Here is a 43504-nt window from a genome sequence, read left to right as displayed (position 1 = left end):
TTCGCACTCCACGCCGGCCGGCTTCCCTGGCCTCGGGCGACGCTCGCCGTCGCGCTGATCGTGTTCGCGGGCTCGGCCGGGCTGCTGGCCTCGGGGGGGGGGGGGGGGGGGGGGGGGGGGGGGGGCCCCCACCCCCCCCCCCCCCCCCCCCCCCCCCCCCCCCATCCCCCCCCCCCCCCCCCCCCCCCCCCCCACCCCCCTGACCTCCCCGGCAGTGCAGCCGGGCAAGAAACGCAAAGGAGCGGACGTGGTCACCACCGAATCCCTCACCGACCTCGAGCCGGTCGTGAGCAGCGGCAGCGTCGCCGCCGACGTCGCACGGCGCCGCAAGGGACGCCGGCAGCTCAACCCGCACGGCCTCCCCTGGATCCTGCCGGGCCTCGTGCTCTCGGTGGGCGTCCTCTACTACTGCATCGGCTACACCGCCGTCATCTCGACGTGGGACTGGGACGGCATCAGCCCGAACCCCGAGCAGGTCGGCCTGCGCAACTACCAGCAGATGTTCGCCGACCCGGTGTTCTGGGGTGCCATCCGCAACACCATCGTCTTCTTCGTCGTCACGTTCACCGTGCAGACCGCCCTCGGGCTGCTGTTCGCCGTGCTGCTCCACTCGCGGATCAAGCTCGCCGTGCTGTACAAGGTCATCATCTTCATCCCGGTGGTCCTCGCGCCCGCCATCATGGCGCCGGTCTTCCGCCTCTTCTTCGCTGCCGACGGCCAGTTCAACTGGATCCTCGAGCACATCGGGCTCGGCGCGTACACGCAGCCCTGGCTCGGTCAGTCGAGCACGGCGCTCTGGGTGCTGATGGCGATCACGGTCTGGCAGTGGACGGGCCTGACCTTCGTCCTCTACTACGCGGCCATGGGCCAGATCGACCAGTCGATCCTGGAGGCGGCCCGAATCGACGGTGCCGGCAACCTGCGGATCATCTGGAGCATCATCTGGCCCGGCGTACGCGGCACGACGGTGGCGCTCGCGATGCTCGGCGCGATCGGCGCACTGAAGACGTTCGACTGGCCCTGGCTGGTGACGGTGGCCGGGCCGAATCACGCCACCGAGTTCCTCGGCACGATCATCTACCGGCAGACCATCCCGAATTACCACGTCGGCTACGGAGCAGCGGTGTCGATCCTGCTGCTGGTGCTCGCGCTCGTGCTGGCCATCATCCTGCAAGTCCGCGGCCGCGAGAGGACCCGCTGATCATGTTCGAGGTACGTTCCGTGCCCGGGAGAATCGGGCTCCAACTGCTCGTCACGCTGCTCACGATCCCGTTCCTGCTGCCGCTGATCGCGATGGTCCAGGGTTCCCTGGCGGGCTCCGGTCTGGGCAACTACGCCGCGGTGCTGAGCGTCGGCCGCATCTGGGACTTCTTCCTCAGTTCGGCGATCATCGCGATCGGCGTCATCGTGCTCGTGTACGTGGTGACGATGCTGACCGCCTACGGTTTCGCGAAGTTCCGCATCCCCGGCAAGGAGGTCTACTTCTGGCTGCTGCTGGCGTGCCTGACGCTGCCCGAAGTGGTCCTGCTCGCCCCGCTGTTCGCGACGGCGGTGTCGACCGGCACCTATGACACGTATTGGGCGGTCATCCTGCCGCTCGCCGCGCTGCAGGTGCCCTTCGCGGTGCTGCTCGTCCGCAACTTCATCATGGGAATCCCCGACGAGTTGTTCGAAGCGGCGCGCGTCGACGGCGCGAACTCCTTCCGCGGGTTCCTCTACCTGGTCATCCCGCTGACGCGGCCGATCGCGGCCGCCGTGCTGATCTTCACGCTCATCGGCGCCTGGAACAACTACCTGCTGCCGCTCGTGTTCCTGCAGGATCCCGCGAAGCAGACGATCACGCTGCTGCCGTCGTACTTCATCGGACAGTTCAGCAACGACCAGACGAAGGTCCTCGCCTCGGCCGTGCTGACGGCGATCCCCGAGGTGGTCGCGTACCTGTGCCTCCAGCGCCTGTTCGAGCGCGGGCTCGCGGCGGGAGCGATCAAGTGATCGGCGCGAGCACCACGTCCGACCGGGGTGGAGGGTGACCCCGGTCGGGGTCGGCTTCATCGGTGCGGGACCCGTCGTTCAGGCCATCCACCTGCCGACCCTCGCCCGCATGCCCGAGCTGTTCCGTCCCCGTCACGTGATGGACGTCGACGCGAGCGTCGCCGCGCGGGTCGCGGCCGGAGTGGGCGCCTTCTCGTCATCCGACCTCGAGACCCTGCTCGCCGATCCGGCGGTCGAGGTGGTCGTCATCGCGAGTCCCCACCGGTTCCACGCCGACCAGGTCGAGCGGGTCTGCCGGGCAGGGGTGCGTGCGGTGCTATGCGAGAAGCCCCTGGCCCTCGACCCGGACGGGCTGGCGCGCGTGCAGCGGATCGCGGCCGAGACCGAGGTTCCGGTGTTCGTCGGCGCCATGCACGTGTTCGATCCCGCCTGGACCGCCGTCGACTCCCTCGCGCCTGGATTCGCGCCGCACACCATCCGGTCGTCGATCGTGCTCACCCCGAACGCGCGGTCGGAGGAGTACGCGTCGGAGGTGATCGCGCGCCCCGCCGAGCACGAGATCGACCCGGAAGACCCGCAGCAGGTCGCGGATCTCCTGTACGGCATCGTCATGGGGCTCGCCATCCACGACCTTCCGCTGATCAGGGCGCTCTGCCCGGCCGACGAGGTGACGGTGCTGAGCGCCGAGGTGCCACCGAGCGGCGGCTACCGCATCACCGCGGTGGCCGGTGGAACCCGGCTGGTCCTCACGGCGGTCAAGACCGAGCGGTGGCGCCCCGAGTGGCGCCTGGAGGCATGGGAGCCGGAACGCAGCCTGACGATGGAGTTCCCTCCCCCGTACGTGCACGCCGGGTCGGGCATCGCCCGGTTCAGCGACGGCGAGCGCAGCGTCGAGCTCGCGTCAACGGGGACGAACGGCTACGAACAGGAGTGGCGGACGCTTGCGGCCGTGATCGACGGTTCGGCCCAGTACCACGGCCTCGGACCGGCCCTTGCGGATGCGCGATTCGCGATCGCCATCGCCGAGGGTGCCGCCGCTGTGGGATCCCGCGTCGTGACTCGGCGGAGGGAGGCATCGTGACCGCGCGGCTCACCATACGCGTCGCCGACGACCTCGCCTCGGCCGTGCACCCGGTCGTCGCGACGATGCCCCTGTCGGTGACCCTCGCCGACCGGCGCGAGCCTGCCGACATCGAGGTGGTCTCGGGCGCGCGAGGTTGGCCTCAACGGCTCGAGGCGACCACCGCGTCCAAGGGCGTGCTCGTCGTCGAGCCGGCGGCGGAGCCCGCCCCCGCCACGCACGATCACGGCGCCCGTTCGGTGTTGATCGGCACCGCGTGGCGGCACGCCGACCTGGTCTCGCGGGCGGCCGACGAGATCCGCACGTTGCTTCGACCGCACGCCCTCCTCGAATGCCATGCCATCGCCCCGCCCGGACGCGGCGGGGGCGACCTGCTGCTGTCGCAGCTCGGGCTGCTGCGCTCCCTGGGCCTGCCTGCCCGGTCGCTGCATCGCATGCTCGACGACGAGCACGGACACGAGGCGGTCGCCGAACTCGGCGACGCGGTGCGCGTCGGCCTCAGCGCCATCCGGTCGACCGCTGCCTCGCCGATGGTCCACCTGGCGCTGGTCGACAGCGCAGGCAGCGTCTCGCTCACGCTTCCCTCAGGGCCGGATGGGCGCCCCGGAACCCTGCTCATCGAGGACGAGCACGGCCTCCGGCGCGTCGCCGCACCGTTCGAGAGCGGCCTGCGCAGCGCGCTCCGGACCCTGCGCGGTCTCGTCGCCGGAGCGGAGACCCGGAACGAGCTCACGGGGTACGTCGCCGACGCCGCCCTGGTGGCCACTCCCGCACGTTAGGGCGACGTCTGGTCGCTCGGTACACAGAAAGAGAAACAGGATGGTCGTCATCAACAACCTCGCACGCACGATCCCGGTGCACCGTCGCGCCGACGCGAGGATCATCGTCCACCGTGCCGATGGATCGCCGCTCGCGTCGACCCCGGTGCGGGTCGAGCAGGTCGGGCACGCCTTCGGATTCGGCAACATCGGATTCGACTTCCTCCCCCTTGCCAACGCGGAGACGGAGCCCGACCCGGTCGCCGCTCGCATCGAGACGTTCGGCGGAGCGAGCATCGACCAGCTCGAGTCGCTCGCCGACCTGTGGCTGGAGCTGTTCAACACGGCGACGCTGCCGTTCTACTGGGGACGCTTCGAGCCGGAGCGCGGGCGACCCGACACGTTGCGACTGCGCAGGACGGCGGAGTGGTTCCGCGACCGGGGCGTCGCGGTGAAGGGCCATCCGCTCGTCTGGCACACCGTGACGGCGCCATGGCTCCTCGACCTGTCGCTCGACGAGATCGAAGCGGCCCAACGGCACCGCATCCGGCGCGACGTCTCCGAGTTCGCGGGCCTGATCGACACCTGGGACGCGATCAACGAGGTCGTGATCATGCCCGTCTTCGACCGCGAGGACAACGGCATCACCCGGCTCGCGTACGACCGCGGACGGATCGCGATGATCCGGATGGCGTTCGAGGAGGCGCGAGCGGCCAACCCGAACGCGTTCCTGCTGCTCAACGACTGGGATCTCTCGTCGGCGTACGAGTGCCTCATCGAGGGCGTGCTCGAGGCGGGGATCAGGATCGACGCCCTGGGCCTGCAGACCCACATGCACAAGGGGTACCGCGGCGAGGACGAGATCCTCGCCACCGTCGACCGGTTCGCCCGGTTCGGCCTGCCGATCCACATGACCGAGTCGACGTTGCTGTCGGGCCCGAACATGCCGTCGCACATCACCGACCTGAACGACTACCGCGTCTCCGAGTGGCCCTCGTCGCCGGAGGGCGAGGAACAGCAGGCGGATGAGATCTCCCGCCACTACCGCTCCCTGGTCGGGCATCCGGCAGTCGAATCGATCACCTACTGGGGGCTCACCGACAACGGGTCGTGGCTCGGAGCACCCGGCGGGCTGGTCCGCGCCGATGGATCGCCGAAGCCGTCGTACGAGGTGCTGCGCGGCCTGATCAAGGGCGAGTGGTGGCTGCCGCCGACGGAGGAGCGCACCGACGAGCACGGCGTGGTGGAGGTGTCGGGCTTCGTCGGCGACTACCGCATCAGCGTGGGCGACGAGTCCGCGACGGTCGCGCTGACGGTGGCCGGCCCGGCCGACTACTCGGTCACCGTCGACTGAAGATCGCGCCCGCCGGGTACGGCGGTGCCGCTGGGGTACAGTGGCCGCGGAGGCGCGAGGAGGGACGGGGACGCATGGGGGCCACGCTGCACGACGTCGCGCGGCTGGCAGGCGTCTCCATCAAGACCGTCTCGAACGTCGTCCATGACTATCCGCATGTGCGGGCCGAGACGCGCGAGCGCGTGCGCAGCGCGATCCGCGAGCTCGGATACCGTCCGAACGTCTCGGCTCGCGGGTTGCGCTCCGGGCGCACCGGCGTCATCGGGCTCGCCGTGCCGGCCCTGCGCGAGAACTACTTCGCCGAACTCGCCGACGCGGTGATCCGAGCCGCCGAGCAGCGCGGCCTCAGCGTGCTGATCGAGCAGACCAACGGCGACCGCGACAAGGAACTGGCTTCGCTGAGCGGCGGGAAGCTCCACCTCACCGACGGGCTGCTGTTCAGCCCCGTCAGCCTCGGCCAGGCCGATGCGGATGCCCTCGACGTGTCGATCCCGCTGGTCCTGCTGGGTGAGCGGATCTTCGGCGGCCCGACGGATCACGTGACCATGCACAACGTCACCTCCGCGCGTGCGGCGGTGGAACACCTCCTCGGCCTCGGTCGCACGCGTATCGCCCTGATCGGCGCACCGGCACCGGCCGACGGCGACGCGAGCTCCGGATCACTTCGGCTGGACGGGTACCGGCAGGCGTTGGCGGCCATGGGCATCGGCGAGGATCCCCGGCTGATCCGCGTCGCGCAGCCGTGGAACCGCGAGACCGGAGCGGCAGCCACCTGGCGCATGATCGACGAGGGAGTGCCCTTCGACGCGGTCTTCGCCCTGAACGACACCCTCGGCCTGGGCGTGCTGCGTTCGCTCCGCGAGGCGGGCATGCGCGTTCCGGAGGACGTCGCGGTCATCGGCTTCGACAACATCGACGAGTCGCGCTTCTCGGTGCCCTCGTTGTCGAGCGTCGATCCCGGGCGCGACGAGATCGCGGAGATGGCCGTCGAGCTGCTGCTGGAGCGCATCCTCGAGAAGGGGGAGCGACGGCCGCCACGCCAGCTCAAGCCGGAGTTCCGGATCGAGGTGCGCGAGTCCACGGGTGGGGTGGCACCGCCTCACGAGCCGGGCGTCGGCACCGCGATGGTCTCGTCCGGCGCCTGATCCTCGTCATCGGCGGTGAAGACGTAGTCGCCGGATGCATCGAGCTCGGGCCGCAGGCGCCCGTCGGCGAGCGCGGCGAACGCCTCCCTCGAGGCCTTGCGCAGCGCTGCGGCCGCGCGCGGGTCGGCGGCGCGCACGCCCTCGAAGTCGGCCACGAGTCGCAGCCCGCCCTCCGCGCGCCACGCGGGCTGCGGCATCCGGCCGAGCGCCCTCGCGACGCGCGGCGACCGCAGTCGCCAGCGCACCTCGAACCGGTCGCTGCGGTCGCCGCCCGAGATGGCGTCGCGCAGCTCGCCGTAGAAGTCGGCGTGGTAGGCGATCACCTCGGCGCCGAGCCGCACGAGGTTCATGCGCGCGTTGCGGCGGATGAGCGGGTCGTACGTCCAGCGCACCTCGTCGACGCCGTGCTCGAGGCAGACGGCCCGCTGTCGGAGCTTCAGCGCGACGCCGATCCCCCGCCCTCGGGCGCTCGGGTCCACCGCGTTCATATGCGAGTGCACGTGGAGGCCGCCGGCCCAGCCGAGGAAGCCGAGCGCGGCACCGAGCGGCACGTCGTCGGGTCCGGCGAGCTCGCCCGCGGCATCCGCTCGACCCGGCGCCGGCACGGCCACCAGCACCGTGTTGCCCGCGTGATCGATCGCCTTCAGCGACGCGAGGTCGACCGTGCGGCCGGCGCCCCAGGTCGCGTCGAACCTGGCGAGCGCGCCTGCGAGCTCGTCTGGGCGCGCGGCCCGCGTCACGATGCCGGCGCGCAGATCGGTCTCGTCGGCGAGCGCGTGCGCGTCCGCCGCCGCCCGCGCCCAGCCCTCCGCTGCGCCGGGCACCGACGCGGGGCCTCCGCTCGCGCCATCCGTCATGACCGCGACCCTATCGCGCCGCCGTTGCGCCCCTCGCCTGCGCCTCGTCCTCCCGGATCGACCCGCCGACGAGGGGTCGCAACATGCCGTCCGACGCGTCGAGCGCGCGGCATGTCGCGACCCCTCGGCACGCCGCTCAGCGCGCGAGCCGGTCCTCCATGCCCCACGGCTGCCCGTACCCGCCGTCGGCCTCGGCACGCGCCATGAGGTCGAGGAACGGCTCGGCGTCGAACGCCTCGGGCCCGAGCACGCCGACGCCCGACCACGCGCCGGTCGCGAGCAGCTCGAGCGCGATCACCGGGTTCAGGGCGGTCTGCCATACGACGCACTGCGCCCCGTACTCGCGCATCGTCCACTCGTTGTCGCTGACGTGGTACAGGTACACCTCGCGCGGCGCGCCGTCGGTGCCGCGGCCGGTCACCCAGAGCCCGGCGCACGTCTTGCCGGTCATGCGCGGGCCGATCGTCGCGGGGTCGGGCAGCGCGGCGGCCACCACGTCGCGCGGCGCGACCTCGACCGGGCCCGCGGCGCTGCGGACGCGCACCGGCGCCGTCGAGTCGAGTCCGAGCAGGTGCAGGGTCTTCAGCACGCCGATGAACTCGTCGCCGAGGCCGTACTTGAAGGTGACCCGCTTCGCGTCGACCCAGCGCGGCATCAGGAGCACCTCCTCGTGCTCGACGTTCACGCACTCGACCGGCCCGATGCCGTCGGGGAACTCGAACACCTCGGGCTCGCTGAACGGCGGGGTGGTGAACCATCCGCGGTCCTTCTCCCACACCACGGGTGGGTTCAGGCACTCCTCGATCGTGGTCCAGATCGAGAAGGATGGCGCGAAGACCTCGTTGCCCTCCTCGTCGCGCACGACCAGGTTCGCGCCGTCGCGCGTGCCGAGCTCGTCGATCTCGCTGAAGAGGCGGTCGGCGGCGTACCGGGCGAACACGTCGGAGAGCCCGGGCTCGACGCCCATGCCGACGAGCGCGAGCCGCCCCGCCCGCTCCCAGTCGTCGGCCTGCGCGAACTGGTCGTCGCCGAGCTTCACGCCCGTCTCGGCGTAGGGGTCGGTCGGGTGCGGCTCGGAGAGGCTCATGGCCATGTCGAGGTAGTCGGCGCCCGCGGCGAGCGCACCGGCGAAGATCGAGGGCACGAACTTCGGCTCGACCGCGTTCATCACGTGCGTGACGCGGTGGTCGCGGGCGACGGATGCCACGACCTCGGGATCGCTCGCATCGATCCGTGCCGTGGCGAACCGCGCAGCGACCGCGTCGCCGTGCCGGTCGGCGATCCAGTCGACCGTGCGACGTGCGCGGGACTCGTCGTAGTCGCTCACGACCATGAGCTCGAAGAAGTCGCGGCGGGCGGCGATCCTGGCGATGGCATCGCCGACGCCCCCCGCACCGATGAGGAGGATTCGCATGCCGTGAACGCTAGCCGTCAGCGCTCGAATTGTCCACTTGGATAATTCGAGAAGGCGGCGCTCGACAGGTGCCCGCCGCCGCCACCGGCGTCGCCGAGCCGCACCTGGCGGTTGACGTCCTTGTACAGCAGGTAACGGAACGGCCCCGGCCCGCCGGCGTAGCAGGCCTGCGGGCAGAACGCCCGGAGCCACATGAAGTCGCCCGCCTCCACCTCGATCCAGTCGTCGTTCAGCCGGTACACGCCCTTGCCCTCGAGCACGAAGAGGCCGTGCTCCATGACGTGCGTCTCGGCGAACGGGATCGACCCGCCTGGCTGGAACGTCACGATGTTCACGTGCATGTCGTGGGCGAGGTCGTCGGGGTCGACGAAGCGGCTCGTCGCCCACGCGCCATCCGTGTCGGGCATCGGCACCGGCTGCACGGCCTGGTCGCTCGTCACGAACGACGTGGCCGTGTGGCCCTCGAGCGGTTCGTACGCCTTGCGGATCCAGTGGAAGCTCACGGCCTCCTCGCCGGCGTTCACGATCGACCACCGCTCGCCCGCGGCCAGGTACGCGTACCCGCCCGGCCCGAGCACGTGCTGCTCGCGCTCGGCCTCGAGCGTGAGGGTGAGCTCACCGGACGTCACGAACACGACGCCCTCGACGCCGGCCTCCTGCTCGGGCCGCTCGGCGCCCCCGCCCGACCCGATCTCGACGATGAGCTGCGAGAAGGTCGTCGCGAAACCCGCGATCGGGCGCGCGAGGATCCACGAGCGGGTCCTCGTGAACCCCGGCAGCCGACTCGTGACGATGTCACGCAGCACGCCCTTCGGGATGAACGTGTACGCCGGCGTCACGATCGCGCGGTCGGTGAGGAGCTCGGTCTGGGCGGGCAGCCCGCCCGCCGGGGTGAAGTAGCTCACGTCGCCTCCTGGTCGGTGGTGATGGGTGCGCGCGCCCGCGGATGCGCCAGCCGTGCGAGCGTCGCCTCGTCGTACCCCGTGTCGACCGCGACCTCGGCGGCCGGGATGGCCCCGCAGCGGATGGCGCGGAGCACGAACCCGGCGAGGGCGCGCACCGTCGCCGGCTCGTCGAGCACGTCGCCCGCGGCCTGCACCCGGTGGCGCGCCAGGCGTGCGGCCGCCCCGGGGTACCCGTCGAGGTAGAACGCGTAGGTCGCGAGGAACCGCGTCGGCAGCTGGTTCGGGTGCAGGTCCCAGCCCTGCGGGAAGCCGAGCTCGAGCGAGCGCCGCACGAGCCGGGCGTGCAGGCGCCACGCGGCCAGGGCGCGGTCGCCGACGGGCAGCACGTTGGTCGAGCCATCCGACAGCCGGATGCCGGTGCCCGCGACGGCGACCTGCATCGCGTGCTTCGCGAAGTCCGCCGCCGGGTGCTCCATCGACTGCTGCGCGGGCGCGATGCCCAGGGCCGCGCTGTAGTCGTACGTGCCGTAGTGCAGGCCGCTGATCCGGCCCGGCGCCGCCAACGGCAGCCGCGCGACCGGCGCGAGCCCGTCGGCGCCGAGGATCAGCTGCGGCGTCTCGACCTGCACCTCGAACCGCAGCCGGCCGGGGTCGAGCCCCAGGGCGCGCTCGAGCGCGGTCGCGACCTCGGCCATCGCCTCCACCTGCGCGACCGCCGACACCTTCGGCAGCGTGAGCGCGAGCCCGGCGGGCAGGCCGCCGTGCTCGACGAGCGCGGTGACGAACAGGTCGAGCGTGCGGATGCCGCGGGCTCGCGTCGCGGCCTCGAACGACTTGAACCGGATGCCGATGCTGGGCGGCGCGAAGTGCGCGCCCTCGGCCGCGATGACGCGCTTCGCCGCGCGCACGGCGTCGGCGTCCTCGACGTCGTCGCCCCGGTCGCCGTAGCCGTCCTCGAAGTCGATGCGCAGGTCCTCGATCGGCTCCCGCGCGAGCTTGTCGCGCACGCGGGATGCCGCCACCGCCGCGATCACCGGGTCGAGGCCGATCGAGCGCGCGAGCGCCTCCATCCCGCCCGCCGCCTCGGCGGCGGCGAGCGCCTCCCGCCCCCACACCGTCGGCAGCTCGGGCGTGTAGCGGTCGGCCGGCACGTAGACCGTGTGCACCGGCTGTCGCGACCCGTCGTCGCCCGGGTACGCCGTGGCGAGCAGCGCGTCGGTGGCCGCGAGACGGGCGTCGGCGGCGGCGAGGTCGGTTGCGGTGAGCGCGGTGCGCACGCTCACTCCAGCAGCTCGTAGGCGGGCAGGGTGAGGAAGTCGACGTAGTCGTCGGAGAGGCAGAACTCGGCGACGAGCCGGGCCGCGGGCTCGTAGTGTGCGGCGAACCGGTCGGGCGGCACCTCGGCGCGGAGCGCGGCGACCTCCTCGTCGAGCACCTCGCGCACGAGCTCGGGCGTGAGCCGGCGGCCGGTGTCGGCGAGCACGGTGTCGTGCCGCAGCTGCTGCCACACCTGCGAACGCGAGATCTCGGCGGTCGCGGCGTCCTCCATGAGGCTGTGCAGCGCCACCGCGCCGTTGCCCGAGAGCCACACCGCGAGGTAGGCCACCGCGACCGAGAGGTTCGTGCGCAGGCCCGCCTCGGTGACCCGGCCGCCCATCGCGGCGACGTCGAGCAGGTCGGCCGACGTGACCGACACCTCCGGGCGCTGCCGGTCGAGCTGGTTCGGCCGGTCGCCCAGCACGCCGTCGAACACCTCGCGGCACACGGGCACGAGGTCGGGGTGCGCGACCCATGAGCCGTCGAACCCGTCGTCCGCCTCGCGGGTCTTGTCGGCGCGCACCTTCTCGAACGCGACCGCGGTCGCCTCGGGGTCGGCCCGGTTCGGCACGAACGCCGCCATGCCGCCCATCGCGAACGCACCGCGGCGGTGGCAGGTCTGCACGAGCAGCTCGGTGTAGGCCCGCATGAACGGCGCCGTCATCGACACCGATGCTCGATCGGGCACGACGAATTCGGGGCCGGCGTCGCGGAACACCTTGATGATGCTGAAGAGGTAGTCCCAGCGACCGGCGTTCAGGCCCGAGGCGTGCTCGCGCAGCTCGTACAGGATCTCGTCCATCTCGAACGCGGCCGGGATCGTCTCGATGAGCACCGTCGCGCGGATGCTCCCGGCGGGCAGCGCCATCCGCTCCTCGGCGAGCGTGAACACGTCGTTCCAGAGGCGCGCCTCGAGGTGCGACTCGAGCTTCGGCAGGTAGTAGAACGGGCCGTCGCCGTTGTCGATGACCAGTTGCGCGGTGTGGAACAGGTGCAGCCCGAAGTCGACGAGCGACGCCGACGCGCGCTCGCCGTCGATCAGTACGTGCTTCTCGGGCAGGTGCCATCCGCGGGGCCTCGTGACCACGGTCGGGCGGCGCACGTCGTCGCGCAGCGCGTAGGCCTTGCCCTCGGGTGACGTGAAGGCGAGCGTGCCGCGAGCCGCGTCGCGCAGGTTCCGCACGCTGCCGACGATGTTCGTCCAGGTGGGGCTGCACGCATCCTCGAGGTCGGCGAGCCACACCTTCGCGCCGGAGTTCAGCGCGTTGATCGCCATCTTCGCCGGCGCGGCGGGGCCGGTGATCTCCACGCGCCGGTCGGCGAGCGCGGGCGGCGGGGGCGGCACGCGCCAGTCGCCGGCACGGACGTCGGCCGTCTCGGCGAGGAAGTCGAGGCGTTCCTCGCCCCGCGCGATCCGGTCTCGGCGCGTGCGGCGGGCCGCCAGCAGCTCCCGGCGGCGCGCGTCGAAGCGGTGATGCAGCTCCTCCACGAACGCGAGCGCGTCCGGCGCGAGGATCTCCTCGCTGCCCGCGACGTCGTCGGCACGGGCGATCTCGACGGCCATCCGGCTGCCTCTCCCCTCCGGTGGAGCCCTCGGCCGGGCGCTCCACACGCTGCCCTCATCTTCGCGCACCGACCACCGCGGCGCCACGGGATCGGGGCCGTTTCCGCGGCGTAGACTCGCGGAAACGGGGGGTGTGCGTATGGAAGCGACGTCGGTGACCGTCAACGGTCGGGCGTGCGCGCTGCACGACGTCAGCCCGCACACGACGGCACTCGACTGGTTGCGCGCGCATGGCCTCACCGGCGCGAAGGAGGGCTGCGCCGAGGGCGAGTGCGGCGCGTGCTCGGTGCTCGTGGCGACGCCCGACGGCGACGGCGGTACCGCGTGGACGCCCGTGAACTCGTGCCTCGTGCCCGTCGCCGCACTCGACGGCCAGGAGGTGGTCACCGCCGAGGGGCTCGGCACGCCCGAGCACCTGCACCCCGTGCAGGAGGCGCTCGCCGCGGGCGGCGGATCGCAGTGCGGATACTGCACGCCGGGGTTCGCGTGCAGCATGGCGGCAGAGTTCTACCGTGCCGGCAGGGGGCGAGCGGATGGCGCGGCCGACGCGCCGGCGGACACTTCCGACGAGCACGCCGTCGGCCCCAACGGCTTCGACCTGCACGCGCTGAGCGGCAACCTGTGCCGTTGCACGGGCTACCGCCCGATCCGCGATGCGGCGTACGCGCTCGGCGACCCCGCTCCCGCCGACCCGCTCGCCGAGCGGCGGGCGCGACCCGCGCCCGACGTCGTCCCGACCGTGCTCGACGCCGGCGGAGCGCGGTTCGTCCGGCCGTCCTCGCTCGACGAGGCGCTCGCGCTGCTCGCCGACGAGCCCGACGCGATGGTGGTCGCCGGCTGCACCGACTGGGGGGTCGAGGTGAACCTGCGGGGCCGGCGGGCGCCGCTCACGGTCGCGATCGAGCGGCTGCCCGAGCTGCTCGGGTTCGAGGTCGGCGCCGACGGAGCCATCGAGCTCGGCGCGGCGCTCCCGTTGTCCGAGGTCGAGCGGCGTCTCGGCGGGCGCATCCCGCTGCTCGCCGAGCTGTTCCCGCAGTTCGCGTCGCCGCTCATCCGCAACCGCGCCACGATCGGCGGCAACCTCGGCACCGCGTCGCCCATCGGCGATGCCGCGCCCGCGCTGCTCGCGCTCGGCGCGCGGCTCGTGCTCGTCTCGCGCGACGGCGAGCGCGAGGTCGACCTCGACGAGTACTTCACGGGCTACCGGCAGACGGTGCGCCGTGCCGGCGAGCTCATCCGCGCCGTCCGCATCCCGGCGCCGGTCGCCCGGGCCGGTGGGGCGACCCTGACCGCGTTCCACAAGGTCGCCAAGCGCCGCTACGACGACATCTCGAGCGTCGCCGTCGGCTTCGCGATCGACCTCGACGCGGGGGGCACGGTGTCGGCCGCGCGCATCGGGCTGGGCGGCGTCGCCGCGACGCCCATCCGCGCCCGCGCTGCCGAGGCCGCCCTGGTCGGGCGCGGGTGGAACCTCGAGACCGTCCGCGACGCGGCATCCGTGCTGGGCGGCGAGGGCACCCCGATGTCCGACCACCGCGCGAGCGCCGACTACCGTGCGCTCATGCTGAACCGGGCCCTGCTCAAGCTCTTCCGCACCGGCCCGGCCGCGCCTGCCGCCCGCCGCGAGGAGGTGCCGGCATGAGCGGGCTCGCCGATCGCCCGCCCGAGCCCGTCGTCGGCCGGCCGCTCCCCCACGAGAGCGCGCCGCGGCACGTCACCGGCACGGCGATCTACACCGACGACCTCGCCGCCGGTCGCCGCGACGTGCTCACCGCGTGGCCCGTGCAGTCCGAGCACGCGCACGCGCTCGTCACGCTCGACGTCGCACCGGCGCTCGACGTGCCGGGCGTGATTCGCGTGCTCACCGCGGCCGATGTGCCCGGCGAGAACGACGCCGGCGCCAAGCACGACGAGCCGCTCTTCCCGTCCGAGGCGATGTTCCACGGGCACGCGCTGTGCTGGGTGCTCGGCGAGACGCCCGAGGCCGCCCGGCTCGGCGCGGCCGCCGTGCGCGTCGAGTCGGTGCCGCTGCCGTCGATCGTCACGATCGCCGACGCGATCGACGCCGGCTCGTTCCAGGGCATCGCGCCGACCGTGCGACGCGGCGACGCGGCATCCGCCCTCGAGCGCGCCCCCCACGTCGTCGAGGGCGAGAGCGTCGTCGGCGGGCAGGAGCACTTCTACCTCGAGACGCACGCGTCGCTCGCGCACGTCGACTCCGAGGGGCAGGTGTTCGTCGAGTCGAGCACGCAGCATCCTTCGGAGACGCAGGAGATCGTGGCGCACGTGCTCGGCGTGCCGAACCACCGCGTCACCGTGCAGTCGCTGCGGCTCGGCGGCGGGTTCGGCGGCAAGGAGATGCAGCCGCACGGCTTCGCGGCGATCGCCGCGCTCGGGGCGACGCTCACCGGCCGGCCCGTGCGCGTGCGCCTCACCCGCACGCAGGACCTCACGATGACCGGCAAGCGGCACCCGTTCCACGCGGCCTGGCGCGCCGGCTTCGACGACGACGGGCGCATCCTCGCGCTCGAGGCGACGCTGACCTCCGACGGCGGCTGGTGCCTCGACCTGTCGGAACCCGTGCTCGGCCGCGCGCTGTGCCACGTCGACAACGCGTACTGGATCCCCGACATCACGGTGCTGGGCCGCATCGCGAAGACGAACAAGACCTCGCAGACCGCGTTCCGCGGCTTCGGCGGGCCGCAGGGCATGTTCGTGATCGAGGACATCCTCGGTCGCGTCGCACCGCTGCTCGGCATCGACGCCGCGACGCTGCGCGAGCGCAACCTCTACCGCGAGGGCCAGACGACGCCCTACGGGCAGCCCGTGCGGCACGCGCAACGGCTGCACGACGCGTGGGCGCGCGTGCGGACCGAATCCGCATTCGACGAGCGCCGGGCCGCGATCGCCGCGTTCAACGCCGACAGCCCCGACGTCAAGCGCGCGCTCGCGATCACGCCCGTGAAGTTCGGCATCTCGTTCACGTTCACCGCGTACAACCAGGCCGGCGCGCTCGTGCACGTCTACAGGGACGGATCGGTGCTCGTGAACCACGGCGGCACCGAACTGGGCCAGGGCCTGCACACCAAGATGCTGCAGGTCGCCACCACGGCGCTCGGCCTGCCGATGTCGGCGGTGCGGCTGGCCCCGACCCGCACCGACAAGGTGCCCAACACGTCGGCCACGGCCGCGTCGAGCGGCGCCGACCTCAACGGCGCGGCGGTCAGGCACGCGTGCGAGCAGATCCGCTCGCGCCTGACGCCGGTCGCCGCGCGCCTCCTCGGCGTCGCGGAACGCGAGGTGCGCTTCCACGACGGCCGGGTCTCCGGCGCCGACCCCGACGGCATGTCGCTCGAGTTCTTCGAGGTGGTCGAGGCCGCGTACGCCGATCGCGTGCAGCTGTTCGCCGCCGGGTTCTACCGGACCGAGGGGCTCGGATGGGAGCCCGGCAGCATGCAGGGCACCCCGTTCAAGTACTTCGCGTACGGCGTCGCCGCCGCCGAGGTCGAGGTCGACGGCTTCACGGGCGCCACGCGCACCCGCCGCGTCGACATCGTGCACGACGTCGGCGACTCGCTCTCGCCGCTGATCGACCTGGGCCAGGTCGAGGGCGGGTTCATGCAGGGTGCCGGATGGCTCACGCTCGAGGAGCTGCGCTGGGACGAGTCCGACGGGCCGGGCCGCGGCCGCCTGCTCACGCAGTCGGCGAGCACGTACAAGCTGCCGAGCTTCTCCGAACTGCCCGACGAGCTGAACGTGCACTTCCTCGAGCGGGCCGCCGAGGACGGCGCGGTCTACGGCGGGAAGGCCGTCGGCGAGCCGCCGCTCATGCTCGCGTTCAGCGTGCGCGAGGCGATCCGAGAGGCCGTCGCCGCATTCGGGCCCGACGGGCACAGCGTCGAGCTCGCCTCGCCCGCGACGCCCGAGGCGGTGTTCTGGGCGATCGAGGCGGCGCGGTCGGCGCTCGACCGCGAGGAGGCTGGGGCCGCGGGAGCGGGTGCGGTTGGCGGTTCCGGTGCCTCGGTCGGTGCCGATGCCGGCGCCGGCGTCCCGCTCGCCGACGCGGGGTTCGCCGCCGCCCGCCGCTCGGAACGCGCGGAGCACTGAGCGGGGCATCGATGGACTGGGTCGACGCGGTCCAGCGGCTGCGTGCCGAGCGGCGCGCCGGCGTGATCGTCACGCTCGCCATGGTGCGCGGGCATGCGCCCCGCAACGGCGGCGCCAAGATGGTCGTCGCCGACGCGGAGTCGTTCGGCACGGTCGGCGGCGGCAACCTCGAACGCACCGCGCTCGAGCGCGCGCGGGCGATGCTCGCCGAGCGCGTCGCGGAGCCGGAGCTGCTCACGCTGACGCTGAGCGACAAGGCCGTCACCGACTACGGCGTGCAGTGCTGCGGAGGAGAGGTCACCATGCTGCTGGAACCCCTGCCGGTCGTGCCCGTGGTCGCGGTCTTCGGCATCGGCCATGTCGGGCTCGAGCTGGCCCGGATCCTCGCGCGCCATCCGATCGAGTTGCACCTCGTCGACTCGCGGAGCGAGATGCTGGCGCCGGATCGGCTCGACGTGCTCGACGACGCGGTCGCCACCGTCGAGGTGCATCGGCGCCCCGTGCCCGAGACGGCCCTCGCCGACCTGCCGACCGGCGCGCACGTGCTCGTCATGACCCACGACCACGCCGAGGACCTGGCGATCGTCGACACCGCCCTCCGGACCTCCGGCGTCGCCTCGATCGGCCTCATCGGCTCGCGCTCGAAGTGGGCGCGGTTCCGCACGCAGCTCGCGTCGGCCGGACACGACGAACCCGCGCTCGAGCGAGTGACGTCGCCGATCGGCATCGACGGCATCCGCTCGAAGGAGCCGGCCGCGATCGCCGTGAGCGTCGCCGCCCGCACCCTGGAGCTCATCGAGGAGGCGGTCCCCGCCGCCGACTGACCGCGCAGCGGCCGCCGGCGCGCCGCGTCCATTCCGGCGGATATACGATCCGCCGCGCCGGTCCCAGGTCGCAGACCGCGGGGTGCCGGATCGTATATCCGCCGGAATGAACCAACCGGGGCTGCTCGCCCGGCGCGGCTACGCGGCGGGCGGCTCCGCCCGCGGGCGCGCCGGCGGCGTGATGTGCGACTGCGCGAGCGCCGCGTTCCGCTCGGCGATGATCGCCGCGCGCCGCAGCCGCTCCGCCTCGAGCTTGCGGGCGAAGACCGTCCACACGAGCAGCGCCATCCCGGCCCCGACGAGCGCGCCGCCGATCGTGTCGGTGAGCCAGTGCGCCCCCACGTAGGTGCGACTGACCGCCATGAGCGCCGTGTAGATCGCGCCGGCGATCCACACCCAGCGCTTGGGCGCGATGATGCCGATGGCCACGGCGATCGTGGCGGCGTTCGCGACGTGGCCCGAGGGGAACGACCCGAAGTCGGCGATCACGAGGATGTCCTCGGGGCGGGCGCGTCCGAACAGGTTCTTGAGCACCTGGACCATCAGCGCGCTCGCCGCCGACGCGACGATGAAGTACAGCGCCGCCCACGGCCTTCGCACCACGAGCAGGATCACGGCCGTCGCGATCGGCACGACGAACACGCCCATGATGCCGCCGCCGAGCCGGTCCATCCCGAACGCGACGATGTCGCCGATGCCGCCGCGCAGCTCGAAGAGGTCTTCGGCCCACTCCTCGTCGGCCTCGAACGGCAGCCCGTCGGCGCGCAGGACGATGATGAGGCCGAGCACCGCCGCGATGATGACGGCGGCGATGCCGGCCGCGAACGGCACGAACCGCCCGACGTACTCGGTGCGGGCTCGGCGCGCGGCGGGCCGGAGGTCGTCGCCCTTCTCGGGCGTGCGGCCGGACTCGCTGGTCGTCGTGCCCTCGGGTCCCTGGTCGGTTCCGGGTGCGCTCATCCCCTCACGCTAGTCGGCGTTCGGCGATCCGCCGGGACCTCGGACGCCGCGTGGCCGCCGTTCGCGCGACGCGCTATCCTCCGCCCTGCGACGACGAGCGGATGGCGCGGCGCGCGGCACGCGCCATCCGCTCGTCGCAGTCAGTCGGAGAGGGCCGGTACCGTCGCCGGTCGCACCAGCGCCCACACCGCGACGATCGCGATCACGGCCGCACCGGCCATGACGACGGCCATCGGCACCGCGCTGCCCACCCCGAGGAGGCCGACGAGCGGCGAGATGGCGCCGGCCAGGCCGAAGTTGAGCGCACCGAGCAGCGACGCGGCCGTGCCGGCCTCGGCACCGTGGTTGGCGAGCGCGAGCACCTGCACCGCGGGGAAGGTGAAGCCGCAGGCGGCGATGTAGATCCACAGCGGGATGGCGGTGCCCCAGAACCCGGCGCCCGCGCCGTCGAGCACGATGATCGCGATCGCCATAGCGAGGTGCACGACCGTCGTGCCGGCGATCACGTACTGCGGCGGCACCGGGCCGCGGATGAGCCGCGACGACACCTGCACGCCGGCGACGACGCCGATCGAGTTGACCGCGAAGAGCAGGCCGTACTCCTGCGCCGTGAAGTCGTACACCTGCTGGAACAGGAAGGACGACGTCGACAGGTACGCGAACAGGCCCGTGAACGTCATGCCGCCGATGAGCGCCGCGCCGAGGTAGATGCGGTCGCGGAACAGCGCCCGGTAGCGCTGGGCGACCGACGAGTGGCCCGCGACGTGGCGGCCCGACTCGGGCAGGGTCTCGACGATGAAGAACCCGACGGCGACCACGACGACCAGGCCGTACGCGGCGAGGACCCAGAAGACGCCGCGCCAGTCCATGACCTGGAGCAGCTGCGAGCCGATGACGGGGGCGAGCACGGGCGCGAGGCCGTTGACCAGCGCGAGGCGCGACAGCATGCGCACGAGCGGCTTGCCGCCGAACAGGTCGCGCACCATCGCCATCGCCACCACGCCGCCGGCGGCGGCGCCGAAGCCCTGCAGCAGGCGGAACACGATGAGCCACGTGATGTCGGGCGCGAGCGCCGCCGCGACGGATGCCGCGATGTGCAGCGCCGTCGAGAGCATGAGCGGGAGGCGGCGACCGACCTTGTCGCTCCACGGGCCGACGATGAGCTGGCCCAGGCCGAAGCCGATCATGGTTCCGGTGAGCGTGATCTGGATCGCCGCGGCGTTCACGCCGAGCTCGGCCTCGAGTGCCGGGAAGGCCGGCAGGTAGAGGTCGATCGTGAAGGGCCCGAGCGCGGTGAGCGCGCCGAGGACGAGCACGTAGACGAGGCGCTGGCGACGGCTGAGCAGGTCGCCCGGATGCCGCGGCGCGGTGTAGTCGTCGGGCCGGACGATGGGGATGGAAGCGGTGGACATGAAGTTCCCGAGGCGTGCTGGAGTGCGGACGTGGGTGCGGATGCCTCGAGCGCGCGCCGTCGGGCGCCGGGCGAACGAAAGCGGCGCCCGCGTGGGGCGCCGCCGTGAGCGATCTCGGCCGCCATGGCCTCGAATCGATTCGACTGCCTTCGATTGTAGCGATTCACCCCCGGGGACGCGCAAGTCGGTCAGCCTGCTGCGGCGAGCGGATCCGCGAGGAGGCCGGCGAACGCCGCCTCCGCCGCGCCGATCATGAGGCGGTCCTCGCCGAGCGCCGCCACGCGCACGTCGACATCCTCGGCCGCCGCCGGCATCGCCTGGGCGGCCACCTCGGCGGGCAGCGCGGCCGGGTCCAGCTCGGCGAGCGTCGCGAGGAACCCGCCCAGGATCACGAGCGACGGGTTCAGCACGTTCACCGCGTTCGCGAGCGCCGTCGCGAGGATGCGCCGCTGCCGATCGAGCTCCTCGGCGACGCGCGCGGCGTCGGCGGCGGGCCCGTCGAGGGCCGAGCGGATGGCGGCGGCCAGCGTCGGCTCGTCGGCGGCGCGCAGTCCGACCGCCTCGAGCAGGCGGGCACGGCTGACCTCGTCCTCGAGCACGCCGCCATTCGCTCGCCGGTCGCCGGATGACGCGATCCCCGGCCGGTTCTGGCCGAACTCGCCCGCGTAGCCGCTCGTGCCGCCGACCGGACGGCCGTGCACGATCAGCCCGCCGCCGATGCCGCTCGCGCCGCCGTTGAGGTAGACGAGGTCGTCGACGCCGCGGCCGGCGCCGAACAGGTGCTCGGCGATGGCTCCGAGGCTCGCGTCGTTGCCGACGGTGGTGGGCAGGCCCGTCGACTCCTCCACGAACGCGCGGACGGGCGCGTCGCGCCATTCGAGGTGCGGTGCGAAGCGCACGAGGCCGTCCGACGCGCGCACGAGCCCGGGCACCGCGAGCCCGACGCCGGCGAATCGCGCGTGCGCGAGATCGCCCGCACGCCAGCGCGCGATCGCGTCGGCGACCAGCCTCGCCGTCTCGTCGGGAGCGACCAGGTGGTCGACCTCGATGCGCTCGCGCGCCTCGATCCGGCCGCCGAGCCCGACCGCGGCGATGGTGACGGCATCGACCTCGGGGTTCACGGCGACGGCGACGAAGCGCGGGTCGGGCGCGACCACGGGCGACGGCCGCCCCACGCGATTGGTCGGATCGGGCGCCCGCTCCTCGGCCAGCCCGAGGTCGACGAGCTCGCCGGCCAGGGCGGCGATCGTCGAGCGGTTGAGGCCAGTGAGCGCCGTGAGCCGCGCACGCGAGAGCGGCCCTTCGAGGTGCACGAGGCCGAGCACGCGCGCGAGGTTGCGGCGATGCACGCCGTCGAAGCTGCCGGATCGGTCACCCACGCGACCACTCTAGGTTCGCGGGAGCGCCGAACGGGCTCGACGCGCCAAATTTGTTGTGCTTGACGTCATATCGGTTGGCGCGTATATTCGAGGCGTCCTAGTCACTTTCGACATGAACGTCGAAACTTTCGAGAGGTTCAATGATGAACAGACGCAGCTCCACGCGGCTCGTCACCCTCACCGCGGCGGCCGGCCTCGCCATCGCCTCGCTGGCCGGCTGCAGCGCCGGAGGAGACGACGGTGCCGACGGCGAGGTCACCCTCACCTGGTGGCACAACGGCACGACCGGCCCCCTCCCCCAGGTGTGGGAGGAGGTGGCACAGGAGTTCGAGGCCGAGCACCCGGGCATCAACGTCGAGCAGACCGGCTACCAGAACGAGGAGCTCCAGCGCACCCTGATCCCGAACGCGCTGGCGGCCGGCGACCCGCCGGACCTCTTCCAGGTGTGGCCGGGAGGCGAACTCCGCGACCAGGTCGAGAACGGCTACCTCATGCCGCTCGACGACGAGCTCGGCGACACCATCGACAGCGTCGGCGCCACCATCACCCCGTGGCAGGTCGACGGCGAGACGTACGGCATCCCGTTCACGTTCGGCGTGGAGGGCATCTGGTACAACACCGACCTGTTCGAGCAGGCCGGCATCACGGCGCCGCCCACGACCCTCGACGAGCTGGTCGACGCGGTCGAGAAGCTCAAGAGCGCCGGCATCACGCCCATCGCCGTCGGCGCCGGTGACAAGTGGCCCGCCGCCCACTGGTGGTACCAGTTCGCGCTGCACTCCTGCTCGCCCGAGGTGCTGCAGGCCGCCGAGGCCGAGGCCGACTTCAGCGACGAGTGCTGGGTGCAGGCCGGTGAGCAGCTCGAGGAGTTCCTCGCGATCGAACCGTTCCAGGAGGGCTTCCTCGGCACCCCCGCACAGCAGGGCGCCGGCAGCTCGGCAGGTCTCATCGCCAACGGTCAGGCCGCGATGGAGCTCATGGGCCACTGGAACGCCGGCGTGATCGGCGGGCTCACGCCCGACGAGGAAGTGCCTGAGTTCCTCGGCTGGTTCCCCTTCCCCGGCATTCCCGACGCGGCCGGCGACCCGACCGCGGCGCTCGGCGGCGGCGACGGCTACGGCTGCTCGTCCGAGGCGCCCCCGGAGTGCGCCGAGCTGCTCGAGTACATCATGAGCGAAGAGGTCCAGGCGAAGTTCGCCGCCAGCGGCTCCGGTATCCCCACGGTGCCCGCCGCGACCGAATCCCTCGAGGACGAGAACCTCAAGGCCGTGGCCGAGGGCCTGGCGAACGCCTCGTTCGTGCAGCTCTGGTTCGACACCGCCTTCGGCACGACGGTCGGCAACGCCATGAACGAGGGCATCACGAACCTCTTCGGCGGCGCGGGCTCGCCCGAGGACATCGTCACCAAGATGCAGGACGCCGCGGCGACGCAGTAGCACCATGACCGCAGTCCTGAACCCGGCCGGGCCCGCGACCTCCGCGGGCCCGGCCCCCGCCCCGGGCGCCCGGCGCCGGCGCTCCTCGTCGGGCCGCCAGCGCCTCGAGATCGCCGTGCTGGTCGGGCCCGCCCTCGTCCTCTTCCTCGGCTTCGTGATCCTGCCGGTGATCCTCGCCGCGGTGTACAGCCTCTACAACCTGCCGCCCGCCTTCCGATGGGAGCACCTGGCGGACCCCGAGCGCTTCATCGGCTTGGCCAACTACGAGCGCGCGTTCTCGAGCCCCGAGTTCATCCGCGCGATCGGGAACAACTTCCTCATCCTGGTGTTCTCGCTCGCGATCCAGGGTCCGCTCGCGATCGGCATCGCGCTGCTCCTCAACCGGCCGATGCGCGGCCGCGCCGCGCTGCGGCTCCTGATCTTCGTCCCGTACGTGCTCGCCGAGGTCATCGCGGGCCTCTCCTGGAAGCTGCTGCTGCAGCCGGGCGGCGGCGTCAACGCGGCCCTCGAGGCCGTCGGCCTCGGCGAGCTGCAGCGCAACTGGCTCGCCGACCCCGAGATCGCGCTCTGGACGCTGTTCTTCATCCTCACCTGGAAGTACCTCGGCTTCGCGATCATCCTGATGCTCGCCGGCCTGCAGGGGGTCCCCGAGGAGCTCTCCGAGGCGGCCGCCATCGACGGCGCCAACTGGTGGCAGATCCAACGTCACATCACGATCCCGCTGCTCGGACCCACCATCCGGATCTGGGCCTTCCTGTCGATGATCGGCGCGCTCCAGCTCTTCGACATGGTCTGGGTGACCGTCGCACCGACGGTGCGCAGCATGTCGACCGAGACCATGGCGACCTACATGGTGCAGCAGGGCCAGTTCGCCGGCCAGCCCGGATACGGCAGCGCCATCGCCGTGATCCTCTTCTTCATCTCGCTCATCGTGGCGCTCGTGTACCAGCGCCTCGCCCTCCGCCGCGACCTCGCCGGAGCCATCACCCGAGGAGTGCGCTGACATGAGCGCCACCACCGCCATCACCACCGGCCGGGCGCCGGACGACCTGCCCGACCGTCGCCCCGCCGGGCGCCGGTTCGACTGGGGCCAGCCCTTCGTCTACCTCGTCGCGCTCGTCGTCGCGGCCGTCGCCATCGGGCCGGTCCTGTACGTGTTCATCGGCGGGTTCCGCACGACCGCCGACCTCAACGCCGACCCGGCGGGGCTGCCCGACCCGTGGACCCTGCAGAACTGGGCCACGGTGCTCGGCGCCCCGCGGTTCTGGGGCAACGTGTTCGCGAGCGTCGTGCTCGCCGCCGGGACCACGCTCGGCGTCGTCATCGTCGGCATCATGGCCGCCTTCGTGATCGCCCGCTACGACTTCCGCGGCCGCGAGGGGCTCTACACGCTCTTCGCCGCCGGGCTGATGTTCCCGCTCACCGTCGCCGCGCTGCCGCTCACCCTGCTCCTGCGCACGCTGGGGCTGCACGGCACGTACCTCGGGGTGATCATCCCGTCGATCGCCTTCGCGCTGCCGACGACGATCATCATCCTGGTGCCGTTCCTCCGCGCCATCCCCGACGAGCTCGAGGAGGCCGCGCAGATCGACGGCGCCTCGCGCCTCGGGTTCTTCTGGCGCATCCTGCTGCCGTTGTCGATGCCGGGCCTCGTCACGGTCGGCGTGCTCGCGTTCGTCGGCAGCTGGAACGGCTACCTGCTGCCGCTGCTCGTGATCAGCACGGGCACGCTCCCGCAGGACCTCTGGCCGCTGCCGCTCGGGGTCACCCAGTTCTCCACCCAGTACTCACAGGACACCGCCGCCGTGCTCGCGTACACCTCGCTCGCCATGATCCCCGCCCTCGTGTTCTTCCTCGCCGCGGAGCGCCGCATCGTCGGCGGCCTGCAGGGGGCGGTGAAGGGATGACCGCGTTCGACGAGACCGCGACGACGGATGTCGCATGGCGCGACGCCGCCCGCCCGCGCGACGAGCGCGTCGACGCGCTCATCGCCGCGATGACGCTCGACGAGAAGCTCGCGCAGCTGTACGGCGTCTGGGTCGGCGCATCCGACGAGGGCGGCGACGTCGCCCCGCACCAGCACGACCTCGACGACCACGTCGACCTCGAGGCGCTGCTTCCCGCCGGCCTCGGCCAGCTGACGCGGCCCTTCGGCACTGCCCCCGTCGACGCGGCGGTCGGTGCGCTCTCGCTCGCGCGAACGCAGGAGCGCATCGCGGCGGCCAACCGCTTCGGCATCCCCGCGATCGCGCACGAGGAGTGCCTCGCCGGCTTCGCAGCGTGGGGCGCCACGGCGTACCCCGTGCCGCTGTCGTGGGGCGCGACCTTCGACCCGGCGCTGGTCGAGCGGATGGCGCGGCGCATCGGCGAGGACATGCGCTCGGTCGGCGTGCACCAGGGGTTGGCTCCGGTGCTCGACGTCGTCCGCGACGCGCGCTGGGGTCGGGTCGAGGAGACGATCGGCGAGGACCCGTACCTCGTGGCGACCGTGGGCACCGCGTACGTGCGCGGGCTCGAGTCATCCGGCATCGTCTCGACCCTCAAGCACTTCGTCGGCTACTCGGCGTCGAAGGCGGGGCGCAACCTCGCCCCGGTGTCGATCGGCCCGCGCGAGCTCGCCGACGTGCTCCTTCCGCCGTTCGAGATGGCGGTGCGCGAGGGCGGCGCCCGAAGCGTCATGAACTCGTACTCCGACCTCGACGGGGTGCCGTCGGCCGCCGATCGGCGGCTGCTCACCGAGCTCCTGCGCGAGACCTGGGGCTTCGACGGCACGGTCGTCGCCGACTACTTCGCGGTCGCGTTCCTCAGGCTGCTGCACGGCGTGGCCGACACGTGGGCGGATGCCGCGGGCGCGGCGCTCGCGGCCGGCATCGACGTCGAGCTGCCCACCGTCAAGGCGTTCGGCGAACCGCTGCGCGCGGCGGTCGCGGCGGGCGCGATCGACGCGGCGCTCGTCGACACCGCGCTTCGGCGCGTGCTGCGGCAGAAGGCCGACCTCGGCCTGCTCGACCCCGACTGGTCACCGGTCCCGCCGGCGCTGGCGGGCATCGAGGGGACGGATGCCGCGGCCGTCCGCGGCACGATCGACCTCGACCCTCCCGCCAACCGCGAGCTGGCGCGCGAGCTCGCCGAGCGCGCGATCGTGCTCGTCCGCAACGACGGCACGCTGCCGCTCGCCGCCGACGGCCGGGCGGACGCGCCATCCGTCATCGCGATCATCGGCCCGAACGCCGACGACCCGTACGCCATGCTCGGCTGCTACTCGTTCCCCACGCACGTCGTGAGCCAGCACCCGGGCGTCGAGATCGGCATCCGCATCCCGACCCTGCTCGACGCGATCCGGGCCGAGTTCCCCGGCAGCGACATCCGCCACGCCCTCGGCACCACGGTCGACGGCGGCGAGACCGACGGGATCGCGGACGCCGCGGCGCTGGCCGCGACGGCCGACGTCGTCGTGCTCGCGCTCGGCGATCGCGCGGGGCTGTTCGGCCGGGGCACGAGCGGCGAGGGCTGCGACGCCGAGTCGCTCGACCTGCCGGGCGCGCAGCAGCGGCTCGTCGACGCGGTGCTCGACACGGGCACGCCGACCGTGCTCGCCCTGCTGGCCGGCCGGCCGTACGCGCTCGGACGGGCGACGACGGAGGCCGCCGGCATCGTGCAGGCGTTCTTCGCGGGCGAGGAGGGCGCGGGCGCGATCGCCGGCGTGCTGAGCGGGCGCGTCGACCCGTCGGGCCGGTTGCCGGTCTCGATCCCGGCCACGCCCGGCTCGCAGCCCACCACCTACCTCGCGGCGCCGCTCGCGCGAGCGAGCGAGGTGTCGAACGTCGACCCGACCGCGGCGTACCCGTTCGGCCACGGTCTCGGCTACACGACGTTCGACTGGGAGTCGTTCGCCGGCGAGGAGGACGAGATCGCGACGGACGGGGCGGCGAGCGTGCGGCTCCGGCTGCGCAACACCGGCTCGCGCGCCGGCACCGAGGTCGTGCAGCTCTACCTGCACGACCCGGTCGCCTCGGTCGTTCGCCCGGTGCAGCGGCTCATCGGGTTCGCCCGGGTCTCGCTCGACCCGGGTGCCGCCGCCGACGTCTGGTTCACCGTGCCCGCCGACCTGGCATCGTTCACGTCGCGCTCCGGCGAGCGGATCGTGGAGCCCGGCGACCTGGTGCTGAGCGCCGGCCGCTCGGCCGGCGACCTCGTGCACGCGCACACCGTCCGCCTCATCGGGCCGACGCGCGTGGTCGACCACCGCCGGCGCCTGCACCCCGTCATCGACGTCGAACCGAGCCCCGTGGCGGCGCCCACGACGGGCTGAGCACCGTGACGGTCCGGCGGATGGCGCCCCTCCGCGCCATCCGCCGGACCCTCGTGTCCGGAGACCCCGCACCACCGTCATCGCACCACCCGACCGCGCAAAGGAGCGCAGCAATGCAACGACGAAGGACACTGGGAACCCTCGCGATCGCCACGGCAACGACCGTGCTGGCGACGCTCGGCCTCGCCACCTCGGCGAGCGCCGAGCCCGTCACGGTGCACGCGACGGGCTTCGAGGACGGAAACCCCGGCCCGTGGGGACCCCGCGGCGGCGTATCCCTCGCGGTCACCGACACCGAGGCGCAAGGCGGCACGAAGAGCCTCGCCGTCGGGAACCGCACGGCGAACTGGCAGGGCGTGTCGGCCGGCGCGGCCTCGCTCGGACTCCAGGCCGGCGCGACGTACGAGTTCTCGGCGTGGGTCAAGCTGCCCGCGGGCGAGGCCGGAACGAGCGGCATCCACTTCACCGCCGAGCAGACGCCGGCCGGTGGCGGCTCGAACACGTACACCTGGATCGGCGGCTCCGTCGACACCACGGCCGACGGCTGGGTGGAGATCGGCGGCAGCTACGTGTTCCCCGAGGGCCTCGCGAGCGCGAACCTCTACATCGAGGCGGCCGCGATCGGCGACCGGCAGCCGTCGTTCCTCGTCGACGACGTGCGCATCACGACCGAGGACGGAGGAACCGTGCCCGACCCCGACTTCGTGCCGGGCGGCGCGATCAACCCGGTCGCCACTCCGGTGAGCCTCGCCGAGGGCACGGGGAACGTCTCGGCGCTGACCTTCGACGACGGACCGAACCCGGGCACCACGCCCGCCCTGCTCGACTTCCTCGCCGAGCACGACCTGAAGGCGGTGTTCTGCGTCATCGGGCAGAACATCACGGCGCCGGGCGGCACCGGGATCCTGCAGCGGATCGTCGCCGACGGCCACGTGCTGTGCAACCACTCGACGGGCTACGCCGACATGGGATCGTGGTCGGCAGCGCAGGTCGAGGCCGACCTCAAGGCCAACCTGCAGATCATCCGCACCGCGCTCGGCGATCCGAACCAGGCCGTGCCGTTCTGGCGCGCGCCCAACGGCAGCTGGGGCGTCACGCCCGCCGTCGCCGTCTCGCTCGGCATGCAGCCGCTCGCGGTCGTGAACACGATCAACGACTGGGCGACGCAGGATGTCGCGACGCTCACCGAGAACCTCCGCGCCGCGATGAAGCCGGGCGAGGTCGTGCTCGCGCACGACGGCGGCGGCGACCGGTCCGGCACGCTCGCCGCGGTGCAGACCGTCGTGTCGGAGCGGCTCGCCGACGGCTGGAGCTTCACGTTCCCGAAGGGCACCCCGCCGGCCGCCGGCGCGGTCGTCATCGACACGGACTTCGAAGACGGCCTCGACGGCTGGGGCCTGCGCGGCGGCAGCGGATCGACCACCGCGACGGTCGAGCTCTCGACGGCCCAGGCGCACGACGGCGCGCAGTCGGCCGTCGTCACGAAGCGGGCGACGCAGGGCGACGGCATCGGCCACGACGTGACCGGGCTGCTCGACCCGTCGGTGACCTACGAGCTCAGCGCCTGGGTGCGCTTCGGCGAGGGCCAGGACATCGACGACGTCTGGCTCAGCCGCGCGAACACGACCGGCGCCACGACGGCGTTCGCGACGCTCGCGCAGTTCGATGCGGTCACGAACAGCGGCTGGACGCAGGTGACGGCCACGTTCCAGGGCTCCGACGCCGACAGCTCGCTGCTGTACTTCGAGACCCGCTGGGACAACGGCGCGGTCGGCAACATCAGCGACCTGTACGTCGACGACATCGTGCTGCGCGTGCCCCGACCTCCGGTCATCGAGGACCTCACGGGCATCCAGGAGACCGTCGACTTCCCCGTGGGCGTCGCGATCGACAGCCGTGAGACCTCGGGCGCGGCATCCGAGCTGCTGCTGCGGCACTTCGACCAGGTCACGGCCGAGAACTTCATGAAGCCCGAAGCCTGGTACGACGCGAACGGCGACTTCGTCACCGCGAACGCCGAGGCCGACGCGCTCACGGACTTCGCGCAGGAGCACGACCTCGGCGTGTACGGGCACGTGCTCGTGTGGCACGGCCAGACGCCGGCGCGGTTCTTCCAGGATGACGCGGGACAGCCGCTCGCGGCCGACGAGGCCGGCAAGGCGGTGCTGCGCGAGCGGATGCGGACGCACATCTTCGACGTCGCCTCCTACCTGGCCGACCGCTACGGGCCCTTCGGGTCGGACACCAACCCGCTGCGGGCGTTCGACGTCGTGAACGAGGTCGTCGCCGACGGCAGCGACTTCGCCGACGGCCTACGCCGCAGCGAGTGGTACCGCATCCTCGGCGAGGAGTTCATCGACCTCGCATTCGCCTACGCCGACGAGGCCTTCAACGACGCCTACGCGGCGGATGGCGCTGACCGGCCGGTCACGCTGTTCATCAACGACTACAACACCGAGCAGGGCGGCAAGCAGGAGCGCTACCGCGCGCTCGTCGAGCGGCTGCTCGCGCGCGGCGTGCCGGTCGACGGCGTGGGTCACCAGTTCCACGTGAGCCTCGCGATGCCGGTCTCGGCCCTCGAGCAGGCGATCGTCGCCTTCGAGGACCTGCCCGTCACGCAGGCCGTCACCGAGCTCGACGTCACGACCGGCACCCCGGTCACGCAGGCGAAGCTCGTCGACCAGGGCTACTACTACCGCGACGCCTTCCGGGTGTTCCGCGAGCACGCCGACTCGCTGTACTCGGTCACGGTGTGGGGCCTCACCGACGGCCGCAGCTGGCGGGCCGGCTCGGGCGCACCGCTGGTCTTCGACGACCAGTACCGGGCCAAGCCCGCGTACCACGGCGCCGTCGACGGCGACCTGCCCGCGCGCCAGCGCACCGCCAACGTGTTCGCCGGCGACGTGCCGCTCGACGACGCCGCCACGGCGTCGCCTGAGTGGGACCGCCTGCCGCTGCACTCCGTCGAGGACGTGGCGGAGTTCCAGCTCCGCTGGGCGGGCGACCACCTGACCGTGTTCGCGAGCGTCGACGACGCGACGGCGGATGCCGCGGACGGCGTCGAGCTCCAGCTCGGCGACGCCGTGGCGACGGTCGGTCGCGACGGGTCGGGCGAGGTCGAGGCGGTCGTCGAAGAGCGCGACGGCGGGTACGACCTCGTCGCGCACCTGCCTGCGCCCGCGGTCGCGGAGGGCGACACGCTGGCGTTCGACCTCCGGGTCGCCGACGGCTCCGGCGGGACGGCGGGATGGAACGCGCCCGGCGTGCTCGGCACGCTGACGCTCGTCGAGCCGCTCTCGTACCTCGAGGTCGTCCGGGCCGACGCCGCGCCCGTGGTGGACGGAGCGATCGACGCCGCGTGGAGCGACGCGAACACGGTCCGCACCGACGAGCCGGTGGTCGGCGAAGCCGGCGCGACGGCCGAGGTCCGCACCCTCTGGTCGGGCGACACGCTCTACGTGCTGGCCCGGGTCGCCGACCCGGTGGTCGACGTGAGCGGTTCCGACCCGTGGATCCAGGACTCGGTCGAGGTCTACGTCGATCCGGGCAACGCCAAGAACGGCTCCTACCGCTACGACGACACGCAGATCCGCGTGAGCGCCCGGAACGCGGTGTCGTTCGGCACCGGCGACGAGGCGTTCCAGCGGGCCCGGGTGCAGAGCGCGACGGCGCTCGTCGACGACGGGTACGTCGTCGAGCTGTCGGTCGACCTCGGCGATGCCGCCGGGCTGGGATCGTTCCACGGCCTCGACTTCCAGGTGAACGACGCGGCCGACGGCCAGCGGATCGCCATCCGGAACTGGGCCGACCCGACCGGCGCGGGATACCAGTCCACCGGGAGGTGGGGAGTGGGCCGCTTGGTCGAGCCCGCCGCGCCGACCGCGGTGGAGAACGTGGTGGCACCGGCGATCGAGGGCCACGCCCTCGCCGGCCGGGTCGTCGTCGCGAACCCCGGGGTGTGGAGCCCCGAGGACGTCGGGCTCGCCTACCAGTGGCAGCGCGACGGCGTCGACGTCCCGGGCGCGACGAGCGCGTCGTACCGGGTGGACGGCCGCGACCGGGGGGCCGAGCTGACGGTGGTCGTCACGGCGACCGCCGACGGGCTCGAGCCCGGCGTCGCGAGCTCGGCGCCGGTCGCCATCCCGTCGGCGATCGGACGTGCCCTGCCCTGACCGACGCCGACACGCGGCGCCGCCGACCGGGAACCCGACCCGGTCGGCGGCGTCGATCCTTCCGCAGCGGCGTACCGTGGTCGTTCGACGGGGAGGACACGCCATGACGATCGGCACGAGCTCGACCGCTGACGGCGCGCGGGTCAGGGTGAGCGACGCGTTCGAACTCCCGCTGGCGCGGCGGGCCGCCTTCCGGCTGTTCACCGCGCGTGGCGAGGAGCTGTGGGTGCCCGGGTGGGAACCCCGGTTCCCGGTGCCCCCGTCCGACGACCTCGAGACCGGCACGGTGTGGCTCACCCGCGGCGACGACGGCCGCACCGTCACGTGGATCGTGCTCGACTGCGAGCCCGGTGCGCGCGTGCGGTACGCGCGGGTCGCAGAGTGATGGTCGGCCGGCACGGTCACCGTGGCGCTGGCCGACGCGTCCGACGGATGTCGCGTCACCGTCGAGTACGACCTCACCGCAGTGGTGCCGGATGCCGCGGCCGACCTCACCCGCTTCGCCGACGACTACCCGGACTACGTCGGCTCCTGGCGTCGCGCGATCCTCGAACACGTCGCGTCCGGCGGACGGATGCCCGACCCGGTCTGAACGCGAAATGTCGGCGGCCGGGTGCAGACTCGGCATGACCTGAAGGGACCTGACGATGACGACCCACGTGACCCCGGTCGACCCCGACGAGCTGCACCGCAGCCCCGCCTTCGCGCAGGGCATGATCGCGCCGGCCGGCCCCACCCTCTACGTCGGCGGCCAGAACGGCACCGACGCCTCCGGCACCCTGGCGAAGGGCCTCCGGGCGCAGACCCAGCAGGCGCTGCGCAACGTGCTCGCCGTCCTCGCGGCGGCGGGCACCGGCCCCGAGCACGTCGTGAAGCTGACGATCCACCTCGCGCCCGGCATCGACCCGAGCGATGGCTACGCCGCGACCGGCGAGGTGTGGGGCGACCATCGCACCGCGGTCACGGTACTCGCCGTCGCGCCCGCCCGCCCGGGCGCGCTCGTCGAGATCGAGGCCATCGCCGCCATCCCGCCGGCCGCGCCGACCGAATAGCCGCTACTCCGCCACCGGCAGCTCGTCGAGCCGGGCGATCACCACCTCGAGCAGCCGCGCGAGCTCGCCGCGTTCGGCGTCGCTGAGGTCTTGCAGCACGTCCGACTCGACCACATCGGAGCCGCGGATCGCCAGACTGAAGAAGTCCCAGCCGGCCGAGGTCAGGCCGACGAGGATCCGCGTGCGGTTCTCGGCATCGGGCGTGCGCTCGATGAAGCCGCGATCCGCGAGCTTGTCGAGGCGATGCGTCATCGACGACGGCGCGACGTTCGTGAGATCGGCGAGCTGGCTCGGCGTGAGTGCGGTGCCGGCCTTGGCGAGCGCGGCGATCACGGCCCACTCGCCCGCGGCGATGCCGAGGTCGGCGAGCTGGCGCGCATACCACTGGTCGAGCTTGCGCGAGAGTCCCTGCACGGCGGTGATGACGCGCTGCACCGATTCCTCGCCGCCCGCCTCCACGTAGGTCGCCACGGCTCGTCGGTGCTGCTCCGCCGCGCTGGGCGTGCGTCTGGCCATGCGGGAATTCTCGCATGCCTCCTTCGGTTGCTAATATTTCGATGTCGAACTGTTCGACACCGAATCATCTTGCTCCGACGCCCGGGAAGGGGTGTTCTCGATGCGTGCGCTGCTGCTCGTCCTCGCCTCCGGGATCGGCTCGCTCGGCTGGGGCGGCGTGCTGCCCTACCAGTACGCATACGCGGCCGACACCCGCGAGTGGGGCGCGCTCGTCGCAGCCGCGGCATCCTCGCTCTTCTCGGTCGGCGCGCTCGTCGCGGCTCCGATCGCGGGTCGCCTGAGCGACCGGTTCCCGCCCGTGCGCGTCGCCGTCCTCGCGCAGCTGATCGGTGCCGCGGGCGCGGCCTCTCTCGTCCTCGCCGATGGCCCGGGGGCGTTCCTCGCGGGCATGCTCGTGTTCGGGCTGGGCCTCGCTGCCGCGTCGCCCGCCAAGCAGGTGCTCGCGCTGCAGTGGTCGTCGAGCGACGATCGCCGCAAGGTCTTCGCCTACAAGTTCGCCGGCGAGGCGCTCGGCATGGCCGCCGGGGCGTTCATCGCGGGCCACCTCGTCGACCTCGACCGGCCCGACGGGTTGCACGTCGGCTTCCTCATGGCCGCGGGCGGTTTCGTCGTGTCATCCGTCATCATCGCGATCGCCGGCATCGGCGCGCCCGTGCCGGCCGACTTCGCGGGCGACCCGACGGGCGCGATCGCGGCCGGGGAGGCGCGCTCACGCGGCATCCTGCGGGTGATCCTCGCCACCCCCGCCCTGCGCTGGACGGCGATCACGACGGTCGCGCTCGCGCTCGGCTTCTATGCCCAGTTCGAGTCCGGCCTGCCCGCCTACGCGATCACGTTCCTCGACGTCGACCCGACGGCAATCGGGACCGCGGCGGCCGTGAACTGCCTCGTGATCGTCGCGCTGCAGGTCGTGGTCGTGCGGCTCACCGCGAAGCGGAGCGCCCCGGTGCTGCTCATGGCAGTGGGTGCGATCTGGGTGATCGCGTGGCTCGGGATCTCCGCGGCGCAGTTCGCTCCCGGCGTCGCGGCGGCGATCTTCGTGACGACGTACGGCATCTTCGCCGTGGGCGAGACGATCTACAGCCCGGTGCTGAACCCGCTCACCGCGTCGCTCGCCCCGAGGGGCAAGGTCGGCCGGACGCTCGGGGCGATGGCCGCGCTGCAGACCGCGTTCACCGCGGCCGGCCCGCTGGTCGCCGGCGTGCTGCTCGGGGCGGGTCTGGGCGACGCGTTCCTGCTCATGCACCTGGGCGTGAGCGTGCTCGCGGTGTTCGCGGCGTGGCGGGTCCATCGTGCGCTCGACCGGGCGCTCGCCGGAGGGGTGCCCGAACCGCCCATGACCCGGCCGACCCCGGTGACCGCCCCGGACGCCGCCTGACGCGGGCCACGCGCCGGCCGGCCGGCGCTCCCGCTCGGATGGCTGCGCGTTCGATGGGTGGACCTGCCCCTGCGATCGTGGTTCAGTGGTCCCGTGGCCCACGTGGTCCCGACGGACTATCTCGTCGTGGGCGCCGGCGCCACCGGGATGGCCTTCACCGACGCCCTGATCGACCACGCCGACGACGTCACGGTGGCGCTCGTGGACCGTCGGCACGGCGTCGGCGGCCATTGGCTCGAGGCGTACCCGTTCGTGCGCCTGCACCAGGCCTCGGCGTTCTACGGCGTGGCCTCGACGCTCCTCGGCGGCGGTCGCCTGCAGCGTCGTGGACCCGAGGCCGGCCTCCATGAGCGCGCCAGCCGCACCGAGATCTGCGCCTACTACGAGCGCATCCTCGCCGATCGCCTGCTGGAGTCGGGGCGCGTCGAGTTCTTCCCCGGATGCGACGTGCAGGGCGACGGCCGCAGCTTCGTCTCGCGCGTGTCCGGCGAGCGCTTCGCCGTGCCCGACCGGTGCCGTGTGGTCGACGCCCGCTACCTCTCGCCGCGGATCCCGGTCGAGTCGGCCCCGCCCTTCGTCGTCGCCGACGACGCCCGCGTGGTGCCCGTCAACGAGCTCGCCCACCTCGAGACGTCCGCGAGCCAGTACGTGCTCGTCGGGTCGGGCAAGACCGCGACCGACGCGTGCGTGTGGCTACTGGCACGAGGCGTCGATCCCGACGCCATCTGCTGGGTACGTCCCCGGGACCCGTGGATGCTGAACCGGGCGGTCGTCCAGCCCGATCCCGTGATCTTCCTCGGGATGGTCGCCGACACGATGCAGGCCGCGGAAGCGGCGTCCTCCCCGGCCGACCTGTTCCTCCGACTCGAGCAGGCGGGCGTCATGCTGCGCATCGATCGGTCGTTCGCGCCGACGATGGCCCGCACGCCGACCCTCGCCGCGTGGGAGCTCGACCTGCTGCGATCGGTCGCGAGCGTCGTGCGCCACGGCCACCTCGCCGCCGTCGGCCGCGGCCGCCTCGAGTTCGACGACGGCTTCGCCATGGTCGTCGCCGACGATGCGCTCGTGGTGCACTGCGCCGGCGAAGGGCTGCGGACGGCGCCGCTCGTGCCGGTGTGGAGGCATGAGGCGATCACGCTGCAACCGATCCGGTCCGGGTTCCCCTGCTTCGGGGCGGCGCTCGTCGGGTACGTCGAGGCGACGCGAGACGACGATGCGGAGAAGAACCGGCTGTGCCCGCCCTCCCCCTACCCCGACTCGATGGCGGGATGGGCTCGGATGACGGTGCTCGGCGCCCGCTCGGCGGCATCGTTCGGATCCGAGCCCGACATCGCCGCCTGGGCCGACGGCGTCGCCCTCAATCCGGCCCGTATCCCGCCGGGACACGCGCACAGCCCCGATCTCGACGACGTGCTCGCCCGCCTGCAGTCGCACCGCACGCAGGGACTCCGCCGGCTGGCCGAGCTGGCCGGACTCGAATGACGGTCAGTGGGCGTCGTCCATTCCGGTGACGTGGACCGCGTATCCGACGCAGCCGGCGTCCTCCCAGTGGTACTCCGGGGCGACGGCGGGGTCGTCAGGACCGAACTCGGTGACGCCGTGGAGTGCGGCGAACTCCGCGGTTCCGCCCGGGGTGCCACTGAACGCAGCGATGCGCGCCTCCCGTGGAGCCTCCGGAGGGATGAGCCAGTAGACCGTGAAGCGGTACTCGAATCCCTTCTCGAGCATGCAGTCGGCGATGATGCCCTGCTGGGTGAGCCAGGTCTCCGTGCTCGCAGGATCGTGGTCGTCAGCCGGCCTGGGAATGGTCGCGATATCGGTGGACGCGTCGAAGAAGGGGATGCCGTACTCGTCGTGCGCCGGCTGCGCCTCCACCGGCTGCGCCTCCGCTGGCTGGGCCTCCGCAGGCGCGGCGTTCGGAGCGGTCGGGGACGGCTCGACGGCGCTCGCGTACGGTTCGGCCGTCGGCGACGTCGCCTGCTCGGCCGCGCTCGGGGACGCGACCAGGGAGGATTCGGCATCGAACCCTGCGAGAGACGCCGCTGCGGTCGCGACCAGCGTCACGCCCGTGCCGAGCGCGACGACGATCGCGGCGGCCGTGACGACGAGTGCGGTGCGGGCACGGGTGGTGGCGGGTGATCGACGGGTGCGCTCGGCAGCGAGCAGGTCGTCGAGCTCAGGCACGAGGCTCTCCTTCATGATCGGGAACGGCTGGATCCCCAGCCGGGCGAGTGGCGGGCCGGCCGAGCCAGTGGATCGCGGCAGCGACGCACGCGAGGGCGAGTGCCGCGCCGACGGCATACGTCGCCGGTTCCCACCATGGGAGCCGATTCACCAGGACGACGGCGCTCGCGCTGAGGACGTAGAGCGCATGTCCGGTCGCGGCCACGATGAGTGCGGTCGGCACGGCCAGCGCGAGGGCCGCCCACGGCCGCCGGCGATGGTCGACCATCGCGATCAGCGCCCCGAGGGCGACGAGGCCGAGGACGATCACCCCGAGCGCCGGGCTCGGGAGGTCGCTCACGTCACCGATCATCCACGCGCGCCCGAGTCGGAACGCCACGAATCCACCCAGCGCGACGTCGAACGCACCGATCGTCACGACCACCGCGAGCAGTGCGGTTTCGGCTCGCAGCGCCAGCCGGACGCCGGGATCGGCGTGACGGAGCACTGCGGATCGCCAGATCAGGTCGGCGGGCGCACCGCGCAGCGCTCGCAGTCGGATCGACCAGGCGAGGCGCCGAGGACCGATTCCCGCCTCCTCGGCCCACTCCGCATGCTCGTGCAGGTCGGAGGCGATCTCGTCCTGCCGGCTCGCGGCGACGCGCTCGTCCAGCCCGCGGGTGTACGTCATCGTCCACCGCAGGGCACCCTGCGCGGCCCGTCGGAAGTGGTCGCTGCGTTCCGGGCTCACCCGAACACCGGCCTGGTCGCCGGTCTCGGCGTCGCAGCCGGCTGGACCGACGCGCGGAGCGCGGCCTCACCTGCCCCGGTCACCCGATACAGCCGGCGGCGCGGGCGTCCGGCGGCCTCGGCCGCCTCGGCCGCTTCCCACTTCGACTCGAGCAACCCCGCCTCGGACATCCGGTTGAGCGCCTTGTACAGCGTGCCGTGCGCGAGCAGGGTCGATCCGTCCCGATCGGCGAGGGCGCGAGCCAGGCGGAAGCCGAAGAACGACCCCTCCGCGGCCTGCAGCGTCGACCCCGCATCGAGGATCGCCACCTCCAGCGGGAGGAGCACACCGGGGCGTCGTCGCGGCATATCCGAACTATAGGAAGATATCTGCCCATAACGCAAGACGTCCCCCTATGATTCGGGCATGGGCAATGCGGCATCCCGGTTCTCGGCGGGTCTGGCAGTGATCGCGGCAGGCTCGACCCTGACCGCGTGCACGCCGTGGAACGAACCGCCACCGCCGCCGCCACCGCCGACCACGATGGCCGCGTCCGCTCCGGCGCCGTCCGACGAGCTCGCCTCGGCCGGATGATCTCGCCGTCCGAGCCCCTGCTCGACGCGGCCGTCGCCGCGAGCCGGGCGTGGTACGACGACGTGATGCACCTGCACGGTGTCGCGGTCACCGTCACCGACGACCTCTGGATCGCTGACGACGACGTGCCGCCGTGGCATTCGACGGTGCTGACGATGCGAGGGGGAGTCTCCGCCCATGCCGCGGCGGCGGCCGCACGTGCGCGCGAGCAGCGCGGGCTGCCGGTCGGCGGCATCGCCGACGGGTTCGCCGACCTCGAGCTCACGCCGCACGGGTTCGTGCCGCTGTTCGAGGCCACGTGGATCCGTCTCCCGGCGATCCGGGTGGAGCCGTCCGGCGGATGGCGCGTGCTGGTCGACCCGGGCGAGCTCGAGCGCTGGAGCGTGCTGCACGACTACGCCGGGGTGCTGCCGGACGCGGTCCTCGCCCATCCGCGATTCCGCGTGCTCGCGCGCTTCGACGGAGCGCGGATGACCGGCGGCGCCGTGACCCATCTTCCGGTGATCGACGACGACGTCGTCGGGCTGTCCAACGTGTGGGCCGACGGAGGCGACGACGCGGACTGGCCGGGGCTGCTCGGGCTGGTCGGCGAGCTGCATCCTCGGCGCGCCGTCGTCGGATACGAGCGCGGGATCGACCTCGAGCTCGCCCTGGCTGCGGGGTTCGCACCGGTCGGCCCTCACCGCGTCTGGGTGCCGTCGGCCTGAGCGCAGACTCTCCCCGGAGGGATGCCGGACCCGGGGCACGATGCCGCGGCCGAGCCCGTGACGGTCACCCCCGCGGCTCGTAGCGCAGCGCCACCGCCCCCGAGCCGTACTCGAGCCGGTCGACGAGCCTCAGGTCGAGCCGCTCCGGAAGCCCGGCGAACAGCGCCGGACCGTGCCCGACCACCCTGGGGTGCACGACGAACTCGTACTCGTCGATCAGCCCCAGCTGGGCCAACGCCATCGGCAGTCGCACCCCGCCGACGAACAGCCCCGTGCCGGGCGCACGCTTGAGCTGCTCGACCGCCTCGGCCAGGTCACCGCGCACGAGTTCCGCGTTCCAGTCGACGTGCTTGAGAGTGCTCGAGACGACGTACTTCTTCGCCGCGTCGATCGTGCGGGCGAACGGATGCGTCCACTCCGGCATCGCCTCGAGCGCGGCCGGCAGCCGCCACGCGGACTCCATCATCTCGTAGGTCACGCGACCGAAGATGAGGGCGTCGGCTCGAGCGAGTCCCTCGGCCGCGTGCCGATGCAGCTCCTCGTCGGCCGGGATCTCGCGATGATCGCAACATCCGTCGAGGGTGACATTGATGGAGTACCGAAGCGGTCGCATGGCGTCAGCCCAGGGCGGCGTTCGTCGGCGGCGCCGTGCTCTCGCGCACGACCAGGCTCGTCGCGAGGTCCATCCGCGGCGTCGGCGCATGCGGGTCGACCGGGTCGTCGGCCAGGCGGATGGCGAGACGCGCCGCCTCCTCGCCCATGCGGCGCAGCGGCTGATGCACGGTCGTGAGCTTCGGGGTGAGCCAGGCCGCGAGCGGGATGTCGTCGTAGCCGACCACCGAGAGGTCCTCGGGCACGCGGATGCCTCGCTCGCGCGCCGCCTCGAGCACCCCGAGGGCCTGCATGTCGCTGCCCGCGAAGATCGCGGTCGGTCGCTCGGCCTCGGGCACGTCGAGCAGTTCGCGAGCGCGGTCGCGCCCGCCGGAGACGTGGAAGTCGCCGAAGCGGATCCACGACTCGTCGATCGGCACGCCCGCCGAGTTCATCGCCGACCGGTAGCCGTCGATGCGCGCGAGCGAGCACATCATGTCGGCCGGCCCGGTGATCGCCGCCACGCGGCGGTGTCCGAGCTCGAGGAGGTGCCGGGTGGCGGCGAGGCCGCCCGACCAGTTCGCCGAGCCGACGGATGGCGCGTCGGGCGACGGATCCCCCGCCGGATCCACGATCACGAACGGGATGGCGCGCGCGTGCAGCTGCTCGCGGTACTCCGGCGCGAGATCGCTGAAGACGAGCACCACGCCGACCGGCCGCCGCCGCATCACGCCCTCGACCCAGTCGGGGTCGGGCGAGTGCCGGCTGCCGCTCACCGTGAGCACGACCGACAGGCCGTGCTGCTTCGCGACCGACTCGACGCCGTCGATGACCTCCATCGACCAGATCGGGTCGAGCTCGTGGAACACGAGCTCGATGAGCTCGGCCCGGTTCTCGCTCCGACCGCCGCCCCGCCTGCGGTAGCCGCGTTCGGCCATGACCTGCTCGACGCGCGCACGCGTCGCCGCGGCCACGTCCGTCCGGCCGTTCAGCACCTTCGAGATCGTCGAGAGGGAGACCCCCGCCTCGTCGGCGATCTCGGCCAGCGTGACCCGGTCGGTCGCGGCATCCGTTGACATGTTTCGAATTCTAGTCGCGAAACTTCCGATTGCGGATGCAGTGGCACGACCGGCCCCGGACGCTCAGCCGCGCACCTCCCCCACGACCCCGTCGGGGTCGACGACCGGCACCGCCGCGCCGCCTCGGATCCAGAGCGGCACCGTGTCGAACCCGTGGCGCTCACGGCGCCAGACGCGGCCCTCGACGGTCTCGCGCGTGAACCAGTTCGTCCAGCGCCCCTCGGGCAGGTAGTACTCGACCTCGCCGGACGCCGAGAACACCGGTGCGACGAGCAGGTCGGGGCCGAGCAGGTACTGCCGGTCGAGGTAGGCGACCGCGGCGTCGTCCGGGAAGGCCAACTGCATGGGCCGCATGACCGGCGTGCCGGTGCGGTGCGCCTCCTCACCGGCGGCGACCAGGTACGGCCGCAACGACGCCTTCAGCTTCGCGAACGTGCGGGCCACCTCGACGGCCGACTGGCCCGGGGCCTCGTCGCCGTCGTCGAACGCCCACGGCACGCGGTAGCTCGTCGAACCGTGGAGCCGCGAATGGCTCGACAGCAGCCCGAACGCGAGCCAGCGCTTGAACACCGCCGGGTCGGGGTCGCCCTCGAAGCCGCCGATGTCGTGGCTCCAGTACCCGAAGCCGCTGAGCGCGAGCGAGAGACCGCCGCGCAGGCTCTCGGCCATCGACGTGAACGTCGACGAGTTGTCGCCGCCCCAGTGCACGGGCATCGACTGCCCGCAGGCCGTCGCCGATCGCGCGAACAGCACCGCCTCGCCGGCCCCATGGGTGCGCTCGAGCACCTCGAACACGGCCCGGTTGTAGAGCTGCGTGTACCGATGGTGCATGGCCTCGGGGTCGCTGCCATCGTGCCAGACGACGTCGATCGGGATCCGCTCGCCGAAGTCGGTCTTGATCGCGTCGACCCCCTGCGCGACGAGCCCGCGCAGGTGCTCCTGGAACCAGCGCGTCGCCCCGGGGTTCGTGAAGTCGACGAGCGCCATCCCGGCCTGCCAGAGATCCCACTGCCACACCGAGTCATCCGCCCGCTTCACGAGGTAGCCGTGCTCGACGCCCTCGCGGAACAGCTTCGAGCGCTGTGCGATGTACGGGTTCAGCCAGGCGCTCACGCGAAGCCCGCGGGAATGCAGCCGCGCGAGCATGCCCTCGGGGTCGGGGAACACCGCGGGATCCCACTGGAAATCGGTCCAGTGGAACTCGCGCATCCAGAAGCAGTCGAAGTGGAAGACCTCGAGCGGGATGTCGCGCTCGGCCATGCCGTCGATGAAGGCGTTGACCGTCGCCTCGTCGTAGTCGGTCGTGAAGCTCGTCGAGAGCCACAGTCCGTACGACCAGTCGGGCACGCGCGCCGGCCGCCCCGTGAGGCGCGTGTACCGGTCGAGCACCTCCGCGGGCGTCGGACCCGCGATCACGAAGTACTCCAGGCACTCCCCCGCGACGGAGAACTGCACCTGCTCGACCGCCTCCGAGCCGACCTCGAACGACACGTGCCCGGCGTGGTTCACGAGCACGCCGTAGCCGCGGTTGGTCAGGTAGAACGGCACGTTCTTGTACGCCTGCTCGCTCGACGTGCCGCCATCGGCGTTCCAGATGTCGACGGTCTGCCCGTTCTTCACCAGCGGTCCGAACCGCTCGCCGAGCCCGTAGACGAGCTCCCCAACACCCAGCGAGAGCTGGGTGTGCAGGTACGCGGATGCCTCGGCGAGCCCGGTCGTCGTGATGCCGGTCACGCCCGCGGGCTCCGCCGCCACCGGCGCGCCCGGCGCGAGGCTCATGTAGCCGACCGACTTGTGCCCGCTCGACGTGAGCGGCGACCCGGAGGCGTCCTCGAACGTCAGGCTCCACGGCGCGCCGCGGCGGACCCGCGCGCGCAGGGCGCCCGCGTCGACCACGCCGCCCCCGTCGTCGACCGAGACCCGCGCGCGGTACGCGTCATCCGCTGCGAGCTCGAAGCCCGCGTCGCGCGGCGTGCCGCAGTGGTGCTCGACCCGCACCCGGATCACGCCCTCGGCGGGGCTCGCCAGTGAGACCGTGAGCATCGGGCGGTTGAGCGTGTCGCCGCGCGTCGCGATGACCCGCGTCGGCGCCCAGGCCACCAGCTCGTCGCGGCCGTCGTCTCCGGTCTCGACGGCGAGGTCGCGCGCCTCCTGCGCGTACAGCGCCTCGACGCCCGGGCGTGCGTGCCAGAACCCGTCGGTGAACTTCATTACTTGACCGCTCCTGCCGTGATGCCCCTGGTGAGGGTGCGCTGGAAGATGAGGAAGAAGACGAGCGTCGGGATGAGCCCCAGCAATGCCGACGCGCTCGTGGTCGTGACATCCATCAGCCGGTCGCCCTGCAGCACCGTGATGGCCACGGGCACCGTCTGGGTCGGGTTCGACACGAGGAACGTCAGCGGGATGAGGAACTCGTTCCACGTCCAGATGAAGAAGAAGATGAGCAGCACCGACAACGTCGGCCGCGAGATCGGGAAGACCACGCGCCACAGGATCTGCCAGCGTGAGGCGCCGTCGAGCGATGCGGCCTCGAGCAATTCCCTCGGGAAGGTCGAGTAGACCGACGCGAGCAGGTAGGTGCCGAACGCCGACTGGATGACGGTGAAGATGATGATGACCGCCCATTGGCTGTCGTACAGGCCGACCTGCTTGAACATGAAGTACAGCGGGTAGAGCAGCACCTCCTGCGGCAGCATGTTCGCCAGCAGGATCACGACGACGATCCAGAGCCGGCCCTTCACGCGGCCGATGCCGAGCGCGAACGCGTTGAGCATGGAGATGAGCACCGCGAACACCGCGACCAGGCCCGAGATGAACACGCTGTTCCACAGCTTCTCGGGGAAGTCGACGCGCTCCCAGAAGGCCACGATGCCGTCGAAGTAGAGCTCGGTCGGCAGGGTCAGCGGGCCCGAGGTGTTGTAGTCGGCCGGCGACTTGAACGAGTTGATGAGGATCAGCAGGAACGGCACCGCGATGAAGACGCCGAGCAGGATGGCGACCACGAGCACGACCCAGTCGCCGGGCGTGCGCCGCGCGGGTGCGCCGGGCCGGCGCGAGCTCCCGGTTCCGGTGCCGCGGAGGTCGCGTCGCGGGCGACGCGTCGGCGCGGTATCCACCGGCAGCTCGACGTCGCGCCGCTCGGGATCGAGCTCCTCGACGATGGCGGTCATCGCGCCTCCTCCTTCTTCTCCATGCGGTGCTGGGCGAGGATGAACAGCACGCTCACCGCGGCGATGACGACCGTGAGCGCGGTCGCGATGGTGGCGCCGTAGCCGACCTGCTGCGACTGGAAGAATTCGCTGTACGCGTAGTACGCGGGGACGATCGTCGCGGTGCCCGGGCCGCCGCCCGTGAGGGCGTAGACCGGGCCGAACACCTTGAGCGCCGCGATCGTGCAGGTCAGCGTCACGACGAAGATCTCGGGGCGGATCATGCCGAGCGTGATCGCCCGGAACCGCTGGAACCAGTTCGCGCCGTCGAGCTCGGCGGCCTCGTACAGCTCGGGATCGACGCGCTGCAGCGCAGCCATGAAGATGACGATCGGGTAGCCGAGCTGCACCCACACCATGATCACCATGAGGCTCGCGAGCGCCGTGTCGGGGCTGCCCAGCCAGTTGTGCGCGAGGTGGCCGAGGCCGACCGCCTCGAGCACCTGGTTGAGCGCGCCGTTCTGCGGGCGGAGGATCCAGCCGATCACGATCGCGG

The 43504-nt window shown here is 72.4% G+C and carries 38 protein-coding genes (1 of these 38 cut by a window edge); 21 read left to right on the top strand and 17 right to left on the bottom strand.

Translation table 11 applies throughout. The features are described 5' to 3' along the window. Positions 1-247 precede the first annotated feature (247 nt). The 6 genes from ACZ4TW_RS09375 (at position 248) to ACZ4TW_RS09350 (ending at position 6330) form a co-directional block, all read left to right on the top strand. The gene (locus ACZ4TW_RS09375; RefSeq protein WP_465542316.1) at positions 248-1201 is read left to right on the top strand and encodes a carbohydrate ABC transporter permease; all 954 of its coding nucleotides are present in this window, start codon (positions 248-250) and stop codon (positions 1199-1201) included. A 20-nt stretch (positions 1202-1221) separates the two neighbouring features. Continuing rightward, complete coding sequence (locus ACZ4TW_RS09370) at positions 1222-1992, top strand: carbohydrate ABC transporter permease (protein ID WP_465542314.1); 771 nt, start codon at positions 1222-1224, stop codon at positions 1990-1992. Positions 1993-2026: 34 nt separating this feature from the next. Then, positions 2027-3073: a Gfo/Idh/MocA family protein gene (locus tag ACZ4TW_RS09365; RefSeq protein ID WP_465542313.1), complete on the top strand. Its 1047-nt coding sequence runs from the start codon at positions 2027-2029 to the stop codon at positions 3071-3073. Further along, positions 3070-3852 (top strand): hypothetical protein, encoded by a 783-nt coding sequence (locus ACZ4TW_RS09360; protein ID WP_465542311.1) that lies wholly within the window; start codon positions 3070-3072, stop codon positions 3850-3852. The genes ACZ4TW_RS09365 and ACZ4TW_RS09360 overlap by 4 nt, the downstream gene beginning before the upstream one ends. A gap of 40 nt (positions 3853-3892) precedes the next feature. After that, the gene (locus tag ACZ4TW_RS09355) at positions 3893-5185 is read left to right on the top strand and encodes an endo-1,4-beta-xylanase (protein ID WP_465542309.1); all 1293 of its coding nucleotides are present in this window, start codon (positions 3893-3895) and stop codon (positions 5183-5185) included. A 74-nt stretch (positions 5186-5259) separates the two neighbouring features. Further along, positions 5260-6330, top strand: a complete 1071-nt coding sequence (locus tag ACZ4TW_RS09350) for a LacI family DNA-binding transcriptional regulator (protein WP_465542307.1) — start codon at positions 5260-5262, stop codon at positions 6328-6330. On the opposite strand, the gene ACZ4TW_RS09345 is transcribed toward ACZ4TW_RS09350, so the two are convergent. From ACZ4TW_RS09345 to aceB, 5 genes are all read right to left on the bottom strand, one after another. Continuing rightward, a complete protein-coding gene (locus ACZ4TW_RS09345; RefSeq protein ID WP_465542305.1) occupies positions 6285-7187 on the bottom strand; it encodes a hypothetical protein in 903 nt (300 codons plus the stop codon). The genes ACZ4TW_RS09350 and ACZ4TW_RS09345 overlap by 46 nt on opposite strands. Positions 7188-7323: 136 nt before the next feature. After that, complete coding sequence (locus ACZ4TW_RS09340) at positions 7324-8601, bottom strand: saccharopine dehydrogenase family protein (RefSeq protein WP_465542303.1); 1278 nt, start codon at positions 8599-8601, stop codon at positions 7324-7326. 17 nt (positions 8602-8618) lie between these two features. Further along, on the bottom strand, positions 8619-9506 hold the full coding sequence (locus ACZ4TW_RS09335) for a bifunctional allantoicase/(S)-ureidoglycine aminohydrolase (protein ID WP_465542302.1): 888 nt from the start codon (positions 9504-9506) through the stop codon (positions 8619-8621). Continuing rightward, positions 9503-10783: a DUF6986 family protein gene (locus ACZ4TW_RS09330; protein WP_465542325.1), complete on the bottom strand. Its 1281-nt coding sequence runs from the start codon at positions 10781-10783 to the stop codon at positions 9503-9505. Before ACZ4TW_RS09330 ends, ACZ4TW_RS09335 begins: the two co-directional genes overlap by 4 nt. Before the next feature lie 2 nt (positions 10784-10785). Beyond that, positions 10786-12387 (bottom strand): malate synthase A, encoded by a 1602-nt coding sequence (gene aceB / locus ACZ4TW_RS09325; RefSeq protein WP_465542300.1) that lies wholly within the window; start codon positions 12385-12387, stop codon positions 10786-10788. 139 nt (positions 12388-12526) lie between these two features. Here aceB and ACZ4TW_RS09320 point away from each other — a divergent pair, with 139 nt between their 5' ends. Genes ACZ4TW_RS09320 through xdhC form a run of 3 tightly spaced genes read left to right on the top strand, consistent with a single transcriptional unit; the run spans position 12527 to position 17318 of the window. Next, the gene (locus ACZ4TW_RS09320) at positions 12527-14029 is read left to right on the top strand and encodes a xanthine dehydrogenase small subunit (protein ID WP_465542298.1); all 1503 of its coding nucleotides are present in this window, start codon (positions 12527-12529) and stop codon (positions 14027-14029) included. Next, positions 14026-16494, top strand: coding sequence for a xanthine dehydrogenase molybdopterin binding subunit (gene xdhB, locus ACZ4TW_RS09315; RefSeq protein ID WP_465542296.1), 2469 nt, complete (start codon positions 14026-14028; stop codon positions 16492-16494). The genes ACZ4TW_RS09320 and xdhB overlap by 4 nt, the downstream gene beginning before the upstream one ends. 11 nt (positions 16495-16505) lie before the next feature. Next, positions 16506-17318, top strand: a complete 813-nt coding sequence (gene xdhC, locus ACZ4TW_RS09310; RefSeq protein ID WP_465542295.1) for a xanthine dehydrogenase accessory protein XdhC — start codon at positions 16506-16508, stop codon at positions 17316-17318. A 138-nt stretch (positions 17319-17456) separates the two neighbouring features. On the opposite strand, the gene ACZ4TW_RS09305 is transcribed toward xdhC, so the two are convergent. From ACZ4TW_RS09305 to ACZ4TW_RS09295, 3 genes are all read right to left on the bottom strand, one after another. Next, entirely contained in the window at positions 17457-18278 is an 822-nt protein-coding gene (locus tag ACZ4TW_RS09305; protein ID WP_465542293.1) for a phosphatase PAP2 family protein, read from the bottom strand. A 140-nt stretch (positions 18279-18418) separates the two neighbouring features. Further along, positions 18419-19690 carry a multidrug effflux MFS transporter gene (locus tag ACZ4TW_RS09300; RefSeq protein ID WP_465542291.1) on the bottom strand — a complete coding sequence of 424 codons (1272 nt, stop codon included), beginning with the start codon at positions 19688-19690 and terminating at the stop codon, positions 18419-18421. 188 nt (positions 19691-19878) lie between these two features. Further along, positions 19879-21069: an ROK family transcriptional regulator gene (locus ACZ4TW_RS09295; protein ID WP_465542289.1), complete on the bottom strand. Its 1191-nt coding sequence runs from the start codon at positions 21067-21069 to the stop codon at positions 19879-19881. Positions 21070-21212: 143 nt separating this feature from the next. Between ACZ4TW_RS09295 and ACZ4TW_RS09290 the strand changes: the two genes are divergently transcribed. The 8 genes from ACZ4TW_RS09290 (at position 21213) to ACZ4TW_RS09255 (ending at position 32041) form a co-directional block, all read left to right on the top strand. After that, the gene (locus tag ACZ4TW_RS09290; protein WP_465542287.1) at positions 21213-22505 is read left to right on the top strand and encodes an ABC transporter substrate-binding protein; all 1293 of its coding nucleotides are present in this window, start codon (positions 21213-21215) and stop codon (positions 22503-22505) included. Between the two features lie 4 nt (positions 22506-22509). Beyond that, the gene (locus ACZ4TW_RS09285) at positions 22510-23508 is read left to right on the top strand and encodes a carbohydrate ABC transporter permease (RefSeq protein WP_465542285.1); all 999 of its coding nucleotides are present in this window, start codon (positions 22510-22512) and stop codon (positions 23506-23508) included. A 1-nt stretch (position 23509) separates the two neighbouring features. Beyond that, positions 23510-24412, top strand: coding sequence for a carbohydrate ABC transporter permease (locus ACZ4TW_RS09280; RefSeq protein ID WP_465542283.1), 903 nt, complete (start codon positions 23510-23512; stop codon positions 24410-24412). Further along, positions 24409-26817: a beta-xylosidase/alpha-l-arabinosidase gene (locus ACZ4TW_RS09275; protein WP_465542282.1), complete on the top strand. Its 2409-nt coding sequence runs from the start codon at positions 24409-24411 to the stop codon at positions 26815-26817. Before ACZ4TW_RS09280 ends, ACZ4TW_RS09275 begins: the two co-directional genes overlap by 4 nt. Before the next feature lie 113 nt (positions 26818-26930). Further along, positions 26931-30989 carry an endo-1,4-beta-xylanase gene (locus ACZ4TW_RS09270; RefSeq protein WP_465542280.1) on the top strand — a complete coding sequence of 1353 codons (4059 nt, stop codon included), beginning with the start codon at positions 26931-26933 and terminating at the stop codon, positions 30987-30989. 103 nt (positions 30990-31092) lie between these two features. Beyond that, positions 31093-31374, top strand: a complete 282-nt coding sequence (locus ACZ4TW_RS09265; RefSeq protein ID WP_465542278.1) for a hypothetical protein — start codon at positions 31093-31095, stop codon at positions 31372-31374. Positions 31375-31395: 21 nt separating this feature from the next. Then, positions 31396-31581 carry a hypothetical protein gene (locus ACZ4TW_RS09260; RefSeq protein ID WP_465542277.1) on the top strand — a complete coding sequence of 62 codons (186 nt, stop codon included), beginning with the start codon at positions 31396-31398 and terminating at the stop codon, positions 31579-31581. 55 nt (positions 31582-31636) lie between these two features. Further along, positions 31637-32041: a RidA family protein gene (locus ACZ4TW_RS09255; protein ID WP_465542275.1), complete on the top strand. Its 405-nt coding sequence runs from the start codon at positions 31637-31639 to the stop codon at positions 32039-32041. Positions 32042-32044: 3 nt separating this feature from the next. Here ACZ4TW_RS09255 and ACZ4TW_RS09250 read toward each other — a convergent pair whose 3' ends face one another. Continuing rightward, positions 32045-32557, bottom strand: a complete 513-nt coding sequence (locus ACZ4TW_RS09250) for a MarR family winged helix-turn-helix transcriptional regulator (protein ID WP_465542273.1) — start codon at positions 32555-32557, stop codon at positions 32045-32047. A 100-nt stretch (positions 32558-32657) separates the two neighbouring features. Here ACZ4TW_RS09250 and ACZ4TW_RS09245 point away from each other — a divergent pair, with 100 nt between their 5' ends. Next, positions 32658-33935 carry an MFS transporter gene (locus tag ACZ4TW_RS09245; RefSeq protein WP_465542272.1) on the top strand — a complete coding sequence of 426 codons (1278 nt, stop codon included), beginning with the start codon at positions 32658-32660 and terminating at the stop codon, positions 33933-33935. Positions 33936-34028: 93 nt separating this feature from the next. After that, the gene (locus tag ACZ4TW_RS09240; RefSeq protein ID WP_465542270.1) at positions 34029-35417 is read left to right on the top strand and encodes an NAD(P)-binding protein; all 1389 of its coding nucleotides are present in this window, start codon (positions 34029-34031) and stop codon (positions 35415-35417) included. A 3-nt stretch (positions 35418-35420) separates the two neighbouring features. Here ACZ4TW_RS09240 and ACZ4TW_RS09235 read toward each other — a convergent pair whose 3' ends face one another. The 3 genes from ACZ4TW_RS09235 to ACZ4TW_RS09225 are packed head-to-tail and all read right to left on the bottom strand — an operon-like array spanning position 35421 to position 37196. Beyond that, on the bottom strand, positions 35421-36119 hold the full coding sequence (locus ACZ4TW_RS09235; RefSeq protein ID WP_465542268.1) for a hypothetical protein: 699 nt from the start codon (positions 36117-36119) through the stop codon (positions 35421-35423). After that, on the bottom strand, positions 36112-36849 hold the full coding sequence (locus ACZ4TW_RS09230) for a hypothetical protein (protein ID WP_465542267.1): 738 nt from the start codon (positions 36847-36849) through the stop codon (positions 36112-36114). The genes ACZ4TW_RS09235 and ACZ4TW_RS09230 overlap by 8 nt, the downstream gene beginning before the upstream one ends. Further along, positions 36846-37196: a PadR family transcriptional regulator gene (locus ACZ4TW_RS09225; protein ID WP_465542265.1), complete on the bottom strand. Its 351-nt coding sequence runs from the start codon at positions 37194-37196 to the stop codon at positions 36846-36848. Before ACZ4TW_RS09225 ends, ACZ4TW_RS09230 begins: the two co-directional genes overlap by 4 nt. A gap of 58 nt (positions 37197-37254) precedes the next feature. Here ACZ4TW_RS09225 and ACZ4TW_RS09220 point away from each other — a divergent pair, with 58 nt between their 5' ends. Continuing rightward, on the top strand, positions 37255-37422 hold the full coding sequence (locus ACZ4TW_RS09220) for a hypothetical protein (protein WP_465542264.1): 168 nt from the start codon (positions 37255-37257) through the stop codon (positions 37420-37422). After that, the gene (locus ACZ4TW_RS09215) at positions 37419-38129 is read left to right on the top strand and encodes a hypothetical protein (RefSeq protein ID WP_465542262.1); all 711 of its coding nucleotides are present in this window, start codon (positions 37419-37421) and stop codon (positions 38127-38129) included. The genes ACZ4TW_RS09220 and ACZ4TW_RS09215 overlap by 4 nt, the downstream gene beginning before the upstream one ends. Positions 38130-38193: 64 nt before the next feature. Here the strand turns inward: ACZ4TW_RS09215 and ACZ4TW_RS09210 are convergent, their stop codons facing one another. From ACZ4TW_RS09210 to ACZ4TW_RS09190, 5 genes are all read right to left on the bottom strand, one after another. Then, positions 38194-38742, bottom strand: a complete 549-nt coding sequence (locus tag ACZ4TW_RS09210) for a dihydrofolate reductase family protein (protein WP_465542260.1) — start codon at positions 38740-38742, stop codon at positions 38194-38196. Positions 38743-38746: 4 nt separating this feature from the next. Continuing rightward, positions 38747-39799 carry a LacI family DNA-binding transcriptional regulator gene (locus ACZ4TW_RS09205; RefSeq protein WP_465542258.1) on the bottom strand — a complete coding sequence of 351 codons (1053 nt, stop codon included), beginning with the start codon at positions 39797-39799 and terminating at the stop codon, positions 38747-38749. 63 nt (positions 39800-39862) lie between these two features. Further along, positions 39863-42010 (bottom strand): alpha-xylosidase, encoded by a 2148-nt coding sequence (gene yicI, locus ACZ4TW_RS09200; RefSeq protein WP_465542256.1) that lies wholly within the window; start codon positions 42008-42010, stop codon positions 39863-39865. Next, entirely contained in the window at positions 42010-42969 is a 960-nt protein-coding gene (locus tag ACZ4TW_RS09195) for a carbohydrate ABC transporter permease (protein ID WP_465542254.1), read from the bottom strand. The genes yicI and ACZ4TW_RS09195 overlap by 1 nt, the downstream gene beginning before the upstream one ends. Beyond that, on the bottom strand, positions 42966-43504 hold the 3' portion of the coding sequence (locus ACZ4TW_RS09190; RefSeq protein ID WP_465542252.1) for a carbohydrate ABC transporter permease. 469 nt of this gene lie beyond the right edge of the window; 539 of the gene's 1008 nt are visible here — the last part of the coding sequence; its start codon lies off the right edge, out of view; the stop codon is at positions 42966-42968. Before ACZ4TW_RS09190 ends, ACZ4TW_RS09195 begins: the two co-directional genes overlap by 4 nt.

This window comes from Agromyces sp. NPDC029043 (assembly GCF_055564615.1).
Note: the sequence above shows the minus strand (reverse complement) of the source record. Positions and strands in the feature narration are given on the sequence as shown.

Coding starts and splice junctions, on each gene's coding strand:
- ACZ4TW_RS09275 (WP_465542282.1), top strand. CDS start 24,409: ATGACCGCGTTCGACGAGACCGCGACGACGGATGTCGCATGGCGCGAC.
- ACZ4TW_RS09215 (WP_465542262.1), top strand. CDS start 37,419: ATGATCTCGCCGTCCGAGCCCCTGCTCGACGCGGCCGTCGCCGCGAGC.
- ACZ4TW_RS09220 (WP_465542264.1), top strand. CDS start 37,255: ATGGGCAATGCGGCATCCCGGTTCTCGGCGGGTCTGGCAGTGATCGCG.
- ACZ4TW_RS09340 (WP_465542303.1), bottom strand. CDS start 8,601: ATGCGAATCCTCCTCATCGGTGCGGGGGGCGTCGGCGATGCCATCGCC.
- ACZ4TW_RS09210 (WP_465542260.1), bottom strand. CDS start 38,742: ATGCGACCGCTTCGGTACTCCATCAATGTCACCCTCGACGGATGTTGC.
- ACZ4TW_RS09270 (WP_465542280.1), top strand. CDS start 26,931: ATGCAACGACGAAGGACACTGGGAACCCTCGCGATCGCCACGGCAACG.
- ACZ4TW_RS09195 (WP_465542254.1), bottom strand. CDS start 42,969: ATGACCGCCATCGTCGAGGAGCTCGATCCCGAGCGGCGCGACGTCGAG.
- ACZ4TW_RS09250 (WP_465542273.1), bottom strand. CDS start 32,557: ATGGCCAGACGCACGCCCAGCGCGGCGGAGCAGCACCGACGAGCCGTG.
- xdhB (WP_465542296.1), top strand. CDS start 14,026: ATGAGCGGGCTCGCCGATCGCCCGCCCGAGCCCGTCGTCGGCCGGCCG.
- yicI (WP_465542256.1), bottom strand. CDS start 42,010: ATGAAGTTCACCGACGGGTTCTGGCACGCACGCCCGGGCGTCGAGGCG.
- ACZ4TW_RS09245 (WP_465542272.1), top strand. CDS start 32,658: ATGCGTGCGCTGCTGCTCGTCCTCGCCTCCGGGATCGGCTCGCTCGGC.
- ACZ4TW_RS09280 (WP_465542283.1), top strand. CDS start 23,510: ATGAGCGCCACCACCGCCATCACCACCGGCCGGGCGCCGGACGACCTG.
- ACZ4TW_RS09355 (WP_465542309.1), top strand. CDS start 3,893: ATGGTCGTCATCAACAACCTCGCACGCACGATCCCGGTGCACCGTCGC.
- ACZ4TW_RS09345 (WP_465542305.1), bottom strand. CDS start 7,187: ATGACGGATGGCGCGAGCGGAGGCCCCGCGTCGGTGCCCGGCGCAGCG.
- ACZ4TW_RS09285 (WP_465542285.1), top strand. CDS start 22,510: ATGACCGCAGTCCTGAACCCGGCCGGGCCCGCGACCTCCGCGGGCCCG.
- aceB (WP_465542300.1), bottom strand. CDS start 12,387: ATGGCCGTCGAGATCGCCCGTGCCGACGACGTCGCGGGCAGCGAGGAG.
- ACZ4TW_RS09255 (WP_465542275.1), top strand. CDS start 31,637: ATGACGACCCACGTGACCCCGGTCGACCCCGACGAGCTGCACCGCAGC.
- ACZ4TW_RS09205 (WP_465542258.1), bottom strand. CDS start 39,799: ATGTCAACGGATGCCGCGACCGACCGGGTCACGCTGGCCGAGATCGCC.
- ACZ4TW_RS09305 (WP_465542293.1), bottom strand. CDS start 18,278: ATGAGCGCACCCGGAACCGACCAGGGACCCGAGGGCACGACGACCAGC.
- ACZ4TW_RS09300 (WP_465542291.1), bottom strand. CDS start 19,690: ATGTCCACCGCTTCCATCCCCATCGTCCGGCCCGACGACTACACCGCG.
- ACZ4TW_RS09225 (WP_465542265.1), bottom strand. CDS start 37,196: ATGCCGCGACGACGCCCCGGTGTGCTCCTCCCGCTGGAGGTGGCGATC.
- ACZ4TW_RS09265 (WP_465542278.1), top strand. CDS start 31,093: ATGACGATCGGCACGAGCTCGACCGCTGACGGCGCGCGGGTCAGGGTG.
- xdhC (WP_465542295.1), top strand. CDS start 16,506: ATGGACTGGGTCGACGCGGTCCAGCGGCTGCGTGCCGAGCGGCGCGCC.
- ACZ4TW_RS09290 (WP_465542287.1), top strand. CDS start 21,213: ATGAACAGACGCAGCTCCACGCGGCTCGTCACCCTCACCGCGGCGGCC.
- ACZ4TW_RS09320 (WP_465542298.1), top strand. CDS start 12,527: ATGGAAGCGACGTCGGTGACCGTCAACGGTCGGGCGTGCGCGCTGCAC.
- ACZ4TW_RS09350 (WP_465542307.1), top strand. CDS start 5,260: ATGGGGGCCACGCTGCACGACGTCGCGCGGCTGGCAGGCGTCTCCATC.